This window comes from Halorubrum sp. CSM-61, assembly GCF_003781945.1.
In the GTDB taxonomy this organism is placed as follows: Archaea; Halobacteriota; Halobacteria; order Halobacteriales; family Haloferacaceae; genus Halorubrum.
On sequence record NZ_RJJW01000010.1, the window covers coordinates 55226 to 111660 of the forward strand.

Here is a 56435-nt window from a genome sequence, read left to right on the forward strand (position 1 = left end):
ATCCGCGTTCAGCTCGTAGTCGCATTTTTGACACACGAACTGGTGTTTCGACCGCCGATTCTTCTCGTGGGTAAAGCCGCACTTCGAACACCGCCGGCTCGTGTACGCCGGACTCACCTGCTTGACTTCAATATCGAGCATCTCGGCTTTGTACTCGACGTACTCGTACAAGCGCCGGAACGCCCACGCGTGGAAGCGCTTCGCACCGGCCATCCGATCACGTATATCGGTCAGGTTCTCGAACGCGACGTGCGTACACCCGTGGTCGCGAGCTTCGTCGAGAATCAGGTTCGAGGCACGATGGAGTTCGTCCCGCATCCAGCGGTGTTCGCGGTCGTCCATCGACTGGATTGATAAGTGTGCCGACCGCGTCCCCGTCTGTTGCATCGACCCGCGCGTCTTCTCAAACTCGCGGCGTCGATGGTTCATCTCGTCGGCGTTCCCGATGAATTCTCCCGTGGAAGTCACAGCAAGCGAGCCGTCCACGTTCAGATCGACGCCAAGGACTGTTCTGTGCTTGGCATTGGAAGCAGTCGTGGACCGCTCGTGCTCGTCGCGTTCGGTGCGGCGCATACGCGCGTGGAGGTAGAATCAGTACATCACAAAGCCGGTTAGTTGAGACGTCTGCTTGCTGAAGGTGTGTCTAATACCAAGCAAGCAGACGGTGAAATTCACGAGGACCAGCTTCTTAACTTCCTCGTCAACTCCCTTGACGAGGAAGTTGCCCTCACACTCGCTGAAAACGCTGAACTCGATGCTGAAGACATCTACGAGGTCCTCGTCGGCGCGTGCGCCGACGGGACCTCGGTCTCAACGCTCTGTGAGAAAAGCGAAGATGCTCCCCACGAAAATTCGGTTCTCTACCATCTCCGCACCAAGTTCGATCTTGAGACGCTCGAACAAGTCGGAAACGCGCTCCTTCAGAAGGACGTCCTCGACGTCCTTCCCCAGCAGGTGGAGGTCGTTTCAGACCTCCACCTGCGGCCCTACTACGGCGACGAAGATGGGACAGACGGCTTGTATCACTCACAAGCGAAGCGTGGAACGACTGCGTTCCACGCCTACGCCACACTCTACGCGCGTGTGAAGAACAAACGCTACACGCTGGCGGTGCGCCGTCTCGAAGACGGCGACACCGCCAGCAGTGTCCTCGCAGAGTTTCTCGGTATCCTCGACGGCCTTGACCTCGAGGTCAAGGCCGTCTTTCTTGACCGCGAATTCTACGACAGCAAGTGTTTGACGCTGCTTCAGGCACACAACCACGCCTACGTCATGCCGATCGTCCGCTGGGGACAGACGATCAAGCAAGAACTCTCGGAAGGCTGGAGTCGCGTGATTCAACACGACATGACGGCGAAACTCGACGGTCACAGCTGGACCGTCGAGTTTCCCGTCTACATCGACTGTACGTACCAAAACGGACGGTACGACGAACATGGAGTGGCGCGTCACGGCTACGCCGCTGACGCGCCGTTCATCAATTCACCACGAGACGCTCGATACCACTACGCGAAACGCTTTGGTATCGAGGCCAGCTACCGACTCTCCGAGCAAAGTATTGCGACGACCTCGACACAAAATCCGGTCGTACGGCTGCTGTACGTCGTGGTGAGCTTGTTGTTACAGAACGTCTGGCGGTATTTACACTGGGAGTACGTGGCGACGCCCCGCCGTGGAGGGCGTCGCCTCTGGAAGTGGTCGTTCAAGGAGTTCATCAACATGATTCAACGGGCAGCGTGGACGGCCCTCGCGACGCGTCGGGCCGTCCCCGCAAACCGACCACCAGACGACCGGTTTACTCGCTAATCTCCGACCGGGCTAGCCTCCGCCAGGAGTGGCGACGCTGTCGCGTCGGCGGCAGCCGCCGCCGACAGCGACAGCTCTCCGTCGGTTCGTCGACGATCTTCTCGTCAAGACCACCCAGCACAACCGCTCCACCACAGAACTCAGGCTTCAGAAACAGCTAGCTGAGGATGCTTTGTGAGGTACTGAGAATGAGTCGGTCGAGCGGTCGTACTGAAGCGTGGACATCCGGAACTCGTACTCCTCGCTCAGTAGGTACTCGCCGATCGGTGTTCCCGTGGGATCGTCGGGAATCACGTACTCACACTCGACGCGCCCGTTTATTGTTGAAAGAGATACGTGATCGCGGTGGAACGTCGCGGAGCGTTTGTCGTAAACGACGCTCCACGCGTCGAACTGTGGTTGACTGGTGGTCTCGTCCTTTTTGAGTCGGGCGACGCCGCTTTTCGTAGCCTCGATAGCGCGACGAATCCCCTTTTGAACGAGGTTCGCAGTGAGTGCTGTTTCGTTTCGAAGGGGCTCGTAGAGCGCGTTCTCGGCTTGTTGCTTCGAGGTGACGCAGTACTCGTCGGGGTATCTCCACGCCCACGCCGCGGTGGTGTTCGCACAGTGGAGAAACTGGTCTTTCGTCTGATGGAGGTCGTCGCACCGCTCGTCGGGCACGTCAAGTTTGACTTTGACGGTGCGGATCATATCCCCCATCTGTATCTCACATGTTAATCTATTTATTTATAAATTCTACGGCTGGTAGTGGGGAGTCAGGGTACTATCGCTCGTTGTATGTTGCGGGGTGTGTCGGATTCCTCCCACGTCATCAGAACTCTATGAGTTCTGATCGGCTCACGAGACGCAAGCGTCTCGTGAACGGCTGAAGCCGTGGGATTCCTCCTTGTTACTCTGTGACCGGCGCGGCGGTGGGATCGCGGGGCTACTCGTACTCGCTCCCGACGACCTCGCGGATGCGCTCCGCGGTCACCGGGCCGACGCCCTCGACCTCCAGTAAGTCGTCCTCGGGCGCCGTCATCACGGCCTCGACGGTGCCGAAGTGTTCGAGGAGGGTCCGGGCCGTGACGGGACCGATATCGGCGATGGAGGAGACGACGTACTCCTGCTGTTCCGCGCGGGTCTTCGTCGTCTTCTCGCCGTGGACGCTCACCTCGCGGTCGCGCGTCTCCTGTTCGCGCTTGGCGATGGTCGCGAGCAGTTCGGTGGTGTCGTCTTCGCCCTCGGTGCGGAGGACGCTCACGTCGAAGTCGACCGCGAGCGACGCGAGCGCGCCGCGGATCGCGTTGGGATCGATGTCGCGCTGCCCGTAGAGGTTCGTCCCCTCGACGACCATCACGGGGCGAGCGTACGCTCGCGAGAGCTCGCCGACCTGCTCGAACATCGACCGGTCCGAGTCGAGCATCGAGTCGACGAAGTCGGCCGCCGACTTGCGCTCGACGGCGACCCGGTCGGAGAGCACGTAGTCGCCGACCGCGAGCGTCTCCAGCCGGGTGACGAGCCCGTCGCGCGTCGAGAGGTCCTTCGCGATCGAGGAGTCGAGCTCGCGCTGGTCGACGACGACCTCGACGCCCTCGTCGACACCGGCGGTGGCGACGACGCCGCCCTCAGCGTCGGTGTCGTCCTCGTCGCCGTCGTCCGGTTCGGACTCGTCGCTCGACTCGTCGGCGTCGCCGTCCCCGCCCCGCGCTTCCGCCGCGAAGTCGGTGAGCCCGGCGTCGTCGCCGTCGCCAGCGGCGCCGTCGTTGGCGTCGACGCTGTCAGCGTCGGCGCTGTCCCCGGCGTCACTGTCACCCGCGCCCTCGTCGGCTTCCGATCCGACGTCGTCGCTCTCCCCGTTGGATGCCCCGCCGAAGGCGTCCAGTCCCGCCTGTCCGTCGTCGCCGACGGTCTCCTCGATGTCGTCGGTGGCTTCCTTCAGCTCGGCGAGCTGACTTGCCATCTTCTTCTCGCGCCGGCGAGAGATCCAGAAGAACGCCTCGTCGCGGGTGTCCTCGGCCATCAGGACTACCACCTTCCCCTCGGCCTGCCGACCGGTCCGGCCCTTGCGCTGGATCGATCGGATCGCGGTCGGAACGGGTTCGTAGAAGCAGACCAGATCGACCTCGGGCACGTCGAGCCCCTCCTCGGCGACGCTCGTGGAGACGAGCACCTCGAACTCGCCGGCCTTGAACTCGTCGAGCGTCTCCTGCTGCTGTTTCTGGCTCATCCCGTCGGAGCCCTCCTTGTCGCCCTGTCCGACGAACTTCCGCACGTCGAAGCTCGCGGAGAGGAACTCCACGAGCGCCTCGGCGGTGTCGCGGGACTCCGTAAAGAGGATCGCGCGCTCGCCCTCGTTGATGCCGAGGGTTTCGGCCAAGAGAATGCGCGCCTTCGAGAACTTGGGGTGGAGCCCGTCGAACGACTCCGCCTTTCGCATCGCCTCGCGCACCTTCGGGTCCGCGACCATGCGCTGGCTCGCCTTCGAGGCGCCCGACGACCGGGCGGCCTCGCGCTGGCGCTCGAAGTAGCGCCGGACGGACTCGACCGACTGCGTCTCGACCAATTCGGTCGCGCGCCGGAGCTTCATCACCTCGGCGTGGGTGCTCATCCCCTTGTACCCGTCCGACTGGTCGTTGTCCATCATCTTCTTGAGCTTCCCCCGCATCTCGTTGAGGTCCCGCTGCGAGAGGTCGGGGTTCGTCGTGTTCGTCACGCCCAGCGACTTCAGCTTCTCCAGCCGGTCCGTGATCACTTCGTTGAGGGCGTCGCGGATCTCGAGGACCTCGTCCGGGAGCGTCACCTGCTCCCACTGCACGTCGGTGTCGTGGGTGTACTCGTCGACGTCGGCGTCCTCCTCGGTCATCACCTCGACGTTCGCGAGCCCGAGGTTCTCACAGACCGTCTCGATCTCCTCGGTGTCGCCGCCGGGCGAGGCCGACATCCCGGTGACGAGGGGATCGGCCGCGTCGGCGTGGTAGCGCTCCGCGATGTAGACGTACGCGTAGTCGCCGGTCGCGCGGTGGCACTCGTCGAAGGTGCAGTGGGTCACGTCGCGCAGCGAGATCCGGTTGCCGACCAGGTCGTTCTCGACGACCTGCGGGGTCGCGATCACGATCCGGGCGTCGTCCCACAGCGCGGCGCGGTCGTCCGGCTTCACGTCGCCGGTGAACACGACGATCTCGTCGTCGGGAATGGAGAGGGCCTCGCGGTAGAAGTCCGCGTGCTGCTGAACGAGCGGTTTGGTGGGCGCTAAAAAGAGAGCCTTCCCGCCCGCCTCGTGGAGGCGCTCGGCGGTGACGAGCAGGCTGACCGTCGTCTTGCCGAGGCCGGTCGGGAGACAGACGAGGGTGTGTTCGTCCGCGGCGGCCTCGGCCAGCTGGAGCTGGTAGCGGCGCCGCTGGAGGAAGTCGTCGACGAGCAGGGGTCTGTCGATGCCGGCGGCCTCGGTCGCCATCGGGGGTCCTTGGCCGGCACCGGCCTAAAGCCTTCGCGAAGCGGGGTGAAAGTTAACAGTCGCCGGACCGCTCCTCTCGGAGTTCCTCCGGCACGTCCTCGTCGACCAGCTCCGCCCACTCGGCAAGCCGGTCTCCGGATGGGGTCTGCGCACTCATCAGACGACGGATCTCAGTGGTACGTATTAACAGTTATCCCGATTCCGCGTGATCTAACATCGGTTCGACACGAAACGATCCGCCGCGACTCGCACGCCTTTTACCGCTCACGCGCCTCGGGCCGGCATGAGCAACCTCGACGAGTTCCTCGCGGGCGAGCGGCTCGACGACGTGGTCTTCTACGTGAGCGACGCGTACCTCGACGACGACTCCCGGCTCCGGAGCGTCGGCACCGAGACCGATGGCGGGGTCCGGCTGATCCTCGACGGCGAGACCGGTCGGTCCGCGTTCCAGGCCGGCACGGGCATGGGCGCGATGGAGTTCGCGAAGACGGCGATGGGCGCCGAGGGCGAGATCGCTCGCTCGCTCGACGACGGGGACTGCCCCTTCGCCGAGGAGAACCCCGACGACGACCACGGGATCCGGTTCGTCTTCGCGTTCGCGGAGGCGCGAAACGAGGAGGTCGGCGGCCTCTACGCCGAGGGAGACGTGGTCCACGCGTACGCCCACTGCACGTGCGGCGAGAGCTACTCGCACAAGTGGGTCGTCGGCGAGCGGAGCGACTGAGAGACGGGAAGCGCCCTCAACCCGGGCTCACTCGGAGTCGGGCGCGTCGCCTTCCGGCACCGATCCCTCGACGAGCGACTGGTCGGCGTACCGCTCCCGGAGGTCCTTCTTCGAGAACTTCCCGGTGGCGGTTTTCGGCACCTCGTCGATGAACTCCACGGCGTCCGGCAGCCACCACTTCGGGTACTCCTCGCGGAGCCCCGCCTCGATCTCCTCGACCAAGGCGTCGCGGTCGACGCCGTCGGCCGCGACGACGAACGCGACCGGGCGCTCCTGCCAGCGCTCGTGCGGGACGCCGATCACGGTCGCCTCGCTCACGCCGTCGTAGGCCATGATCGCGTTCTCCAACTCGACGCTGGAGATCCACTCGCCGCCGGACTTGATCACGTCCTTCGTCCGGTCGACGAGCTGGAGGTACCCGTCCTCGTCGACGGTGACCACGTCGCCGGTCTTGAGCCAGCCGTCGACGAACTCCTCCTCGCTGGCCTCGGGCCGTTTGAAGTACTCCTTGGTGACCCACGGCCCGCGGATCCGAAGCTCGCCGAACGCCTCGCCGTCCCAGGGGATCTCCTCGCCGTCCTCGTCGATGACCTCGAACTCCAGCCCGGGGACGACGAGCCCCTGCTTCGAGCGCTTGTCGACCTGCGTCTCGTAGTCGGCGTCGCGCAGGTCCGACGTGAGATGGGAGACGGTGCCGATCGGCGACAGCTCGGTCATCCCCCACGCGTGGAGCACCTCGACGCCGCGGTCGTCGTACCACTCGATGAGCGACTGCGGCGCGGCCGCGCCGCCGACGATCACCGTGTCGAGCGTCGAGAGGTCCACGTCGTTCCCCTCCGCGATGTATTCGCGGAGGCCGAGCCACACCGTCGGCACGCCCGCGGAGATCGTCACGCCCTCCTCCTCGATCAGCGCGGCGAGGTCGGCCGGCTCCGGCGACGGTCCCGGATAGACGTGTTTCGCGCCCGCGGCGGTCGCGGTGAAGGGCATCCCCCACGCGTTGACGTGGAACATGGGGACGACGGGCATGACCACGTCGGAGTCCTCCATCGGGATCCCCTGCGGCGTCTGGGAGGCCATCGTGTGGCTCCACAGCATCGACTGCGTGTACTCGACGCCCTTCGGCTTCCCCGTGGTGCCGGAGGTGTAACAGAGCCCGGCGGGCTGGTCGCTATCGAGGTCGGGCCAGTCGTACTCGGTCGACCGGTCCGCGACGAACTCCTCGTAGGGCGTCGCGTCGAGCGCGTCGATCTCGTCGGATCCCATCACGACGAAGTCGACGCCGTCGAACTCCTCCGCTCCCTCCGCGGCGCCGGCGAGCTTCGGCGCCAGCGACGGGTCGACGAAGAGTATCTCGTCGTCGGCGTCGTCGACGATGTACCGGATGTGCTCGTCGGGCAGCAGGGGGTTGATCGTGTGGAGCTGCGCGCCGGCGCTCGGGACGCCGAAGTACGTCTCGAAGTGGCGGGTGTGATTCCAGCAGAACGTCGCGATCCGGTCGCCGCGCTCGATCCCGTGCGCGTCCAAGGCGTTCGCGAGTCGAGCCGTGCGATCGGCGTACTCGGAATAGGTGTGTCGCGTGCGTCCCTCGTGGGTCCGGGAGACGATCTCGGTGTCCGGGTACAGTCGTTCGGCGCGCCACAGGAACGGTCGCAGCGTCTGGGAGTGTCCTCCGGGCATACCTCACACACCACGGAGTCGAGAACTATGAACGTTATCATGGTTGATCGTGATAGTTAGTGGTGAGAGCGTTTGACGACGAAGTCGCTCGGTGATGCGTGATTAACTCCGAGGCAATGAACACCGCCAAAGCCCCAGCCGCTCGCTTATAAGTGGTTGCTTACGGCGGATCGGCGGTGAACATCGCCAAAGCCCCAGCCGCTCGCTTATAAGTGGTTGCTTACGGCGGATCGGCGGTGAACATCGCCAAAGCCCCAGCCGCGAGGCGGGCAGACGCTCGCTGCGCTCCTCACTCGTTCGCTCCGCTCACTCGTTGCGGTGCTTGCGTCGCCTCTGCCCGCCTCGCGGCTGCCCCTTTGAGTCCCCCCGACCGCACCGCACAGCACCTCACGCCTCCCCAGCCTCGTCAGTCGCCTCCGCTTCGCTCCGGCGACTGACTCCCTCGCACGCGCTGACTCGCGGTCGCCGGTGGCGACCGCTCGCAGGCGCGCGCCGACAGCACGTCGGAAATAGCTGAAAAGCCGTCAGCTACCCTCTGAAGAGGCTCGCGTGCACCGGTGCGTGGTCGGGTTCGGGACGCGGGGACTCGTCGCCCTTCCCGCCGCCGTCGGAGACGGCGCGACCGGCGGTGCCCTCGGCGAGGAAGTCGCGGAGCGGCGGCCCGACGTGCTCGGGCTCGACGAGGAACGCGTCGTGGCCGTGGTCGGAGTCGATCACGTGGTGCGCGACCGGGGCGTCGCCGGCGCGGAACGCGTCGGCGAGCGACGACAACTGCTCGACGGTGAAGTGCCAGTCGGCGGTGAAGCTCAACAGGAGCGCCTCGCCCTCGAAGGCGGCCAGCGCGTCGGCGTCGGTGCCGTGGCCCGCGGAGAGGTCGTACTCGTCCATCGCGCGCGTGAGGTAGAGGTAGCTGTTCGCGTCGAACCGGTCGCTGAACCCCTCCGCCTGGTAGTCGAGGTACGACTCCACCTCCCGGTACGGGAAGAACGCCGCCGTCGGCTCCGGCGGGAGCCCCAGGTCTCCCTCCTCGCGGGTCAGCGAGTCGCGGCCCGCGGAGCGACGCCCGAACTTGCGCTCCATCGACGCCTTCGAGAGGTACATGATGTGGCCGATCTGACGGGCCAAGGCGAGCCCCTCGTCCGGCGAGGGGCGGCCCTCGCCGTAGTAGTTCCCTCCGTTCCAGTTCGGGTCCGCGCGGATCGCCCGCCGGGCGACCGCGTCGAGCGCGAGGCACTGGGCGTCGAGGCGACCGGCGGTCGCGATGGCGACCACGCGGTCGACGTCGTCCGGGTAGCGCTTCGCCCACTCCAAGGCGTTCATCCCGCCGACGCTCCCGCCGACGACGGCGCGGAGCCGACCCACGCCGAGGTGGTCCAGCAGGCGGCGCTGCGCGCGCGCCCAGTCCTCGACCTGCACCGGCGGGAAGGCGGTTCCCCACCGGTCGTGGTCGGGCTCCTCGGGGAGATCGAGGTCGGCGGGGCGCTCGCTCGCCGGTCCCGTGGTGCCGTAACAGGAGCCGGGGACGTTCGCGCAGACGACGTAGTACTCGGTGGTGTCGATCGCCTTCCCCGGGCCGACGATGTCGTCCCACCACGCGCGGGCCTGTCCGGCCTGCCCGGCCCCGCGGGTCCCCTCGTCGCGCTCCGGCGCGGGCGACCGGGCGACGTTCTGGCTGCCGGTGAGCGCGTGGCACACCAACACGACGTTGTCGCCGTCGAACTCGCCGTGGGTCTCGTAGGCGACCTCCAGGTCCGGGACCGACTGGCCGCACTCGAAGACGAACTCCCCGAGCGAGGCGACGCCGTGATCGGTCGGCGTCGCGCTCATGGGGATCGCTCCTCGGCGGCGCGCGCGCCGGCCGCGAGCCCCCGATCGAGGTCGGATATCACGTCGTCCGCGTCCTCGATCCCGACGGAGAGCCGGAGCATCTCCGGGTAGACGCCGGCGAGGCGCTGCTGCGTCTCGTCCATCTGCGCGTGCGTGGTCGAGGCCGGGTGGATGACGAGCGTCTTCGCGTCGCCGATGTTCGCGAGGAAGCTCGTCAGGTCGACCGCCTCGCAGAACGTCTTGGCGGCCTCGAAGCCGCCGTCGACGCCGAAGGTGACCATCCCGCCGTAGTCGTCGAGGTACTCGGCCGCGTTGTCGTGGCTCTGGTGGTCCTCGAAACCGGGGTAGGCGACCCAGTCGACTCGGTCGTCGTCGCGGAGGAACTCGGCGACGGCCCGGGCGTTCTCGCAGTGGCGCTCCATCCGGAGCGGGAGCGTGTTGAGCCCCTGGATCGTCTGCCACGCGTCGAAGGGCGACTGCTGGCCGCCGGTCGGTCGGACCCCGCGCTGGCGGGCGACGTTGGCGAAGGCGGCGTCGCCGAACTGCTCGACGAAGTCGATCGGGAACGCCGGCGACTGGCCGTCGAGCTCGTCGTAGTCGGCGTCGGGGTGGTCCCACGGGAACTGCCCGCCGTCGACGACGACGCCGCCGACGGTGGTACCGTTGCCCGTGATCCACTTCGTCGTCGACTCCCAGACGACGTCGGCGCCGTGCTCGAACGGCCGGCAGAGGTAGGGGGTGGCGAAGGTGTTGTCGACCACGAGCGGGACCGCGTGCTCGTGGGCGATCTCGGCGAGCCGCTCGAAGTCGGGCGTGACGAGCGAGGGGTTCGCGACCGTCTCGACGTGGACGAACGCGGTGTCCTCGTCGATCACGTCCGCGTACGCCTCGTAGTCGAGGGTGTCGACGAGCCGCGCCTCGACCCCGCGGCGGCTCGCGATGCTCGTGAGGTACGCGGCCGTCCCGCCGTACATCTCGGAGCTGGCGACGACGTTGTCGCCCGCGCTCGCGAGGACGGTGGCGATCGCGTCGAGCGCGGCCATCCCCGAGCCGGTCGCGACCGCGTCGGAGCCGCCCGATAGGTCGGCGATGCGGTCCTCGAGGACGCTCACGGTCGGGTTGGAGAGCCGGGAGTAGACGTGGCCCTCCGCCCGGAGCGCGTACATCTCCGCCGCCGCGTCCGCGTCGTCGAAGACGAAGGAGGTCGTCTGGTGGATCGGGGTCGCGCGCGACCCGGTCGCCGGGTCGGCCTCGGCGCCGGCGTGGAGACTCCGGGTGTTGAACCCACGTGTCATGTGTGTAGTGCATATATCTACAAACGTCTATAACCGTCAGTTACGGCAAGTGATGCCTCGGCCTGCGTCGAAGCGGCGGGAGCGACCGGATGCTGTCGTCTCCGACCGAGCGCCCGAAGCGTGAGTTTATCCCCGATCGCGAGCCTACCGTCGGTAATGGCAGTCGCCGATCCCCCCGTACCGGAGCTCGCCGCACGCGCGAACGCCTGCGCCGATCGGCTCCGCGCCGCGGACCGCGTGCTGCTCGCGTCCCACATCGACGCCGACGGGCTCACGAGCGGCGCGATCGCGTCGACGGCGCTCGAACGGGCCGGGATCGACCACGAGGTCGTCTTCGAGAAGCAGCTCGACGCCGAGTCGATCGCCGGCATCGCCGCCCGCGAGTTCGACGTGGTGTGTTTCACCGACTTCGGCTCCGGCCAGCTCGACGTGATCGGCGAGCACGAGGACCGGGGCGACTTCGTCCCCGTGATCGCCGACCACCACCAGCCGGCCGACCGGGACACGGAGTTCCACCTCAACCCCCTCCTGGAGGGGATAAACGGCGCGAGCGAGCTGTCGGGCGCGGGCGCCAGCTACGTGCTCGCTCGCGCGCTGGAGGGTCCGGACGCCGACAACCGCGACCTCGCCGCGCTGGCGGTCGTCGGCGCCGTCGGTGACATGCAGGACTCCGACGGCGGGCTCGTCGGCGCCAACGAGGCGGTCGTCGTCGACGGCGTCGACGCCGGCGTCATCGAGACGCAGACGGACCTGGACCTGTACGGCAGGCAGACGCGGCCGCTCCCGAAGCTGCTGGAGTACGCCTCCGACGTGAAGATCCCGGGCGTCTCGAACGACGAGGCGGGCGCGATCTCCTTCCTCACCGACCTCGACGTCGACGTGAAACGCGACGGGGAGTGGCGGCGCTGGGTCGACCTCGACGGCGAGGAGCGACAAATTCTCGCGTCCGCGCTGATGCGTCGCGCCGTCGCCTCCGGCGTCCCCGCCGACCGGATCGAAGCGCTCGTCGGCACCTCCTACACCCTCGTCGACGAGGAGCCGGGCACCGAGCTACGGGACGTGAGCGAGTTCTCCACCCTCCTCAACGCCACCGCCCGGTACGAGCGGGCCGACGTGGGGCTCGCGGTGTGTCTCGGCGACCGCGGCGACGCCCTCGCCGAGGCGCGTCGGCTCCTCCGGAACCACCGGAAGAACCTCTCGGAAGGGTTACAGTGGGTGAAAAACGAAGGCGTGACTCGCGAGGAGAACCTCCAGTGGTTCGACGCCGGCTCGCGGATCCGCGAGACGATCGTCGGCATCGTCGCCGGGATGGCGATCGGCTCGCCGGCACTCGACCGCTCGAAGCCCGTGATCGCGTTCGCGGAGGAGAGCGCGGAGGAGCTGAAGGTGTCCTCGCGGGGGTCACACGCGCTGGTTCGGCGGGGGCTCGACCTCTCGGCGGTGATGCGGGAGGCGAGTCAGGCGGTCGGCGGCGACGGCGGCGGGCACGACGTGGCCGCGGGCGCGACCATCCCGACGGACGAGCGCGACGCGTTCGTCGCCGAGGCGGACCGGCTGGTCGGCGAACAGCTCTCGTAGCGAAACGGGACAGCGGAAGTCGGAACGTCGGTTGGGCGTCGTCAGGCCTCGCCGAGGTCGCGGAACATCGCGCGGTAGTCGTCGGACGACAGCGATTCGCCGAGCTCGTCGATGTCGGCGTCGAGCGTTTCGAGCCGATCGACCAGCTCTGCGTACGCCTCGTTCCCCTCGCGCTGGGCGGCCGGCTTCTGAGCGTCGAGCACCGCGCGCTTGCTCGCCAGCGCCGCGGCCTCCTGGATCAGGTCGTCGTACTCGCTGCGGGTCAACAGCGTGTCGATCGCCGCCAGCAGCTTCGAGCGGCTGACGGGCTTGGTGAGGTACAGGTCGAACCCCATGTCGATGATGTCGAAGTCGGGCTCGACCGCGGTGACCATCGCGACGCGGCAGTCGTACCCCGCCTCGCGGATGTGATCGAGCACGTCGTCACCGCTCCCGTCGGGGAGGCGCCGATCGAGCAACACCACGTCGACCGCGCCGTCGACTCGGTCGATCGCTTCGGCGGCGGTCTCGGCGAGGTCCACGTCGTATCGCTCCTCGAGGAAGCCGGCGTACAGCGCGGCGATGTCGGGCTCGTCTTCGACGACGAGGACCGATGGCTCGCTCACCGCCGATCACCGCCGGGGGCGACGGGGGACGCTTCACCGGGCATACAGGAAGGGGCGGCGTGTCGAGGAATAAACCTGTCGGCGTCCGTGCGGCCGGTCCGTCGGATCGTCTTTTATATACTCCCGTCGCCAAGAAAGGGACGAATGTCAGAACTCGTCTCCACGGGGGTCGAGGGGCTCGACTCGATCCTCTCCGGCGGAATCACGGAGCGATCGACGGTCCTCGTCTCCGGAAACCCCGGTACCGGCAAGAGTATCTTCGGAATTCAGTACCTTCATCACGGCGTCACCGAACACGACGAGCGCGGCGTGTACGTCTCCTTCGAGGAGGACGAGGCGGACATCCGCGGCGCCGCGAAGTCGATCGGACTGGAGGGGTTCGACGACGCCGTCGACAGCGGCGACATCGTCATCCTCGACAAACGCGAGATGCTGCGCGAGACCGACTTCTCGACGGCGGTCGACAAGCTCCTCGACACGATCGAGGACGGTGACTTCGATCGACTGGTGCTCGACTCGCTGTCGATGTTCCAGCTCTTCTTCGACGCCGAACAGGAGAAGCGGACGTACCTGCTGAAGTTTTCGGACATTCTCAAGGCGAACGGACTCACCTCCCTGCTCATCAACGAGCAGGGCGCGGTGTTTCCGGACACCGAGGTCGGACTGGAGAACTTCCTCACCGACGGCAACATCTACTTCATCCAGACGCCGACCGACTCCGGCGTCAACCGGTACGTCTGGGTCGCGAAGATGCGGAAACAGGACATCGATACCGACATCTTCCCGATGGAGATCGGCGAGGGCGGGATCACCGTCCACGAGCGGGCCGGCGGGTTCTCGATGATGGGACGGTCCGAGGAACCCTCGTTCTGACGCCCGGGGAAGAGACGAACGAGAAGGCGAAGGGGAGACGAACGCGGTGTGTCGGGGACGATCGCGGAGCGGGGACGAACCCTTACTGTCCGGACGAGAGGTCGCGCCACACGTCGTCGAGACGGTTCTTCACCGCGGAGCGCTCCTCAACCTCGACGGTGAGCCCGTCGCGGAAGTCGACCTCGACGCCGTCGACCTTCCGGCGGTACACCTTCACGCGGCGGTGCTCGTCCGAGAGCGGGCGGTCGTGAAGCTCCAAGAGGTCGGCCTCTTCCAGCTCGTTGATCCGGCGGTAACACGTCGCGATCGGCACGTCAAGCTCGTCGCTGAGATCCTGTGCGGACTTCGCGTCACCGGTCGCGGTCAGGATATCCGTGTTATACTTGTTGCCGAGCACCGTGATCAGATCGTCCCCCACCATTCACGTTATCGTTGTTGATTTTTTGAGCTTAAAAGGGTACCGGTGATCGACCTCGGTCGAGAATCCGGTCCGGTAGGGCGGCGCACGGCGGTGCCGGGCGTTCGGGGGGAGCAGCTATTCGCGGATGTTATCGCCGGTGATAGCCGCCACCGTAGGTTTATATCCCGACTCCGGCCACGGTGGGTATGGAGCTCATCGAGGGGCTGTATCTCGTGACGACCACCGTGCTGGCGGGCGCGAGCGCGACGCTGCTCGCGTTCGCGGTCTCGGCGTACCGATCCTCGGGCCGAACCGCGATGGCGTACCTCGCGGTCGGGTTCGGACTCGTCGTCCTCGCCGCCGTGGCGACGCCCGTCGCCGCCTTCCAGACATCGTTCGCGAACCCGCAGGCGCTACTACTCGTCAACACCGGGCTGCTGGCGGCGTCGATGGCGCTGGTCGCCGGGAGCCTCGCCGTCTACGAGCCCGGCACGCGGGAGTTCGTGATCCCCGACTCGGAGCTGACGCGAATTCAGGAGCGCTGAGGCGACGCGGATCGACCACAGACGGGGCAAACGAAGCGGGCAGCGCCGGGGCCAAGCAGCTTCGAGAAGGCCGCCGATCGCACGCGAGAGACTTGCAGACGTGTGCGGATCGCGACCGATCTGCCCCGATCATCCGGAACTCTCACAGATCCAGAGCCGATAACTATATCGCGATATCGTTGATATATTCAGAAACTATCGGGCAGAAACAAGTCCCATAATCGCAATACTGCAGCGTTTTATCAGGTCGAATAATCGGCACGGAGTCTTTAATAGTGAAATCACTCTCCCTAGCGATAACGCCCGCCGGGCAGGCCGGGGGCCGACGCAACACACAATGTTCGAAACACTACTGGACGAGGAAGAGCGCGGTCAAGTGGGGATCGGGACCCTCATCGTGTTCATCGCGATGGTGCTGGTGGCGGCGATCGCCGCCGGCGTCCTGATCAACACGGCCGGGTTCCTTCAGACGCAGGCGGAAGCAACGGGCGAAGAAAGTACAAGTCAGGTGAGCGACCGGCTGCAGGTGGTGAGTCAGTCAGGGAACGTGACTGGTGAAGACCCTCGAGAAGTTGATCAATTAAATATCACAGTGGCACAGTCTCCTGGTGCTAGTAATATCGACTTATCCGAGACGAGCGTTGAACTCATCGGGACTGGCGGACAGGAAACGTTCCAGCTTGGCGAGGAGGCCACGATCGACATCTACACTGGAGAAAGTGGTGATGTCGTGCTGACCGATACCAGCGACCGTGCCGATATTGGAGTCGATCTAACTAGCGGCGTAGCTGCGGGTTACGGTACACTCGAAGGCGGCGACCGCCTGTCGGTGACCTTCACGACGCCGTCGGGTGCAACCACGAGCGCAGAGCTTCGTGTCCCGACGACATTGACTAGCGAACAGACCTCGGTGAGGCTGTAACAATGTTCGAATTCATCAACAACAGTGAGGAGCGCGGTCAAGTGGGAATCGGGACCCTCATCGTATTCATCGCGATGGTGCTGGTCGCAGCGATCGCCGCCGGCGTCCTGATCAACACGACCGGCTTCCTCCAGTCACAGGCGGAGGCGACCGGTCAGGAGAGTACCGAGCTCGTGTCGGAGCGGATCGACGTGACGAGCGAAGTCGGTATCGTCGGCAACAACAGCACGGGAGAACTCGAATCAATCAAAATTACGGTGTCCGGTGCTGCTGGTGCCGATCAGATTGACCTCTCAGAATCAACTATCCAGGCGGTTGGGCCGAACGGGCAGGCAAATCTCGTCTTCACAGACACGAATGCTACCGGTGGCGACACTATCAACAACGCGAGCCAGCTCAACGCGAGCGAGTTCGCTGTACAGAATTCAAGCGGCGGCTTCGTCAACAGCGGTGACGCCGTGCTCAACGACGACACAGACTATACGATCGTCGTGAACCCCGGTGCACAGCCGTTCGGGAGTCTGGCAGAGGGCGGGGTCACTGACGGGAGCGGGAACTACACCTACGCCCACCTAAATGCGACAGAGGACGCGTTCGGCGAGGGACAGAGTTCGTCAGTCGAGATCGTTTCGCCATCGTCGGCGACAACCTCGGTCGAACTGAACGCGCCCGACCTCTTTACAGAGAACGGCGAAGCGGTCCGGCTCTAACGAGCCTCGAACAGCCCCCTAACCACTGTCCCGGCGGATCCCGCCGCCCGGAACACCTATTTTCTCGCGCCACCACGGCTACGCCATGAGTGACCACGACGCACCGGCGGCCGACCCCGACGCGCCGCCGGCCGACCCCGACGAACTCGACTTCACCGACGACGAGAACGTCGTCGAGATCGGGGAGAGCCGGTACGTCGTCGGGACGAACGGCCGTCCCAACGTCCGCCGGTCGCAGCCGGACCCCCGTCCCGACGACGAGACGGGCTTTACCTCCGCCGACCCGGCGAACCCGGAGGAGCGACGACCGCCGGATCCGGGCGGCGACCCGGGAGGTGCGGAAGCCGGAGACGGAGCCGGCGCCAACGCGCCCCGCGGTGCAGGTGGTCAAGCGCAGGGCGGAAACGCCGCCACCCACCCGCAAGGCGCCGGCGCTGCTCCGGAGGTCGACCGCCAGTCGGTGAGCCGGTGGCTGGCGAACTCCTTCGACGGCGACGGGTTCACCTACGGGATCGACGCGACGCTCCACGTCGACGGCGAGACCACTCGCCAGCGGATGGTGTCGAACGACGTGACGGCGACGTTCGACTCGCTCGTGTCGTGGTTCGCGTCCAACGCGGGGCCGAGCTCGCCGACGCCGGAGGCGCTCGGCCTGCTGCTCGTCGCGAGCGAGACGACCGTCGACGTCCCGCCGGTGGCGATCAAGCGCTTCGCCGCGAGCCAGGGGCTCACGGCGAGCGACAGCATCGGCGATCTGGTGCGTGCGGCGGAGGAGGCCGACGGCTTCCGGATCGAATAGCGGGGGGTTCAAACGACGATTCGCGGAATACGGCCGCTTGATCGATAGCGGGAGTAGGTATTGCAGATCGGTGACGGCGATGAGGTAGTTAAATGGTCGTGAGCGATGGTGACGATCGCTTATAAGTGAAGGCGGCTGTGCGGTGGCGCGCGCCTCCGAGCGCCCGTAGGGCGTGAGGAGCGCCGCGCGAGGGAGTCGCTGGCGGCGACAGCCGCCAGCGACGAGGCTGGGGAGGTGTGAGGCTGTGCGGTTGCGGTGCGGGACTCAAAGGGGCAGCCGTGAGGGCGCAGTAGGCGACGGAAGCACCGCAAGGAGCGAGTGAAACGAACGACTGAGGAGCGCACCGAGCGTACTGCGCCCTCACGGCTGGGGCTTTGGAAGTGTTCACCGCAGAGCCGTCGATCACGTATAAATAGCCGACGGCAACCCCACTCGTTCACTTATAAATGACCACCTCCACGACGTGCTATACCCACTCCCGCCGTCAGTCGTGGCTGTGTCTGCGACTACCACGGGGCAGAGCCGAGACGGCAGTTATAAGAATACGAGCAGCACGACGCCGAGCAGCGCGAACACCGCGTACAGCCCGGCCATGACCTCCCGTTTCAGCGGGCTCCCGAGCGGCTCCGCGGTCAGACGCCGGATCGGCGGTAAGATCGCGATCCCGCCGAGAATCAGGGGGAAAGCACCAATCTGCGGGACCAGCGTCAGCGCGACGACGATCGTCCCGTAGCCGAGCACGTAACAGCCCCGGCGCCAGAGCTGCTCGCGGTCGGTGAGCTCCTCGGTCGGGACGAATCCGGACCCGCCGCCGTTTCCACCGGTGTTCCCGCCGCTCGCACCCCCGGACTCGGCGGTCAGCTGCTGAGCCTGCCGCTGCACGTACTCGTCGAGCTCCTCGGCGGCCGCGTCCGTCTGGGGCGCGCCGCACTCGACGCAGTAGCGAGCCTCGTCGTCGAGCGACGAGTCGCACCGGGGGCAGGTCTTCATCCTCATCGGAAGGGCACCACGGGCGGACTTAACTCTTCGGAGCTTTGCCGGCGGTCCGATCCCGGTTCAGTCTGCCGATTCGCTCCCGATTCATCCGTATCGGGGCGATCCGGTTCTCTGACGCGATAATCGGGTGGGTACGCTTTAGTCGCTGAGATCCCGAGTACGTACCAACCGACGGCGGGCCGGCGGAGCGACGCGGCCCGTCACGACGGAACGAACACACGATGACCTCCAGACCTTCACCGGACGACGCGGAGACAGACACAGAGGCGACGCTCCGCGCTCGGCTCTCGGATATCCCCGCTCGGCTCTCGGATATCCCCGCTCGGCTTTCGAACCTCCGCGTCGTGTTCGTCGCGCTCGCGGTGTTCCTCTCAGTCCTCGGCGCGGCGGCCACGGGGCCCGCCGCGGCGACCCTCGCGGGAGGGGACGCGGCGACAGTCGGTGAAACCCCGGCGACGGCCGACGGCGACGAGGTCACCCCGGCGATCGCGACCGACGACGAGGCGGGCCCGGGCGGCGCCGCCAGACGGGAGATCAGCGGATCGTTCAGCCGACCGATGTACACCGGGACCGCGGGAGACCCGGTGGAGATCAGACACGTCATCAGTTCGTCCGGGAACGACAGCGCGTACCTGCTGATCGGGGGCAACCGTCTCACCGACTCCGGCGGAACGGTCGGGTTCGTCGACGTCGTCAAGACATCCGACCGGTCGACAACGATCAACACCCGGCTCATCGGGACGAACCAAAGCAGTGTCAAGAGCTGTAGCGCCGCCGACGTCGACTGCGACCTCCAGTTCGAAAACGAGGACGGCGAGGTGATCGCGGAGAACCTCTCGGAGCTCTCCGAGACCGGCTCGACCGGCGCCGGCGGGCTCGCTCGCCCGCTCGTCCCGCAGCGGTACCGGCTCGCGATCACGAACGGGACGTTCGTCGTCCGGGACTCCGGCGCCGTGGATCCGGTCAAAGTGGCCGACGAGTCCGACCTCGTGTTGCGGAAGCCGACGTTCGACGACAGCGTCGAGGTGTTCACGACCGCGGACAGCGAGGTGACTACCGACGGCGAGGGCGGGACAGAGTCGCTCGGCGCGCTCAGGGAGAGCGGACTCGACCGCGCGGCGGTGACCAAGGGCGACCGCGTCGTCCTCGGCTTCGAGTCGACCGGGATCTGGGGGGCCCTCTCGTACTTCGCCAAGAACCGGTCTGACGGGTCGATCGAAGCCGGGACTCAGACCGATCACCGGGCTCTCGGCGACCTCCTCGAAGCCGAGGAAGGCGTCTCGCTACGGGTCCGGGAGACGAACCCCCGGCAAAACGAGCGCCCGGCAGAGCTCGACCTCGCGAACGCCGACCCGGACGACGTCACGCTCTATCTCGCGGAGGGCGAGACGCTCGAACGGGGCGACAGCGATCAAGCGCCCAGCCGGTTCCACCTCGCGATAGACACGAGCGACGGGGGCCCGTTCACCGACGATCCCGAGCCGGGCGACGAGTTCTCGGTCGAGTTCGCCCTGGAGGGAACCGAAGGCGAGCAGTACGAGTTCCGCGACGGGCAAGGGCCACCCGAGGCGTTCGAACCGAAGTCGGCCGCGGACGACCAGTACCCGTACCACGAGAGCGCCGACGGCCGGGTGAGCGCCGAGGCGTCGTTCGCTATCGTCGAGCGCTACCTCCGGTACGACCACGCCACCGCCGACGGCGACATCCTCGTCGAGGCCGAAAACGGGACCATCACCGGGAGGACCTCCATCCTTCCCGTGACGGACCTGTCGGCGACGATCGTCAGGGACGACGACGGCGAACCGACGCGGACCGAGTCGGAGCTGACGATCGAGGACGAGAACTTCTCCGTCGACAGCGGGCTCACCAACGTGACGCCCGGGACGGAGGCGAGCTATCGGCTCTATCAGGGGCAGTCGCTACAGGACAGTCGAACGATCGTCGTCGTCGACGACGCCGAGGACCCCGCCCGCCTGCGGCTGGGGGACGAAACGACGACGAACCTGACGGTGACCCGGGGCGAGTCGCTGTCGAACCTCTCCGCGACGGTGCGGAACGTCGGGCAGCTGGAGAACCGGGAGCGGCTGTCGCTCGACGTCGGCGACGGAGCGATCGTCGACGAGCGCCACGTCACGGTCGAGCCGAGGGGCTCGGAAGCGGAGACGTTCGGCGAGCTCGACGCCGAGTTGGAGCCGGGCGAGTACCCGTACGTGCTCTCGATCGACGGCCACAGCGTGGAGGGAACGCTGCTCGTGGAAGCGGACCCGTCGGTGACGCGCGTCGACGACCCCGGCGCCGACGAGGAGGGATCGGCGGCGGCCGACGGGGAGGACGGAGCGGACGAGAACGGCTCGGACGACGGGGACGCGACCGACCGCGAGTCGAACGAGACGTCGTCGGAGGGCGGTGGCGACGAGACGCCGGGCGACGAGGCGCCGAGCGACGCGCCGGCGGCGTTCCTCCCCTTCGGCATCGGGACGCGGGAGACGTTCGGCGGGACGGTCCTCGTGGGCGCGACGTACCTCCTCGGACACTGGGTCTGAGCGGGCTCGAACGCTGGATCTGGCTTGGATCGGGCCCCCGACGACCCGTTCCGCCGCATCGGTTCTCAGCGCTGAGAACCGCGGGGGAGTCGTTAAGTGAACGCTGTCCCGCCTTCCAGATAACTATGGCAACGCGCGTGCTTATCGCGGACGACTCGGAGTTTATGCGGAACCTGCTCCGGGAGATCCTCGAAGGGGAGTTCGAGATCGTCGGCGAGGCCGAAAACGGCGTAGAGGCGGTCAACATGTACGAGGAACACGGGCCCGACCTCGTGATGATGGACATCGTGATGCCGATCCGGGACGGCATCGAGGCGACGACGGAGATCCTCGAAGCGAACCCGGAGGCGACGGTGATCATGTGCACCAGCGTCGGACAGGAGGAGAAGATGAAGGCGGCCATCAAGGCCGGCGCAGAGGGGTACATCACGAAGCCGTTCCAGAAGCCGAACGTGCTCGACGCCATCGGATCGGCGGTATAATGCGCGTCGACGTCCGGGCGCTCGGCGCCTGCAACCGGTTGGCGGAGCGGGGGGCCGAACAGGCCGCCGGCGCGCTCACCGACCTGACGGGCACGGATCTGTCCGTAGAGGTCACGGGCGCCAGCGTCGCCAGCGGCGAGGACCTCGCCGAGGCGTTCGCCGGCCGGGAGTCGATCGGCGTGAGCGTCGGGCTTCGCGGCGGACTGGAGGGCGAGGCGGTCCTCGCGTTCGACGCGGGCAACGTCGATGCGCTCCTCTCGCTTCTCCCGGGCGGGGCGTCGATGGGACGCAGCGCGGTGAGCGAGGTCGGGAACATCGCGCTCGGCGGCTTCCTCGACGGGTGGGCGAACTACCTCGGGACGGCGATCGACATGACGCCGCCCCGGTACTTCGAGGCCGACGGCGCCGCCGTCCTCCCCGACGGGGCGCTCGCCGGCGACGGCGTGTTCCTCTTCGAGAGCCGGCTTGACGCGACGACGACGGACCTGGACTTCTCGATCTACATGCTCCCCGACTCCGGGAAGTTCCGCGACCTCGTCGTGGGTAAGACCGCGCCGGCCGCCGCGCCGGGCGCGGAGGGCGGGGCGGGGAACGACGGCGCCGGCAGCACCGCGGTCCCCTACGAGTCGCTGTCGACGTTCGCGTCGCTGGCGAAGCGCGGCTCCGCGAACGCCGCCGACAACATCGCGATGATGACGGGCCTCGACACGACCGTCGACGTGAGCCGGCTGCGGTTCGTCCCGCTGGCCGACGTGCCCGCGGAGGTCGGCGTCGAGCCGCACGCCGGGACCGTCTTCGAGCTGCAGGGCGAGCCGAGCGGCTACCTCGCGATCCTCTTCGAGGAGGAGTCCGCCGCGAAGGTCGCGGCCTCGATGCTCCCCAGCGAGCCGGACGAGCCGCTGGGGGGGATGGCCGAGAACGCGCTCTGCGAGCTCGGCAACGTGATGACGAGCGGGTTCATCGACGGCTGGGCGAACGTGCTCGGCACGTCGATCACCCACTCGCCTCCCGAGTTCGTCCACGACATCGGCTCGGCGGCGATCAGCCCGCTGGTCGCCAAGCTGAGCCGGCGGCAGGACTACGGGTTCGTGATCGACGCCGCGATCCAGACGGAGGGCGTCCAGACGCGGTGCGACGTGTACGCGCTCCCGGACGAGCGCGAACTGGCGCGGGCGCTCGACAGGCTCTCGGAGTCGTGAGCCACCACCCGTCGTCTCGCGAGCGAGCGCCCCGCGACGGGTCCGACACTCCCGACGGCGGCCGGATCAAGGTCGGCGTCAGCGATCTGGCGGTCGCGACCGGTGATGAGACGGTGACGACGAGCGGCCTCGGGTCGTGCGTCGCCGTGGCGCTCGTCGATCGGTCGACCGGCGTCCGGGGACTGTTACACGCGATGTTACCGAACGGCACCGGGACCGACACCGGCATCGAGCGGCCGGGAAAGTACGTCGACACCGGTATCGAGACGCTGATCGCGGAGCTGGAGGCCGCGGGCGCGTCCGCCGACCGCCTCGAAGCGCGCGTCGCCGGCGGCGCGGAGATGCTCGATCTCACGGACGCGGTCGGACCGCGGAACGTCGCGCGCGCCGAGCAGTGCCTGGACGCAGCCGGGATCCCGGTGGTCGAGCGCGCCGTCGGCGACGGCGTCGGCCGGACCGTCCGGTTCATGGCTGACGGCCGACTGGTCGTCCGGGCGGCCGACGGGTTCGAGCGGACGCTTTGAGCCCCCCTCGTTCGGGAGGGGCCGCGGCGCCGCCCGATTCCACCGAAGGAATGCCTTCTCACAGCTGATATTTTGAGGGGTGAATTGAAGTGTGCTCTGGGGGTGGTACACGGTAATGGGCCTCGAACTACCGGTGTGGGGAGCTCCAACGGCCGCATGGATAGTCGCCACGCTGGGGCTCGTCGGTGCGAGCGTCCTCGACAGATTCCTCGATGATGACGGCTCCGACGACGACGATTCCGGAGGCATGGGCGGCGGCGACGATCCCTTCGGCGGTGGCGGGATGGGCGGCGGCGGCGGAATGGGCGGCGGCGGGATGGGCGGCGGCGACGACTTCGACGACTTCGACGGGATGGACGAGTGGGACGACGAGTTCGACGGCGGCGGCGGTGGCGGTGGCGGCGGCGGTGCCAACACCGACGAGCTGGAAAACCGGCTCGACGACCTGGAGAACGAGGTCGCCTCGCTCTCGTCGACCGTCTCGACCGTGCGCTCGGAGAACGAGGAGATCTCGGCCGCCGTCGACGACATCGAGGAGGACGTGCGGAACCTACTCGACATCTACGAGATGGTCACCCGCGGCATCAACCCGTTCGTCGACGACTCCAGCGGCTTCGACGGGGTCGACGGCGGCGGTGAGGGCTCGTTCGGCCTCTTCGACGACGACGAGGGAGCCGACGCGGGCGACGATGACCTCGACGAAGACGTCGCGAACGCGGACGCCGACGGGTTCTTCGACGACGACCTGCTCGACGACGACCTCGAAGACGAGGACGACGAGTTCGGCGAGCTGGACGAGGAACCGGGCGACGAGCACACGGACGACGGCGACCCCGCCGACGCCGCGTCCGAGACCGCGACGGCGGACGACGGAGACGACATGAACGACGATGGAAAGAGCTTCAGCGAGCTGAAAGAGGAGTACGACGCCGGGGAGGCCGACTGGGCCGACGAGGACGGCGCCGAAACGGACGCGGGCGCGGAGGAAGACCCGTTCGACGACGGGGGCGACTCCTTCGAGGAGGACCTCGGCGACGAGGCGGATCCCTTCGACGACGAGCCCGACGACGGCGTCGACTTCGACGACGGGATGGACTCCTTCGAGGAGGACCCCGACGACGGCCCGGCGGCGAACGGGCACACGCCGGAGTCCGACCGCTCGCGCGGCCGGCAGCCCGGCGGCGACCCCGCCGAGGCGAACGGCGGGGGCTTCGAGTACGTCCAGCAGGACGACCTCTCGGGGACCCGCGGCAAGCCGTACCTCACGGAGCTGCCCGGCGACTACGTCGGGGACCTCCTCGTGATGGAGTGGCTGGAGTTCCTCGTCTCCGAGAGCGACGTCACCGACGCGGTGCGCGCGATCAACTACTACGAGCGCATCGAGTGGGTCGGCCCCGACGCGGCCGCGCGGCTCCGGGACTTCCTCTCCGGGTTCGGCACGATCGACCGCAACCTCGTCGACCGACCGGGGACCGATCGGCTGGTCCGCGAACACCACACCCGTAGCCTCCGGTACGTGACCCAGCTCAACGGGACGAGCGGGCACCTCCTGCTGCTCGACCGCTGGGACGACCTCGCCGGCGGCTCGCTGGTCGGCGGCGGCCCGCCGCGGGGCGGGTCGGGCCGCGGGGGACGCGGCGGACACGGACGACGCGAGGGCGGACGCGACCGGCGCGCATCCGACCGCGCCGACGATCGACGGGACGGTCACCGCGAGGAGCGCGCCCCGCCCGAGGACCGCGGCGGCGACGACCGCGACCGGCGCGCGAGCGAGAACGGTCACGGCGACGCGGAACGTCACGGAAGCGACGCGGGACGGCGAGACGGACAGACGGACCGCCGGGACGGGCAGGCGGACCGCCGCGGCTCCGAGGGTCGCGAGCGCAACGGCGGCTCGCCGCGACCGATGAACGACCCGAACCCGCGTTCCGACCGCGCCGACCCGGCCGACGGAGGGTGGGGCGATGGGCGTTAGCGTCTCCGCGTCGACGGCGATCATCGTCGCGGGGCTGTTCTTCGCGTTCACGACGTTCTACCCCGTCGCGGCCAACGGCTTCGACCGCGTCAGCGACGCGCAACACGGGATCAACGAGCGCGCGCTCGAACGGCAGAACACGGCGTTCACGGTGTCGAACGCGACGTTCGACAGCGGGACCGGCAATCTCACCGTCAACGCCACCAACGAGGGCTCCCTCGGTCTCGTCGCCGGCGACGCGACGCTGCTCGTCGACAACGAGTACGTCGACGTGGGCGGAGCCGACGCGACCACGACCGTCGACGGCGACGGCGACACCGAACTCTGGCTCGAGGGCGAGACGCTGACCGTCGAGGTCGCGCAGGCCGACACTGACACGACTATCGAGGACGGCACCCGCGTCGTCCTCGTCGTCGAGTCCGGCGTCCGCGACGCCGCGGAGGTGACCGCGTAGATGGCCAGCGTCCCCGTCTCCCACCTCATCCTGTTCATCGCGAGCCTCGTGATCGCGGCCGGCGTGGTCGGCACGATCACCACGGGGGTGGACCGCGTGAGCGCGGCGGTCGACGACGCCGGGCTGGACGCGACCGAGACGCTCCGGACCGACGTGACGGTCATCTCCGACGCGAACGCGGGGGTGTACAACGTCAGCGGCCAGCAGAACGTGACCCTCTTGATAAAGAACACCGGGACCCATCGGCTCGCGCCCGACGGCTCGGGGCTCGACGTCGTCTTCGACGGCCAGTACGTCCCGCCGAGCGCGGTCGACGGCGAACTCGTCTCCGCCGACGCGGGCGCGGCGTGGAGCCGGGGCGACGTGTTGCGGCTCACGATCAACGTGAACGATCTCGACGACACCACGAACGGCCTCGCCGACGGCGACCATCGGGTGTTCATCACCGCCAACGGCGACGAGGAGCTGTTCCAGTTCCGCGTTGAGGGAGGGAACTGAGATGCCCCGCGACAACCTCCTCTCCTTGGGGCTCGGCGAACGCGACCGGCTGAACAAGGAGCTCGGCGGGGGCATTCCCCGCGGCAGTATCGTCCTCATGGAGGGCGACTACGGAGCCGGCAAAAGCGCCATCTCCCAGCGGTTCGCCTACGGGCTCGTCGAGGAGGGCGCGTCGGTGACGATGATGTCGACGGAGCTCACCGTCCGCGGGTTCATCGACCAGATGCACTCGCTGGAGTACGACATGGTAAAGCCGCTCTTACAGGAGGAGCTGCTCTTCCTCCACGCCGACTTCGACTCCGGCGGGGCGTTCTCCGACGACGACGGCGAGCGCAAGGAGCTGCTCAAGCGCCTGATGAAGGCGGAAGCGATGTGGAACTCCGACGTCGTCTTCCTCGACACGTTCGACGCCATCTTCCGGAACGACCCGACCTTCGAGGCGCTGGTCCGGAAGAACGAGGAGCGACAGGCGGCCCTGGAGATCATCTCCTTCTTCCGGGAGATCATCTCGCAGGGGAAGGTGGTGGTGCTCACCGTCGACCCCTCCGCGGTCGACGACGACGCGATCGGCCCGTTCCGGTCGATCGCCGACGTGTTCCTCGAACTGGAGATGATCGAGGTCGGCAACGACATCCGCCGCCAGATCAACGTGAAACGCTTCGCGGGGATGGGCGAACAGGTCGGCGACACGATCGGCTTTTCGGTCCGATCGGGGACCGGAATCGTCATCGAGAGCCGGAGCGTCGCCTGAACCCATGACCGAGCCGACGCACAGCCGTCCCGGCGACCGGGACGCGATAGACCCGACCCGGGGCGCGACCGCCCCGACAGGAGACACGGAGTAGACAATGACCGAACACGGCACGGCGAAACCGTCGGAGGAGCTCCGGAAGGCAGCCATGCGGCGGCCGCACCTCCGCGAGCACCTGCGGGAGTTCAAACAGATAACCGGGGAGTTCCCGCAGTTCATCGAGGAGCCGAAAGACGAGTACGAGTCGAACCGCCCGAACGTCATCTATCCCGTCGGCGGGCCGATCTACAGCCACATCTACGGCGACCTCGGGCAGGACACCAAGTACTACGCCATCGAGCCGGAGGTCTCCGGCCCGCAGGCGGAAGTCCTCACCGAGGTGAAAAATCGCCTCCTCCGGGTGAGCGGCCAGCACAGCGCCCCCGACACCGAGGCGGGGTACGACGACCTCATCGAGGAGCTGTTAGAGGAGGTCACCCACGTCGACGAGCAGAATCAGGGGTTCCGCGGCAGCCTCTCGAAGGTGCTCAACATGGGGAAGCTGTCGGTCACCGAGGAGACCTACGAGAACATCCGCTACCGGCTCAACCGCGACATCGTCGGGCTCGGCCCGCTCGAGCCAGTGATGCGCGACCCGGCCAACGAGGACATCCACGTCATCGGTCCCAAGGAGTGCCACGTCGATCACGGCACCTTCGGCATGCTGGAGACGACCGTCGACTTCGGCACGCCCCAGGAGTTCGACAACTGGCTGCGCAACATGGGCGAGCGGATCGGCGACCCCCTCTCCGACTCCGACCCCATCGTCGACTCCACGCTGCCCGACGGGTCGCGTATCAACATCATCTACTCCGACGACGTGTCGCTGAAGGGCTCCTCGCTCACGATCCGGCAGGGCGAGGAGGTGCCGCTGTCGATCAACCAGATCACCAACTGGGGAACGCTCTCGCCGCAGCTGGCGGCGTACCTCTGGCTCTGCTTGGAGAACGAGCAGACGGTGTTCGTGGTCGGGGAGACGGCGTCCGGGAAGACGACGACGCTGAACGCCATCCTCTCGTACATCCCGGACGACTCGAAGATCTACACCGCGGAGGACACCGCCGAGGTCATCCCCCCGCACAGCACCTGGCAGCAGCTGTTGACCCGCGAGGGCGGCGGCGAGGGCTCCTCGGACGTGGACATGTTCGACCTGGTCGCCGCCGCGCTGCGGTCGCGCCCCGACTACATCATCGTGGGCGAGGTGCGCGGCGCCGAGGGGCGCATGGCGTTCCAGGCGGCCCAGACGGGCCACCCGGTCATGCTGACGTTCCACGCCTCGGACATCGTCTCGATGATCCAGCGGTTCACCTCCGAGCCGATCAACGTCCCGGAGACGTTCATGGACAACGCCGACGTGGCGCTGTTCCAGAACCGGGTGAAGCAGGGCGACCAAGTCCTGCGCCGGGTGACGAGCGTCCAGGAGATCGAGGGGTACTCCAAGGAGATGGAGGGGGTCGTCACCCGCGAGGTGTTCAGCTGGGACCCCGTCGAAGACGAGATCGTCTTCCAGGGGATGAACAACTCCTACGTGCTCGAAGAGCAGATCGCGACGCTGCTGGGATACGCCGACACCCGCGACATCTACGACGACCTCGACTTCCGTGCGGAGCTGATAGAGCGGATGATCCAGGAGGACATCCTCGGCTACCACGAGGTGAACGAGGCGATCAACTCCTTCCAGCGCGACGGCGTCGAGGGGCTCCCCTTCGACATGCATCGGAACGTCAGATAGCATGGCGGTGAAGGAGGTCGGCGACGGACTCGCGACGGCCGCGGAGCTGACCTCCGACGTCTTGGAGTCGTACGAGAAGCTCGACATCTCGAAGCGGAAGTACGTCGGGCTCGTGTTGCTCCCGGCGGTCCTCGTCTTCCTCGCGAGCGTCGTCGGCCTGTTCGTCCTCCCGCTCCCCTTCGCGGCGCGAGTGCCCGTCCCGATGTTCGGCGGGCTCGTGTTGGTCGCCGCGGTGATCTACCCGAAGATCTACCTCTCCAGTCTGGAGACCAAGATCGACAACCAGCTCCACCTCGTGATGACGCACATGACCGTGCTGTCGACGACGAACATCGACCGCATGGAGGTGTTCCGGACGCTGGCGAAAGAGGAGGAGTACGGCGTCGCCGCCGAGGAGATCAACCGCGTCGTCCACCTCGTCGACACCTGGAACCAGAGCCTCGACGACGCGTGTCGCCGGCGGGCCGAGGAGGTCCCCTCCGACGCGATGGCCGACTTCTTCGACCGCCTCGGCTACACGATGGGCGCGGGCCAGTCGCTAGAGGAGTTCCTCGTCTCCGAGCAGGACGTCATGCTCGCGAAGTACGAGACGCTGTACGAGTCCTCGCTGTCGAACCTGGAGGTGATGAAGGACCTGTACATGTCGATGATCCTCTCGATGACGTTCGCGCTGGTCTTCGCGATCGTCCTCCCGATCCTCACCGGGAACGACCCGACCGCGACCGTGGCGGCGGTCATCGTCCTCTTCGTCTTCGTCCAGCTCGGCTTCTACGCGATGATCCGGGCGACCTCGCCGTACGACCCGATATGGTTCCACCCGGACGAGCGCGCGCCCGGCGACCTGAAGCTGTGGGCGTCGCTCGGGATCGGCGGCGGGCTCTCCTTCCTCATCATCGGGATCACGGCCGCCGGGATGTTCGGGTACGGGCCGGGGCTCCCGGGGCTACTCTGGTTCCTCGACGACGTGCGGCTCCCGCTGTACCTCGCGGTGCCGATCTCGCCGCTCTTCATCACCGGGGTCATCCTCCGGAAAGAGGAACGGCAGATCACGGCCCGCGACGGCGAGTTCCCCTCGTTCGTGCGCGCGCTCGGCGCGACCGAGAGCGCGAAGCAGTCGACGACGACCGACGTGTTGACCACGCTGCGCGACAAGAACTTCGGCGACCTCTCCCCGGCGATCGAGCGGCTCTACCGCCGGCTCAACATGCGTATCAGCACCGAGGGCGCGTGGGAGCAGTTCACCTACGACACCCGGTCGTACCTCATCCAGAAGTTCTCCGAGATGTACCTCGTCGGCCGGCGGATGGGCGGGGACCCGAAGATGCTCGGCGAGCTGATCTCGAAGAACATGAACGCCGTGAACCAGCTCCGCGAGCAACGGCGGCAGGCGGCGATGACCTTCATCGGCCTGCTGTACGGGATCACGGCGGCGGCGACGTTCGCCTTCTTCATCGGGTTAGAGATCGTCGCCATCCTGGCGGAGCTGACGGCCGACTTCGGGCTCGAACAGATGGACATCGGGCAGATCGTCTACCCCGGCGCGTACGACATCCCGCTCATCGAGTACCTGCTGCTCACGGTGGTGCTTTTCAACGCCGCGCTCTCCTCGCAGATGATCCGGCGGATCGACGGCGGGAACCCCGCGAACGGGTACATCCACTTCGTGCTGCTGACGTGGCTCGGCGCGGCGACGGCGATCGCGACCCGGACCCTCGTGAACGCGATCCTGTCGATTTAAGAGTCGATTCGAGATATCGGGGTTTATAAATCGTTGACAGCGGATCAATGGTGAACACCACCAAAGCCCCAGCCGCTCGGCTATAAATCGCTGACAGCGGATCAATGGTGAACACCACCAAAGCCCCAGCCGCTCGGCTATAAATCGCTGACAGCGGATCAATGGTGAACACCACCAAAGCCCCAGCCGCGAGGACTCCATACGCTCGCTGCGCGCCTCGGTCGCTCACTCCGTTCGCTCCCTGCGGTGCTTGGGTCGCCTATGGAGTCCTCGCGGCTGCCCCTTTGAGTCCCACCCCGCCCCGCACAGCGACCGCACCTCACACCTCCCCAGCCTCGTCAGTCGCCATCGCTTCGCTCGGCGACTGACTCCCTCGCACGGCGCTCCTCGTGGCCGCCGACGGCGGCCACTCGGAGGCGCGCGCCACTGCACTTCCTATTTATAAGTCCTCTCTCCTCCCGATCTACTACTCGACCAGCGCCGGCTCGGGAACGTCCTCGTCGGCCGCCTCGCGCCACGATCGGCTCGGCGTCCAGCCGAACAGCCGCTTCGCCTTTTTAATCGCGTACGCGCCGCGGTCGTCGCCCTCGGCGAGCGCGCTCTCGTCGACCGCGCAGTCGTCGGGGACGCCGTCGTACGCCTCCCGCAACAGGTCCAGTAGGGGGCGACCGAGCGCGTTGTCGGCGGCGACGCAGTTGACCGCCTCGTGGGTCCCGGACGGGACGGCCGGGTCCGATCCCGTCGTTCCCGCGAGCGCGGCGGCGACGAGGTCGGCGGCGTCGCGGGCGTCGACGTACGACCAGAAGTTGCCGGCGCCCGCGTCCAGATCGCCGACGTACTCGTCGCTCCGGCAGGCGTACTCGCCGGGGAACTGGATCCACGAGGGGCGGATCGAGACGGCCGGGACGCCCTCGCGGCGCGCGACAGCGCCCGCGGCCGCCTCGGCGGTCACCTTCGAGAGCCCGTATGGGTCCTCCGGCCGGAGGGGGTGCTCCTCGGTGACGGGGAGTTCGTCCGGGAACGGCGTCGGGTCCGCGAAGAAGAAACCGTACGCGCCGTCGCTCGACGCCTGCACGATCCGGGCGTCCGCGCGGCCGGCCGCGTCGAGGACGTTCTTCGCGGCGCCGACGTTCGTCTCGAACACCCGGCCGTCGGGGTGGGTGCCGGCGACGGGGATCGCGGCCCAGTGGACGACGGCGTCGGGGTCGACCGCGTGGACGGTGTCGAGCGCCTCGCCGCGGTCGGCGAGGTCGGCCGCCCGGAACGAGACGTGCGGCGCCGGTTCGAGGTCCGGGCCGGGACGCTCGTAGTCGACGACGACGACCTCGTAGTCGCCCGCGAGTCGGTCGACGACCCAGCGCCCGGAGGCGCCGCGGCCGCCGGTGACGAGAACGGTCTCCATGCGTGCGGGTCGCCGGCGCGGGGGAAAAGCGCTCCGTCGTCGGACGATTCCGCCGCCGCGGCGGTGCGTTCGAAACCCCGGCAGGCTTTAATCCGGCGAACGGTAAAACTCGGACATGGAATGGAAGACCGACTGGGGACTCCGTGGGCGGATGGCGTTCACGATGTTCCTCCTCTTCGCCCTCTACGTCGTGTTCGTGGGAGCCCTGACGCTGTACTTCCAGGACTTCCTGTTCCCGCTGATCATGCTCGGCGGGTTCTCGATCGCCCAGTACTTCTTCAGCGACAAGCTCGCCCTGCGGAGCATGGGCGCGAAGAAAGTGACGGCCGAGGAGTACCCGGACCTCCACCGACGGATGGACCGGCTGAGCCAGCAGGCGGACCTCCCGAAGCCGACGGTCGCGGTCGCCGACACGCAGGTGCCGAACGCGTTCGCGACCGGCCGGAACAGGAAGAACGCGACCGTCGCCGTGACCACCGGACTCCTCCGGTCGCTCGACGAGGACGAGCTCGACGCCGTGCTCGCCCACGAGCTCGCGCACGTCAAGAACCGCGACGTGATGGTGATGACCATCGCCTCGTTCCTCTCGACTATCGCATTCTTCATCGTCCGGTGGGGATGGCTGTTCAGCGGCGACAACCGGCAGGGCGCGCCGGTGATCGTCGCGATCCTCGTGTCGATCCTCGTCTGGATCGTCTCGTTCCTGCTGATCCGCGCGCTCTCGCGGTACCGCGAGTACTCCGCCGACCGCGGCGCGGCCCTGATCACGGGCAAGCCCGGCGCGCTCGCGTCCGCGCTGATGACGATCGACGGCCGGATGGACCGCGTGCCGAAGGAGGACCTCCGCGAGGAGGCGGAGATGAACGCGTTCTTCATCATCCCGATCAAGTCGGGGTTCGTCGGCAAGCTCGCCTCGACGCACCCCCCGACGGAGAGCCGGATCGAGCGCCTCCGGGACTTAGAGCGCGAGATGGAGACCGCCTGATCGGCCGACCGAGCTCGGAGCGGCGAACGCGGCGCGGCGTCGCGGGACCTCTTTTTCCGGAGTGCCACGCTTTTAGGCCCCCGATCGCGGATCGGTCCCCATGAGCGCGCTCACCGACCCCGCGAAGCGCCGCTGGCTCGGGTGGGGGTCGCTGGCGGTCGTCTTCCTGCTCGTCAACGTCCACCGGCTCTCGACGGCGGTGCTGTCCGAGCAGCTCGTCGACGCGTTCGCGATCTCCGCGTCGCAGCTCGGGACGCTCCACGCCTCCTTCTTCTTTATCTACGCGGTCGTACAGATCCCGACCGGGGTCGTCTCCGACCGGTACGGCGCGCGGTACGTCGGCGCGGCGGGAGCGGTCGTCCTCAGCGCGGGCGCGGTCGCGTTCACGCTCAGCGGCGGCTACCTCACGGCGTTCCTCTCGCGGGCGGTGATCGGCCTCGGCAGCGGCGTGATCTTCGTCTCCACGCTCCGCTTCTGTACGAGCTGGTTCCGCGTCGACGAGTTCGCGACGATGACGGGCGTGACCACCGGGATAGCGGGACTCGGCGCGATCCTCGCGACGGTCCCGCTGGCGGTCGCGATCGACCGGATCGGGTGGCGGCCGACCGTGCGCGCGCTCGCCGTCGTCGGCTTCGCGGCGGCGGTCGCGGTGGTCGCGTTAGTGCGCCGCTCGCCGAGCGACGCGGGCCTCGATCCGATCGAGAACGTCCCGAAACAGCGCACGGCGAGTCTCCGCGAGACCGGCGCGCACCTCCGGGCGCTGCTCGGCGACCTCGACCAGTGGCTGCTGTCGGTCGTCTTCTTCTCGGCGATGGGGACGATCCTCACCGTGATCGGGCTCTGGGGCGTGCCGTACCTCGTCGTCGTGTACGACCTCGACGTGACGGCCGCCTCCTCGTTCACGCTCGTGGGGGCGGTCGGAATGCTGATCGGCGCGCCGGCGGTGGGGCGCGTCTCGGACCGGCTCGGCCGCCGTCACGGACCGCTGATCGCGGGGCTCGGGTTGTTCACGCTCGTGCTCGCGGTCGTGCCCGCCGTCGGCGATCCGCCGCTCCCCGCGGTCGCCGGCCTGTTCTTCCTCGTGGGGTTCAGCCTCGGGTTCGTCATGCTCTCGCTCCCGATAATCAAGGAGAAGTACCCGGCCGAGGCGAGCGGCGTCGCCACGGCGACCGTGAACGGGGCGGGGTTCCTCGGCGGCGCCGTCCTCCCGACCGCGATGGGCGTCGTCCTCGACGGGTACCGCACCGGCGACGTGGTCTCCGGGACCGTCGTCTACACCGAGACCGGTTACCGCGTCGCGTTCGCGCTCACGACGGCGGCCGTCGCCGCCGCCTTCTGCTGTGCGGTGTGGCTGTCCCTCAGACGGCGGCGGCGCGTCGGCGCGGGCGGTGCGGGCGAGGCCGGCGGCGGCGAGAGAAAGGGATAGGTCGGGTCCGCGGTGCCGGTCCTCCGAGCGTGACGGCGTTACCCGTCGATCGTCCCGTTTTCCAGCTCCTCGGCGACCAGTGTCGGGTCCATCAGGGCCGGGTCGATCGCGAGGTCGGCGACGCCGGCGACGAACTCCGGCAGCGACCGCTCCGCGTACGTCACCGCGAGGACGTTCGGATTCAGCTCCTTGGCGATCGGGATCCCGGTCGCCTCCTCCACGTCGGTGAGGACGAAGTACGCGGCCTCCTCGATCCCGGCCTCGGAGAGCGCGTCGCCGGTGACGAGCCCCTCGATGCGGCGGATCTCGACGCCGAGCGCCGCGAGCTCCTCGCCCAGCCCGTGCTCGTCCGGGCCGGCGACGACGGCGACGCGGTCGCCGTCGACGCGGCCGCCGTCGGGGCGGACGGGAGTAGTGGTCCCCGCCATCACTCGTACTCGATCGTCGCGGGCGGTTTGTGGGTGACGTCGTAGACGACGCGCGCCACGTTCTCGTTCTCGCCGGTGATCCGGCTCTGGACCCGCTGGAGGGTGCTCCAGTCGAGCTCCTGGGCGCGCGCGGTCATCCCGTCGCGGCTCTCGACCGAGCGCACGGCGACGACCCAGCCGTGGACGCGGTTGTCACCCTTGACGCCGGTCGCCTTCCCGAGCACGGCGGCGAACGCCTGCCACGGGTCGTACTCCTCTAACTCCTCCTCGACGACGTGGGTCGCCTCGCGGGCGACCGCGGCCTTCTCGGGGGTGACCTCGCCGACGATCCGGACGGCGAGCCCGGGGCCGGGGAACGGCATCCGCTCGGAGATGATCTCCTCTAACCCGAGCGCGCGGGCGACCTCGCGGACCTCGTCCTTGTAGAGGTCGCGGACGGGCTCGACGATCCCCTCGAAGTCGACGACCTCGGGGAGCCCGCCGACGTTGTGGTGCGACTTGATGTTCCCCTCGGACTCGATGCGGTCGGGGTAGATCGTCCCCTGGACGAGGTAGTCGGCGTCGACGTCGCGGGCGACGGTCTCGAACTCGTCGATGAACCCCTCGCCGATGACGTGGCGCTTCTCCTCGGGGTCGGTGACGCCGGCGAGGCGGTCGAAGAACCGGTCTTGCGCCTCGATCACCCGCAGCGATTCCATGAAGGAGAAGGTGTCCCGGATCTCGTCGGTCTCTCCTTTCCGCATCAGCCCCGTGTCGACGTACACCGGGGTGAGCTGGTCGCCGACCGCCTCGTACGCGAGCGTCGCAGCGACCGACGAGTCGACGCCGCCCGATAAGGCGATCACGGCGTTCGCGTCGCCGATCGCCTCCCGGATCTCCGCTTTCGCCTCCTCGATGAACTCCTCCGTCTCGACCATCTATAGCCTCACGTCCGCGTTCCGCTCGGTTGTGTCCGTCGATCCCAGCGCCGCCTCGACGAGGGCGACGAACGGCGGGCTGGCGCGGTCCGGCCGCGACCGGAACTCGGGGTGCGCCTGCGTGCCGAAGAAGAACGGGTGGTCGCGGCGTTCGAGGATCTCCATCCGGTTGTCGGCCCGGCCGGAGAACGTCAGCCCGTCGGCCTCGAGCTCCTCGATGTACTCGGGGTTCACCTCGTAGCGGTGGCGGTGGCGCTCCGTACAGGAGTCGGCGTCGTACACCCGCGCCGCCAGCGTGCCGGGCTCGATGTCGGTCTCGTGGGCGCCGAGCCGCATCGTCCCGCCCATGTCCTCGGTCTCGTACTGCTCGGGGAGGAGATCGATGACGGGGTGGGGCGTGTCGGGGTCGATCTCGGCTGAGTGGGCGCCCTCCAACCCGAGCACGTTGCGCGCGTGCTCGACGACCGCCATCTGGAAGCCCAAGCAGAGCCCGAGGAAGGGCACGTCGTTCTCGCGGGCGTACCGGACCGCCTCGAGCTTCCCGTCCGTCCCGCGAGAGCCGAACCCGCCGGGGACGACGACCGCGTCGGCCGACGCGAGCCGTTCCTCGTGGCGGTCCGTGGTCTCGTCGGCGTCGACCCACAGCACGTTCACCTCGGTCTCCGTCTGGATCCCCGCGTGTTTCAGCGCCTCGTGGATCGACATGTACGCGTCTTCGAGGGCGTACTTGCCGACCAAGGCCACGTCGATCTCCTCCTCGCGGTCGCGGGTGACGAGCTCGCGCCACTCCGTCGAGCGCTCCGCCTTCGGGAGCGCCTCGTCGGCGAGCCCGAGCCGCTCCATCACGTACTCGTCTAACCCCTCGTCTTCGACCATCAGCGGGACGTGGTAGATGTCCTCGACGTCGGGGTTCGAGAAGACGGCGTCCGTGGGCACGTCGCAGAACAAGGCGATCTTCTCTTTGGTCTCGGGGTCGAGCCGGTCCTCGGAGCGCCCGACGAGGATGTCCGGCTGGAGCCCGATCGAGCGCAGCTCCTTCACCGAGTGCTGGGTCGGCTTCGTCTTCTGCTCGCCGTTCTTCGAGTAGGGGACCAGGGTGACGTGGGTAAAGAGGATGTCCTCGTCGTCCTCCTCGTGGGCGAACTGGCGCAGGGCTTCGAGGAAGGGCATCGACTCGATGTCGCCGACCGTCCCGCCGATCTCGATCAGACAGACGTCGCTCCCCTCGGCGGCCTCCCGGATGCGCCGCTTGATGTCGTCGGTGACGTGGGGGATGATCTGGACGGTCTTGCCGAGGTAGTCGCCGGCGCGCTCGCGCTCGATGACGTGCTGGTAGGTCTTTCCCGTGGTGACGTTGTGGTCGAACGTCATGTCGGTGCCGAGGAAGCGCTCGTAGTTGCCCAAGTCGAGGTCGACCTCGCCGCCGTCCTTTAAGACGTACACCTCGCCGTGCTCGTACGGGTTCATCGTCCCGGCGTCGACGTTGAGGTAGGGGTCCACCTTCACGGCGGTGACGTCGAAGCCCGCGTTCGCGAGGAGGCGCCCGGTGCTGGCGGCGGTGATGCCCTTGCCCAGCCCGGACATCACCCCGCCCGTGACGAACACGAACTTCCGACCCAGCGAGGGGTCGTACCCGGTGTCGGGATCCGTTGGCATATCGACCGTCCGTCAGGGGCCGGCAAAACCGTTTCGGACCCTCCGTTTCGGTCGACGCTCGTGGCGTTTCGGCGACAGGTGGGCGGGGGAGTGGGGAAGCGGCGGGGCGGGGGCGCGACGGAGCGACCGAAGGGGCGCGACGGGCCGAAAAGCACTCACGGAAGGCGGTCCACGGCCCAGCTACACCATGAACTGGTCCCCGGTCCCTCCCGCGGTCGCGGCCGTCGTCGCGGCCGCGATCAGCGTCACGCGTCGCGTTCCGACGGTCGTGATGGAGTCGTCGATCGGCGTCCCCGGGCCGCGCGCGCTCAGCCTGTACACGCTCGGGGGACGCTTCGCCGCGTTCGTCCTCGTCTACGGGCTACTTCTCGGCGTCGCGTATCGGGCAGGTCGCCACGGCGGCGACGCGGTCGACGCGCGGGCGACGACGCTGGCAACCGGCGCCATCGGTGGACTCGCGTACCTCGTCGGAACCACCGCGGTGCTACTGTGGGCGGGCCCCAGTCACGAAGCGATTTCGGCCGTCGGCGCGCTCGGCGCCGCGGTCGCCGTCGGCGTCCAGTTCGCCGTCGTCGCGTTCGCCGGACTCGCGCTGGGTCGATCACTTATAAATGACTGATTCCGGATCGACTGTACACTCTGCCAAGGCCCCAATCACCCGGCCGTGCGTGACTGTTTATAAGTCCCCGATCGACGCGAACGCCGCCAAAGCCCCAGTCGCTCGGTAGTACGCTAACGTTGCTGCTTATAAACTCCCGATCGACACGAACGCCGCTAAAGCCCCAGTCGCGAGGGCTCGCGTGACTCGCTGTGCTCCTCGACCGCTCACTTCGTTCGCGGTCTGCGGTGCTTCCGTCGTCAGGCTTCGCCCTCGCGACTGCCCCTTTGAGTCCCACCCGCCCGCACAGCACCGCACCTCACGCCTCCCCAGCCTCGTCGGCGCGGCGCTTATAAGCGCCGCGCCGAGCTCCCTCGCACGTGCTGTCTCGCGCCCTCTCGGGCGCTCGCAGGCACGCGCCACCGCATCTGTTGGTGTAGCTCAGCATCTGGACGTGGCTGCTTCCCTCGATCCGGTTTATAAATAGCCGACGCTGGTCGAGTTCGAGTGGAGTTTTGCGAGGGAAGAGCGCTCCGAGAGCGGTCTTCCGCATTCGCGCGTTGTGGACGCGCTCATGCGAGGGGAGGGATTTGAACCCACGGACCTCTACAGGAGCGGAGCTTGAATCCGCCGCCGTTTCCGGGCTTGGCTACCCTCGCACGCGATCCGTCGTTCGACGGCGGTACTTTTTATTTCATCGGTTCCGCGCCGACGAGCGTGACCGGAACCTCGGACCCCGACGTCGTCACATCGCGATCATCCCGACGCCGACGACCGCGAGGAGCGCGGCGACGAGCCGAATTCGGAAGTACCGCTCGCCGAGGATCACCCCCCCGAGGACGACCGCGACGATCGCCTGCGTGTTGATCACCGGAGAGGCGACGCTCGCGGGCAGCGCCGCGAACGCGACCGTCGTCAGGTGTTCGCCGAGCGCGACGAGGGCGCCGGCCGCGAGGAACTTCGGCGCGTCGGCTCGGGTCACCGCGGGCGGGGTCCGGACCGCGGCGGGGAGCAGAATCAGCCCGGCGCTCGCGAGCAGCAGGGGTACCCACAGCGTCCCCGGGATCGCGAGCTCCTGGAGCCCGACCCGCTTCCCGAGGTCGGCGACGGCGTAACACGCCGCGCTCACCAGCGCGAGCTGGGCGGGCCGGGAGCGGACCGCGCTCGCGAGCGGCGCGATCAGGCTTCCGGGCTCGTAGTTGGCGACGTACACCGCGGCGGTGGCGACGACGACCCCGGCCACCTGTATCGGCGCGAGCACCTCGCCGAGCAGCAGCACCTCCAGCGGGAGCACGAACATGGGGACGACCTTGTTGATCGGAGTCACGTACGACACGTCGCCCTCGTCGATAGCCCGGAGGAAGAGGACGAACGCGGACGCGGTCGCCGCCGCGGTGCCGGCGACGACGGCGACGGCGGCGGGGTCGACGCCGGCCGCCGCCCGGGCGACGCCGTCGATCCCGCCGGGAGGGAGATCGGTCGTCGCGAATGTCACCGGGAGGAACCACGCGATCGCCGAGGCGTTGATCAGCACCGTGAGCCCGGCGGGCGGGTACCCCGAGAACGAGCGCTTGAGCACGAAGATGTAGGTCCCCCAGACGACCGCGGCGCCGATCGCGGAGAGGAGGCCGGCGTCCATTGCCCGACCCGACGCCCGGCGGGGGAAAGAACCGTTCGATCCCCGCGAAACGGTTAGGTCGCTGCGGGCGCGACGCGTTCCCATGGACGACCACACCCGCGATCCCGGCGTCGCCCCGCCGCTCGGGAACCCGACCGGGTGGCACGCGGCGGGCGAGGGCGCCGCGGACGAGGGCGCTGACGCCGGCGCTGGCGACGGCGCGGCCGACAGCGACCCGGTGGCCGACGCGCGGATCGCCGGCGGCCACTGGGAGCACGCCACCCTCCGGCGCGCGACCGAGCACGGCGTCCGGCTGTTCAACGCCGGCGCGTACCACGAATCGCACGACTGCTTCGAAGACGAGTGGTATAACTACGGCAGCGGCACCGCCGAGAGCGCCTTCTGCCACGGGATGGTGCAGGTCGCGGCGGGCGCGTACAAGCGGGCCGACTTCGGGAACGACGACGGGATGCGGTCGCTGTTCGAGACCGCGCTGGAGTACCTTCGGGGGCTCCCCGGCGACTTCTACGGGGTCGATCTCGACGAGGTCCGGGCGACCCTCCGGGCCGCGCTCGACGACCCGACCGCCATCGACGGGTGGCGGATCGCCATCGACGGCGCCCGCCCGGAGGCGTACCCGGCCGACTACGAGTACGCGGAGCGGATCGACGAGGCACACTAACGGGTCGACGAGGAGCACTGGAACGAGGACGCTGCGTCGCGGCCGCGATCCGAACGCCACTTATCGGCGGGACCCCTCTCGGTCGTATGGACGTTCACGATCTGGGCGAGGGCGAGCCGGAGGTCGCGGTCGTCGGCGCGATCCACGGCGACGAGCCCTGCGGCGCCCGCGCGGTCCGACGGCTCCGCGACGCCGACCTCGACGTCGAGCGCCCGGTCCGGCTGATCCTCGCCAACGAGGCGGCGCTCGACGCCGGGACCCGCTACCTCGACGACGACCTGAATCGGGTGTTCCCCGGCGATCCGGACGCCGAATCGCACGAGGAACGACTTGCCGCCGAGCTGCTCGACGCGCTGGAGGGCTGTTCCACGCTCGCGATCCACTCGACGCAGTCGTACGCCGAGCCGTTCGCGGTCGTCGACTCGATGGACGAGGTCGCCCGCGCGGTCGCCCCGCACCTCCCGGTCGACGCCGTGATCCAGACCGACGCGTTCACCGAGGGGCGGCTCATCGAACACCCGCACACGCTCGAAGTGGAGGCCGGCCTGCAGGGCTCCGACGCCGCCGCCGACAACGCCTACTGGCTCGCGCGGGCATTCCTGGCGGCGACGGGCACCACCCCCGCGCCCGGCGCCGACGACGTGGTCGACGCCGGCGGGCGCGAGGACGTGGCGGTGTTCCGGCTCCGCGACCGGATCCCCAAGCCGGACGCCGACGTGTACGAGGTGTTCGCGCGCAACTTCGAGCGCGTCGAGGCCGGCGAGGCGTTCGCGGCCGCCGACGACGAGCAGCTCCGCGCCGACGATCCGTTCTACCCGGTGTTGCTGTCGCCGTACGGCTACCGCGACCAGTTCGGCTACGTCGCGGATCGGGTCGGCACGATCGAGTGAGGGGAGGAGTCGGCGGCTACTCGACCAGTTCGATCTCGTCGTCGCCGTTCGGCACCGCGCAGACGAATGCCCCCGGCTCCTCGCTCTCGTTCCGGTACCAGTGCTCGACGCCAGCCGGGATGAGGAGGGCGTCACCGGGCCCCACGACGTGCTCCTCCTCGCCGATCCCGACGACGTACTCGCCGGCGAGCACGTACTGCTCGTGTTCGACCGCGTTCGTGTGGCGCGGGACCGCTGCGCCCGCCGCGAGCTCGAACCGCCGCATCGCGAAGTTCGGGGCGCCGTCCGACGCGTCGAGGAGGACGCCCTTCCGGAGCCCGTCGGCGGCGTCGACCGCCTCGTAGTCGATCTCGTCGCCGCGCTTCACGACGGGAGCCAGTCCCGCGGTCGGCGCGTCGTCGGTGGTGTCGCTCATACCGGTCGATCGCCGAGCGGCGGCTTATAAGCGGCGGGGACTCATCGCCGCGTCGTCGCTCCGCCGCTTCCCCGTCACCCCGACGTCGCCCCGACGTTTAACCACCTACCCACCCAACCCGCGGGTATGCGTGGAATCAAGGTCGGGACGGTGCTGGGGATCCCGGTCAGGCTCAACTGGACGTTTCTGATCGTACTGCCGCTCTTCGCCTACCTCATCGGTTCGCAGGTCGGGACGATCGCCGAGGTGATGAACGAGGCGCTCGGCGCCGGGATCGACCCGGCCGCGCTCGCGGGGGGATTCACGCCGTGGGCGCTCGGACTGGCGGCCGCGCTCGGGCTGTTCGGCGGCGTCCTCCTCCACGAGTTCGGCCACTCGATCGTCGCCATGCGGTACGGCTACGAGATCGAGTCGATCACCCTGTGGCTGCTCGGCGGGCTCGCCAGCTTCACCGAGTTCCCCGAGGACTGGAAACACGAGTTCTGGATCGCGATCGCGGGACCGGTCGTCAGCGTCGCGGTCGGAATCGCCTGTTTCGGCGTGTTCCTGCTCGCACCGGTCGGCTCGAACGCCGTGCTGTTCGTGTTCGGCTACCTCGCGCTGTTGAACGTCGTGCTCGCGGTGTTCAACATGCTCCCCGCCTTCCCGATGGACGGGGGGCGCGTCCTCCGGGCGCTCCTCGCGCGGAACCAGCCGCACGCGCAGGCGACCCAGCGCGCCGCCGGGATCGGAAAGGCGTTCGCGTTTCTGATGGGCATCTTCGGGCTGTTCTCCGGCCAGCTACTGCTGATCGTGTTGGCCTTCTTCATCTACATCGCCGCCTCCGGCGAGGCCCAGCAGACGACCCTGAAGGCCGCCTTCGAGGACGTCACCGTCGCCGACGTGATGACCCGCCGCGAGGACCTCCACACCGTCACCGAGGACGCCTCGGTCGCGGAGCTGATGAGCCGGATGTTCGAGGAGCGCCACACCGGCTACCCCGTGCTCCGCCGCGGCGACCTCGTCGGCATGGTGACCTTGGAAGACGCTCGGTCCGTTCAGGAGGTCGAGCGGGACGCCTACACGGTCGAGGACGTGATGGAGACCGACATCGTCGGCGTGGGTCCCGAGGCCGACGCGATGACCGCGCTCCAGACGATGCAGGAGAACGACGTCGGGCGGCTCCCGGTCGTCGACCGGAACGAGGAGCTGGTCGGGATCATCTCCCGCACGGACCTGATGACCGCGTTCAACATCATCCAGACGGGCGGCACCCCGAGCATCATCAGCGGCCGCCAGCAGCAGCAGCCCGAGGGCGGTCCCGGCGTGTTCTGAGGGCGACGGGGCTGGTCGCTGAACGCTCCTTTTGATCGATAGCGGGAGTACGTCTCGCACGTTAGTTGATCGAGGTTTTATACGTGATCGGGTGACGTTGCTAGCGGCTGTTTATAAGCGAACTGCGATGCTACGGTGGAGGCTTCCAAAGCCCCAGCCGTGAGGGCGGCGCACGCTTGCTGCGCTCCTCAGTCGCTCGTTTCACTCGCTCCCTGTGGTGCTTACGTCGCCTGCGCCGCCCTCACGGCTGCCCCTTTGAGTCCCGCCCCGCACAGCAACGCGCCTCACACCTCCCCAGCCTCGTCGCTGGCGGCTGTCGCCGCCAGCGACTCCCTCGCGCGTGCTGCTCGGCCGCGAGGCGGCCTCGCAGGCACGCGCCACTGCGTTGTAGCTTTAAAAGCGATCATCGGCGTCACTCACGGTTGCTTTTAAATATTAAAGCGCGGACGCCGATCTGCAATACTCACTCCCGCTATCGATCATCCCTCAGTCTGTACCGACGAGGGAGGGCGACAACGATCAATTACAGAGAGTTTCAACAGCGCCGATCACTTATAAATACGCGAGCGGGACCATCAGCAGGGCGCCGAGCGCGATCCCGCCGGCGAGCACCGGCTTCCCGCCGCGAGGGAGGTCCGCCCCCGTTTCGAGCGCCTCGGGGATGAACTCGGAGAGGACGAGGTAGATCATCGCGCCCGCCGCGAAGCCGAAGCCGTACGGGAGGAACTCGCGGGCGTAGCGGACGAACGCGAACGCGACGACCGCGCCGATCGGCTGCGGCAGGCTGGAGAACACCGCCCACCACACCATCTTCCACTTCGAGACGCCCATCGCGCGCAGCGGGATGGAGATGGCGGTCCCCTCGGGGACGTTGTGGATCGAGATCGCGAGCGTCATGAACACCGCTAAAAGCGGCACCGTGAACCCGAGCAGCTGCGTCCCGCCTTCTAACCCGAGGTCCGCGAAGGAGACGCCGACGGCGACCCCCTCCGGGAAGCTGTGGACCGTCAGCACGCCGAGGATCAGGACGAGCTTCTTGAAGTCGGCCTCCTCGTACTCTTTCGGGTCGATCTCGGCGTCCATCAACACGTCGTGCGCGAGGACGACGAGGGCCACGCCGGCGAGCATGCCGATCCCGATCTCGACGGGCGTCCCCTCGGCGAGCCCCTCGTCGACGAGCCCGAACAGCGACGCCGCCACCATGATCCCGGAGGCGAACCCCCACAGCGCCACGTTACCGCGGTCGCTGATCGACTCGAAGAAGAAGAAGGGGAGCGCGCCGATACCCGTCGCCAGCGCCGTGATCAGCCCCGCGACGAAGACGAACGCGAACGCGTCGAGCGCGACCATACGGTCGGCGGTTCGACCGGTCGCCACTTAATAACCGGAGGGGATCCCCACCGGGCGACACCCGTAGGGTTTTACCCGCCGACGGCGGGAGTACGGACATATGGCAACGGGGATCGTCGGGGAGTTCCTCGATCTCAAGGCGGAGACCGACGCGGACGTCCTCGCGATGCAGTGCGGCGACTTCTACGAGTTCTTCGCGGACGACGCCGAGCTGGTCGCCGACGAGCTGGATCTCACCGTCTCGCAGAAGTCCTCGCACGGCTCGTCGTACCCGATGGCGGGCGTGCCGCTCTCCGAGCTCACGCCCTACGTGAAGGCGCTCGTCGAGCGCGGCTACCGGGTCGCCGTCGCCGACCAGTACGAGACGGACGACGGCCACGCCCGCGAGATCGTCCGGGTCGTCACGCCCGGGACCCTGCTGGAGACCGCGGACGACGACGCGCGGTACCTCGCGGCGGTCGTCCGCGAGGACGACGGAGGCGGGCGATCCGCGGACGCGTCGGCGACCGAAGGCGACGACGCCGGCGGCCCCTACGGGCTCGCGCTCGCCGACGTGACCACCGGGCGGTTCCTCGTCACCGAGGTCGAGACCGCCGGCGACCTCCGCGCGGAGCTGTACCGGTTCGACCCCGCGGAGGTGCTACCGGGGCCGCGCGTCCGAAACGACGATCGACTCCTCGGCGCGGTCCGGGAGGACCTCTCGGGGTCCGTCTCCGTCTTCGACGCGGAGGCGTTCGCGCCGGGGCGCGCGAAACACGCGGTCCGCGGGCAATTCGGCCGGGAGACCGCCGACAGCGTCGGGATCGACTCCGATCTGGCGCTGCGCGCGGCGGGCGCGGTCCTCGGCTACGTCGAGGAGACCGGGGCGGGCGTGCTGGCGTCGATCACCCGGCTCACCGCCTACGGCGACGACGACCACGTCGCCGTCGACGCCACGACCCAGCGCAATCTCGAACTGACGGAGACGATGCGGGGAGACAGCGAGGGGTCGCTGTTCGAGACGGTCGATCACACCGTCACGGCCGCCGGGGGGCGGCTCCTCCGAGAGTGGCTCACGCGCCCGCGGCGGGACGGCGGGGAGCTGAACCGCCGGCTCGACGCGGTGGAGGCGCTCGCGTCGGCGGCGCTCGCGCGCGACCGCCTGCGCGAGACGCTCGGCGACGCGTACGACCTCGAGCGCCTCGCCGCGCGGGCGACGAGCGGGAGCGCGGGCGCGCGGGAACTCCTCTCGGTGCGGGACTCGATCGCGTTAGTGCCCGCGATCGCCGACGCCGTGTCCGGGACCGCGCTCGCCGACTCCCCGGTCGCCGCGGTGCTGGAGCGGATCGACCGCGAGCGCGCCGCCGCCCTCCACGGGGAGCTCGCGGACGCGCTCGCGGAGGACCCGCCGAAGACGAAGACGCAGGGCGGGCTGCTCCGGAAGGGGTACGACGACGAGCTCGACGACCTGATCGCGCGCCACGAGGAGGCGAACGAGTGGCTCGACACGCTCGCGGAGCGGGAAAAGCGGCAGTACGGCCTGAGCCACGTCACCGTCGACCGCAACAAGACCGACGGCTACTACATTCAGGTCGGCAAGTCCGCGGCCGACGGGGTTCCCGAGCACTACCGCGAGATCAAGACGCTGAAGAACTCGAAGCGGTTCGTCACCGACGAACTGGAGGAGCGGGAGCGCGAGGTGCTCCGCTTAGAGGAGGCGCGCGGCGACCTGGAGTACGAGCTGTTCGAGGAGCTCCGCGAGCGGGTCGCCGACGACGCCGAGCTGTTACAGGACGTGGGCCGGGCGGTCGCCGAGATCGACGCGCTCGCGTCGCTGGCGACCCACGCCGCCGGCAACGACTGGACGCGTCCCCAGCTTTCCGACGAGCGCCGGCTCGACGTGGAGGCCGGGCGCCACCCGGTCGTCGAGCGGACGACCGACTTCGTGCCGAACGACCTCCGGCTCGACGGGGAGCGCGGCTTCCTCATCGTCACCGGCCCGAACATGAGCGGGAAGTCGACGTACATGCGGCAAGCCGCCCTCATTCAGCTGCTCGCGCAGGCGGGCTCGTTCGTCCCCGCGCGGGCGGCGACGGTCGGGCTCGTCGACGGGATCTACACGCGCGTGGGCGCGCTCGACGAGCTGGCGCAGGGCCGGTCGACGTTCATGGTGGAGATGCAGGAGCTGTCGAACATCCTCCACTCGGCGACCGCCGACTCCCTCGTCATCCTCGACGAGGTCGGCCGGGGCACCGCCACCTACGACGGCATCTCGATCGCGTGGGCCGCGACGGAGTACCTGCACAACGAGGTGCGCGCGCGAACCCTCTTCGCCACCCACTACCACGAGCTGACGACGCTGGCCGACCACCTCCCCCGCGTCGCCAACGTCCACGTCGCCGTCGACGAGCGAGACGGGGAGGTGACGTTCCTCCGGACCGTCCGCGACGGCCCGACGAACCGGTCGTACGGGGTCCACGTCGCCGACCTCGCGGGCGTGCCGGAGCCGGTGGTCTCCCGCGCCGACACGGTTCTCGACCGGCTCCGAGAGGAGAAGGCGATCGAGGCGAAGGGGGGGTCGCGGGGCGGGGCCGGCGGAGGCGGCGGGGACGGAGACGCCGCCGACGCCGCCGACGGCAACACGAGGCAGGTCGTCTTCGACCTCTCGTCCGGGTCGTTCGCGGGGGAGGCGGACGACGGTTCCGGGTCGCGCCGGTCCGCCCCGTCCGACACCGAGAGCGGTCGGAACGGAGCGAGCCCGGAGTCGACGTCGCCGGTCCGCGAGGAAGTCGCCGATCCGGAGGCGGCCGAGGCAAACGACCTCGACCCCGACACCCGCGCCGTGATCGAGGAGCTGGCCGACGTCGACGTCGCGGAGACCGCGCCGGTGGAGCTGCTCGCTCGGGTCCAGGAGTGGCAGGAGCGGCTCGGCGAGAACCGTTGACGATCGGAGCGGCGAGTACCGCTGACGGCCGGCTCGTAGATGCGTCTGACGTAAGAACTAATGTCTAACCTCGTCGTGTGGTGTGTATGGGTATTATGAGCAAGATCCTCGGCGGGGGCGGGAACCGCTCCGTCGACGACTACGTCGAGCTCGACCTCGACGACTTCGCCGAGGCGCACGCGGACACGGGGATGCAGGTACACATCGCGGAGATCGGCGATCAGGGCGACGTGATCCCGATCAAAGACGCCGTCTACGACGGCGACTTCGTCATCGCGGACATCACCCGCCACTCCACGTCGGACCGGACGATCGAGCACATCATCGACGAGCTGCGGCAGGTCGCCCAGGAGGTCGACGGCGACATCGTCCAGAAGGGCGACGATCAGATCGTCGTCACGCCCACGGGCGTGAGCATCTCTCGCAAGAAGCTGTAGGGCGCGGGAGAGCGCCGATCTGTCGGATCGCGGCCGAACCGTGTATTATATGCCCGTCTCGCGCCCACGTACGACCGAATGGACGAGCCGGTCCTGCTGACGGGCGCCGGCGGACGGGTGGGGCAGGCCATCCTCCGCGGCATCGGCGACGACTACGAGTGGCGACTCCTCGACAGGGAGCCGCTCCCGGCGGCGAAGGTGCCGAACAGGGTCACCGACGCCGATCAGTACGTCGCCGACATCACCAACGCGGACGCCGTCCGAGAGGCGATGGACGGCGCCGGCGCGGTGATCCACCTCGCCGGTGATCCGCGGAAGACGGCGCCGTGGGAGTCCGTGCTCCGGAACAACATCGACGGGACGCAGGTCGTGATGCGGGCCGCAGTCGACGCCGGGGTCGAGAAGTTCGCGTTCGCCTCCTCGAACCACGCCGTCGGCGGGTACGAGACGGAGGAGCGCACGCCGGACCTGTACCGCCCGGAAGACGGCTACCGCCTCGACGGCACCGAACTCCCCCGCCCCGGGAACCTCTACGGCGTCTCGAAGGCGGCCGGGGAGTCCCTCGGGCGCTTCTACCACGACGAGGTCGGGATGAGCGTCGTCTGCGTCCGCATCGGGAACCTCACGAAGGACCACCCGCCGCGGGAGTACGAGCGCGGACAGGCGATGTGGCTCTCGCACCGCGACTGCGCGCACCTGTTCGACCGGTGTCTGCAGGCCGACTACGGCTACGAGATCGTCTACGGCATCTCGAACAACGACCGACGCTACTACTCGATCGAGCGCGCCCGCGACGTCCTCGGCTACGACCCCGCCGACAACTCGGGCGACTACACGTTCGAAGGGGAGCCGAAAGAGGAGGCCGGCGACGCTGCCGAAGGGACCGAACCCGACGACCCCAACTTCCCGACGGACCCCGACACGCCGACCGACGGCGCGTGAAACGGCCGGTTGTTGACGGGGGCTCCCTGATCGATAGCGGGAGTAAGTGTATCAGAACGAGTGAGTAGTCATTTATAAGCGATCGAGTGGTGTTGCTGTCGGTTGTTTATAAGTCACCGACGGCGCTGCAGTGAACACCTCCAAAGCCCCAGCCGCTGCGGGCGCCGCACGCTCGCTGCGCGCCTCACTCGGTCGCGTTGCTCCCTCGTTGCGGTGCTTACGTCGCCTGCGCCGCCCGCAGCGGCTGCCCCTTTGAGTCCCACCCGACCGCACAGCCTCACGCCTCCCCAGCCTCGTCGCTGGCGGCTGTCGCCGCCAGCGACTCCCTCGCACCGGCGGTTCGCGGCCCTGCGGGCCGCTCACCGGGGCGCGCCACCGCGTTGTTCTTTATAAGCGATCGTCTCCGTCGCTCGCGGCCGTTTGAATACTCACTCGCCACCACCGATCTGCGATACTCACTCCCGCTATCGATCACCGCTTTCTAGTTAGAATAGATCGTCGACGTCGCGTCGCTTTCGCTCCGCCAGTTCCACGTGGTCAGCGAGCCGCGCGGCCACCTGCGGACGGGCGTCGGGCGTGCGGAGGAACGCGAACACCAGCTCGGCGAACGTCGTCCGGCCGGTACCGCGCTCCTCGCGCGCGAGCGCCGCCGCGCTCTCGAAGGTCCCCTCGTCGCCCGGGGCGATCGCGCCGGCCAGCGCCGGCGCCGCGAGCAGCGCGGCCGGCAGGTCGAGGTCGCCGAACCGCGGCGCCGAACCGTCGATCCGGAGCGTCGGCGGAGCCGCGCGCTCGATCGCCTCCGGATCGGCCGCGAGCCGGCGACACCAGTCGCGGAGCGGTTCGAGGTGGACCCCCCGCGGCGCCGAGCCGAGATCGTCGAAGTACGCCTGTGCGTTCCCGGCGCAGCCGACCGCTCCGGTCCAGTTTCGGGCGGCGGCGTGGTGGATCGCGGCCGCGGTCGCGATCAGCCCGTGGAGCAGGCGCTCGTCGGTCCCCTCGTCGAGCGGGAGCCACGCCGACTCCCACGGGTCGTGCGCCGCGAGGACGTGCCCCTCGTTGAACAGGGCGGCGCCGGCGCGGAGCGCGTCGGGGACGGAGGGGCCGGCGTCGCCGTCGGCGGCTTCTTCGTCGGCGGGGGCGCCGGCGTCCGAATCGCGATCGATCATGCCCGTCCGTCGGGGACTCTGAGGGATAAACGATGAGGATGCCACCGGAATCGGAAGGCCGGGCGAGAGGGGAGGGCGAGCGTCAGCGAGGGGAAGAGTGGAGGAGGGCGAGCGTCAGCGGGTGTCAGCGGCTCGGCGCGATCAGCCGTCGGCGGCGCCGACCGCGTCGCCCGGCGTCGGTCGTGCCCGGTCGATCACGCGATCGAGCGCGTCCGGGTACCGGCGCTGGAGCGCCGCGCCGGCGACGGCGCCGGCGACGGCGGCCGCGGCGAACGCGACCGCGGTCGGGAACGCGGCGGCCGCGAGCGTCAGGACCGGCAGCGCGGCGATCGCCGCCGTCGCGCGCCACGAGGGCGCGCGGTCGGCGGGCGCCGGACCGGCGTAGGGGTCGGGGTGTCTCGTGCGTCTGGAGGGGGAATCTCGTGGCATCGTGGTGTCGTGGGTGGTGGCGCGAGGCCTCGCGCCGCGGTCGGAGTCGGTGCGTCGGTCGGGGACCGCGCGGACCGGATCGCTCGGCGTCCGCTACCGGGGACGCGCCTCGTGGACCCCGACGATCTCGGTGAGGTCGGCGACCTCGGCGTCCGGCGCGAGCCGGAGCGAGGCGTCGGCCTCGACCGTGAGGTCGTTGAGGCGCGGCCGGAGGGCGACCACGTCGAGGGTCTCGACGCGGACGCCGTCTCGGCCGGCGAGCCTGTCGCGGACCCCGGCGTGGAGGTCGCCCGCGGCGTCGCGGGGGACCGCCAGCCGGAGCGCGACGTCGGTCGCGCGGTGGCAGGGTTGGACTGCCATACGGACCCGGGAGGGAGTCGATTCCTCATCCCGAGGCTCTGCCGCTTGAGCTACCGGGTCCAAGTGTCGGAAAGTGGGACAGGGAGAGAAGGCGGCGCTCGCTCCGACGGGCGAAGCCGACCGCCCCCGCGTCGGGGTTACGCGGCGACGGCGTCGAAGCGAGCGACGACCGTTCCGCGACCCCGCTTCCCGACGCTCCGAAGGGGGGCGAGCGTCGGGATGGTGTCGCGAACGGTCATGGTTGCGGTACCCGGCGGGGAAGTTTCCTCGGGCGTATTCTCATCGACAGGAGGAACCGAGTTAATAGTTGCTCGTGTGTGGGAATCAATAGCGTGATTGAGACGTGAGAGAATATTCTTGACGGTTATGAACAGACGATTCACGCACGGCTCGCGATGCTCGCCGTTTGGTGTGTCCGAAAACGTCCTGACGGAGTCCGACGCGAGTGAAACGAGCGTCGGGCACGTCAGGACCGAACGCCGCGGCTGTCGAACGAAGTGAGGCAGCCGCAAAGTGAGCGTCCTGACGGAGATTTGAACTCGGAAAGACGGTCGGCCTCGCTTCGCTCGGCCGCTGCGACTTTCCTGCTCAAATCTCCGCGGAGTTTTCGGACGCACGCACGGCTCGCGCTGCTCGCCGGTTGATGCGTCCGAAAACGTCCTGACGGAGATTTGAACTCCGGTCCCTGGCTCCGCAAGCCAAGAGGATAGTCCACTACCCTACCAGGACTCAAATGAACGTACCGCGCTAATACTTAAGACGGTTACGGTCCGCGAGACGCGTGGCGAACGGTCGCACACGCCCCGATCGCGCCGCGACGGCGGACGTACGCGTTTATGCTCGCTGCGCCCCTCCGACTGGTATGAACAGGCGTTCCCTCCTCGCGGCGGCCGCGGCGGTGTCCGTAGCGGGCTGCGTCGGTGCCGGCGGATCGCCGGGCGTGGCGGACGCCGGAGCCGACGGCGACACAGATGACACTGAGGAGTCCGAAGATGCCGACGGCGACACCGGCCAAGGAGCGAACGAGGGAGTTCCGGAAACTGCCGTCGACCTCGACCTCCGGTCGACCGACCTCGTCGAGGTCGACGGCGAGCCCGCGGCGAGTGACGCGTCGACCGACGGGGAGGCCGTGATCGACTTCGCGCCGGACGAGGTCGCGGTGGCGGGGACGGTCGTCGGGGAGACGGGATGTCACGGGGCCGAGATCGCGGACGCGACCGTCGACGACGGGGGCACGTTCCGCGTGGTCGTCGCCGCGGTCGACCGCTCCGCGCCGGACCGGCTGTGCACCCAGTCGCTGACCGCGGTCGACTACGAGTTGGCGGCGCGGTTCGACGGCGGCGTCCCCGAGACCGTGGCGGTGGTCCACGACGACGCGCGCGGGCGGGAGACGGTGGTGACCGATCGACCGGACGGCGCGTAGCGAGGCGAGAGATGGCGGGGCAGGGCGAGACGAGGCGGGACGGGTCCGGATTGCACACCTTTTGTACCGACGGGACCGATGGACGGGTATGACGAAGCCCCAACCCGCGACGGCGTCGCTGCGACGCCCGCGGACCGAGCGCCCCGATTCGACCGCGAGACCCCCGCAAGGACAACGCTTATCCGCGGACTCGACAACCGAGGTGGTACGCGTATGGGAGTGATAGAGGACGTCTACGAGGATCTCGACACCGACGTCGAGTTCGAGGAGTTCGAGGCGGCCGTCGAGGACAAAGTCGAGCAGATGGGCGGGCTCGCCGACGAGGAGACGGCCGCGATGCTCATCGCCCACGAGCTGCGCGACGAGGAGGCCGACACCATCGCCGACATCGAGCCGGGGATGAACGACGTGAAGTTCCTCGGCAAGGTGACCTCCATCGGCGACGTCCGCACCTTCGAGCGCGACGACGAGGACGCCGAGGAGGGCCGCGTCTGCAACGTCGACGTGGCTGACGCCTCCGGCTCCGTGCGGGTCGCGCTGTGGGACGACATGGCCGCCGCGGCCGAGGAACAGCTGGAGGTCGGGCAGGTGCTCCGCGTCATGGGTCGCCCGAAGGAGGGGTACAGCGGGCTCGAAGTGAGCGCGGACAAGGTCGAGCCCGACGAGGACGCCGAGGTCGACGTGCAGGTGCTCGACACCTACCGGGTGGAGGACCTCTCGCTCGGCGCCTCAGACGTCGATCTCGTCGGACAGGTGCTCGACACCGACTCGATCCGCACGTTCGACCGCGACGACGGCTCCGAGGGGCGGGTCGCCAACCTCACCGTCGGCGACGAGACCGGTCGCGTACGCGTGACGCTGTGGGACGGCAAGGCCGACCTCGCCGAGGAGTTCGAGGCCGGCGAGGTCGTCGAGGTCGGCGACGGCTACGTCCGCGAGCGCGACGGCGACCTGGAGCTCCACGTCGGCGACCGCGGCACCGTCGAGCGCGTCGACGAGGACGTGGAGTACGTCCCCGAGACGACCGACATCGCCGACCTGGAGATCGGCGAGACCGTCGACGTCGGCGGCGGCGTCATCGAGACCGATCCGAAGCGCACGTTCGACCGCGACGACGGCTCCGAGGGGCAGGTCCGGAACGTCCGCATCAAGGACGGCACCGGCGAGATCCGCGTCGCGCTGTGGGGCGACAAGGCCGACCGCGAGATCGAGCTGGCGGACCGCGTCGTCTTCACCGACGTGGAGATACAGGACGGCTGGCAGGACGACCTCGAGGCCTCCGCGAACTGGCGCTCGACGGTCACCGTCCTCGACGAAGGGGGCGACTCGGCGGGCGGCACCGCGGGCGGTGCGTCGAGCGGCGGAAACGGGAGCGACGACCGCGGCGCGGAGAACACCGGGCTCGGCGCGTTCGCCGACGACGGACAGAAGGCGGCCGCCGAGGCCGTCGCGGGCGAGACCGCCGACGACGGGAACGACGGAGGAAGCGGAGCGGGTGGCGAGAGCGTCGGAGCCGGCGGCGCCGCTGCCGCGACCGCCTCGGCGACGGAGGACGTCGAGTTCACCGGGACGGTCGTCCAGACCGGCGACCCCGTCGTCTTGGACGACGGCCAGCGGACGAAGAGCGTGGAGACCGGCGCGAGCCTCCGGCTCGGCGAAGAGGTCACCGTGCGCGGGACGGAGCGCGACGGGACGATCGACGCCGACGACGTGTTCTAGTCGCCGCGAGCGTCGCTTCGAAGCGGGACGAAACATCGCGTGACGCGATGAGACGCCGAGCGTCACAGCGAAGCGTCGAATAGCCGCGACGCCAGCGCTCGAGCGCTGAGACGGCGGTAACGGAAACGTTTTACGGTGCACGGACGCCACTGTGTGTATGAGTGTCGAGTTGCCGTTCGCGCCGGTCGACGGGATCATCCGGCGGAACGCCGGGGACCTCCGCGTGAGCGCGGACGCCGCCGAGGAGTTGGCTCGCCGGATCCAAGCGCACGGCGCGGAGCTGGCGATCGACGCGGCCGAACGCGCAACCGAGGACGGGCGGAAGACGCTGATGGCGTCGGACTTCGGCGTCGAGCAGGTGATCGACCGCGAGGACCTCACCCTGCCCGTCGCCCCTATCGACCGGATCGCTCGGCTCCGGATCGACGACCGATACCGCGTCGGCGTCGACGCGCGGATCGCGTTGGCCGACATCCTGGAGGACTACGCCGACAACGTCGCGAGCGCAGCCGCGACGCTCGCGCGTCACGCCGACAGACGGACCGTACAGGCCGAGGACATCGAGACGTACTTCGCGCTGTTCGAGTAGATGCGCTTCGGCTACAGCGAACGGTGTCTCGACCACGACACCGGCGAGCGGCACCCGGAAAACCCCGACCGGCTGCGCGCGATCCGCCGCGGGCTGGCGAAGCGGCACGGCGTCGAGTACGCGGAGGCGGACCCCGCGACCCGCGAGGAGATCGTCGCGGTCCACGACGCGGAGTACGTCGACGAACTGGAGGCGTTCGTCGCCGACGGCGGCGGGAACTGGGACCCCGACACCGTCGCGAGCGAGGGGACGTGGGACGCCGCGCTCACCTCCGCCGGCCTCTCCCAGTGGGCGGCCAGGTCGGCGCTTGACGGCGACGACGGTCGGGACACCCCCTTCGCGCTCGGACGCCCGCCGGGCCATCACGCGGTGCCCGACGACGCGATGGGGTTCTGCTTTTTCAACAACGCCGCCGTCGCGGCCCAGACCGTCCTCGACGAGGGCGCCGCCGACCGGGTCGCGATCTTCGACTGGGACGTCCACCACGGGAACGGCACCCAAGACGTGTTCTACGAGCGCGGCGACGTGTTCTACGCGTCGATCCACGAGGACGGGCTCTACCCGGACACCGGCGAGCTCGACGAGACCGGCAGCGACGAGGGCGAGGGGACGACCGTGAACCTCCCGCTCGCGGCCGGTGCGGGCGACGCCGACTACCTCTACGCCATCGACGAGGCGATCGCGCCGGCGCTCGAGCGGTTCGACCCCGACCTCGTGATCGTCTCGGCCGGGTTCGACGCCCACCGGCACGACCCCATCTCGCGGATGCGCGTCTCCTCGGAGGGGTACGCGCTGATGACCGACCGAATCCGGGCGGTCAGCGACGAGATAGGGGCCGCGAACGCCTACGTCCTCGAAGGCGGGTACGGCCTCGACACGCTGGCCGAGGGCGTCTCGATGGTCCACGAGACGTTCGACGGGCGCACCCCCGTCGGCGACGACGACGATCCCGACGAGAAGACGGAGTCGCTGGTCGCGGAGCTTCGGGAGCTGCTCGATCTGTAGAACCGGACGCTCGCGATCGGTCGTCTGCGGAACTTTCTCGGACGCTCTCGATACGGAAAGCGCTCGCTCCGCTCCTCGCTCGCAGTCGGCGGCGACAGAATACGCCCGGAGCGGGATTTGAACCCCAGTCGTTCCGCTCGTTTCACTCGCTCTACTCCCTGATTCAAACCCTTCAGCGCGGTTCCGACCGGACTCGCGGTTCGCGATGCTCACCGCTCGTGGTTGGTCGGAACGGAACGCCCGGAGCGGGATTTGAACCGAAATCAGACGTGCTCGCTCCCTATCGGTCGCTGCGCGCGACTGATAGGGTTCAAATCCCTTCTACGGTTTCTGCTGTCTCGGTACTCGCTCGTCGCTACCGCTCCTCGCTCGTTATTGCGACAGCAGAAACGCCCGGAGCGGGATTTGAACCCGCGTCACGACCGTGACAGGGTCGTATGATGGGCCACTACACCATCCGGGCAAACAGCGACAGACCCCGAAGCGTGGGGACGCCCGGAGCGGGATTTGAACCCGCGTCACGACCGTGACAGGGTCGTATGATGGGCCACTACACCATCCGGGCTTGTCGCAGTCATTCGTACCCCTGTCTGGCAAATAAGGCTTGTCATCCCCGGCGGCGGTGGTGACCGGTGACAGGGATCGGCGGCGGCGCGGTGGGCGGGTCCCGATTCCCGAGAAGACCGACTCGACGCCGCGATTTCGGAGCCACGTAGCCGACACCGGGGACGGCCGCACGGTCCGTCGCGGCGGTAGCCTTTTGTGTGATAGCCGCGTGGGTGCGAGTATCGTACGCCCTCGACGTCGTTAGCCGCGCGCGGCGGAGCAGTTGACAAGTCTTATGCCGCTGGCCCCTATAGCGATCTGTAGTATCTCGTGATAGCTTCTCTCAATAACCACCACCCATGGTAGACGTAAGCCAACACGAACTCGTCCCGGACCACGTCCTCCTCGACCCCGAAGAGGTCGACGAGGTTCTGGCGGAGTACGACGTGACACGGACGAACCTACCGAAGATCAAACGCACTGATCCCGCGCTCCCCGACGAGGCCGAGGTCGGCGACGTGGTGAAGATCGTTCGAAACTCCCGCACGACCGAGGAGGCGGTCGTGTACCGATTAGTCGTCTCATGAACAGGCAAGACCGACGCGTGGTGTCACGCGAGTATTTCTCGGACGAACGGCTCGCCGAACACCACTTCAGATCGTTCAACAACTTCCTGGACCGCGGCATGCAGGAGGTCGTCGACGAGAAGGAGACGATCGAGACCGACATCGGCGACAAGGAGGGCCAAGAGCCCGTCTACGTCGAGCTCGGTGACGTGCGGATGGTCACCCCGCGCGTCCGCGAGGCCGACGGCTCCGAGGAGCTGCTGTACCCCCAGGAGGCCCGCCTCCGCAACATCACCTACTCGGCGCCCGTGTTCATGGAGATGTCCATCGTGCGCGGCGGCGAAGAGGAGCCCGAGCAGGTCGTCGACACGACCGAGACCAAGGTCGGCCGGATGCCGATCATGGTCGGCTCGGACAAGTGTAACATGGCGGGCTTCTCCGACGACGAGCTCATCGACATCGGCGAGGACCCCGTCGACCCCGGCGGCTACTTCATCGTCAACGGCTCCGAGCGCGTG

Annotated in this window: 50 protein-coding genes, 4 tRNA genes and 2 pseudogenes (2 of these 56 running past the window's edge); 33 read left to right on the top strand and 23 right to left on the bottom strand. The window is 68.3% G+C overall.

The genetic code is table 11. The features are described from left to right. Window positions 1–591, bottom strand: a pseudogene (locus tag EDM04_RS15720) (RNA-guided endonuclease InsQ/TnpB family protein) (its annotated part extends 201 nt beyond the left edge of the window); the annotation flags it as partial. Between the two features lie 48 nt (window positions 592–639). On the opposite strand from EDM04_RS15720, the gene EDM04_RS15725 reads away from it, so the two are divergent. Further along, entirely contained in the window at window positions 640–1806 is a 1167-nt protein-coding gene (locus tag EDM04_RS15725; protein WP_123619147.1) for an ISH3 family transposase, read from the top strand. A gap of 186 nt (window positions 1807–1992) precedes the next feature. Here the strand turns inward: EDM04_RS15725 and EDM04_RS15730 are convergent. Together EDM04_RS15730 and EDM04_RS15735 are read right to left on the bottom strand one after the other, a co-directional pair. After that, window positions 1993–2505, bottom strand: a pseudogene (locus EDM04_RS15730) (RNA-guided endonuclease TnpB family protein); the annotation flags it as partial. Between the two features lie 226 nt (window positions 2506–2731). Then, complete coding sequence (locus EDM04_RS15735; RefSeq protein ID WP_123623792.1) at window positions 2732–5242, bottom strand: DEAD/DEAH box helicase; 2511 nt, start codon at window positions 5240–5242, stop codon at window positions 2732–2734. 283 nt (window positions 5243–5525) lie between these two features. Between EDM04_RS15735 and EDM04_RS15740 the strand changes: the two genes are divergently transcribed. Further along, entirely contained in the window at window positions 5526–5966 is a 441-nt protein-coding gene (locus tag EDM04_RS15740; protein WP_123623794.1) for a DUF5807 family protein, read from the top strand. A 27-nt stretch (window positions 5967–5993) separates the two neighbouring features. Here EDM04_RS15740 and EDM04_RS15745 read toward each other — a convergent pair whose 3' ends face one another. From EDM04_RS15745 to EDM04_RS15755, 3 genes are all read right to left on the bottom strand, one after another. Then, window positions 5994–7646, bottom strand: a complete 1653-nt coding sequence (locus EDM04_RS15745) for a long-chain fatty acid--CoA ligase (protein ID WP_123623796.1) — start codon at window positions 7644–7646, stop codon at window positions 5994–5996. A gap of 528 nt (window positions 7647–8174) precedes the next feature. Continuing rightward, window positions 8175–9473, bottom strand: a complete 1299-nt coding sequence (gene metX, locus EDM04_RS15750) for a homoserine O-acetyltransferase (protein WP_123623798.1) — start codon at window positions 9471–9473, stop codon at window positions 8175–8177. Then, window positions 9470–10768, bottom strand: coding sequence for an O-acetylhomoserine aminocarboxypropyltransferase/cysteine synthase family protein (locus EDM04_RS15755; protein WP_123623801.1), 1299 nt, complete (start codon window positions 10766–10768; stop codon window positions 9470–9472). The genes metX and EDM04_RS15755 overlap by 4 nt, the downstream gene beginning before the upstream one ends. 156 nt (window positions 10769–10924) lie before the next feature. Here EDM04_RS15755 and EDM04_RS15760 point away from each other — a divergent pair, with 156 nt between their 5' ends. Then, window positions 10925–12346, top strand: a complete 1422-nt coding sequence (locus EDM04_RS15760; RefSeq protein ID WP_123623803.1) for a DHH family phosphoesterase — start codon at window positions 10925–10927, stop codon at window positions 12344–12346. Window positions 12347–12387: 41 nt separating this feature from the next. Here EDM04_RS15760 and EDM04_RS15765 read toward each other — a convergent pair whose 3' ends face one another. Further along, a complete protein-coding gene (locus tag EDM04_RS15765) occupies window positions 12388–12951 on the bottom strand; it encodes a response regulator transcription factor (RefSeq protein WP_123623805.1) in 564 nt (187 codons plus the stop codon). Between the two features lie 144 nt (window positions 12952–13095). On the opposite strand from EDM04_RS15765, the gene EDM04_RS15770 reads away from it, so the two are divergent. After that, complete coding sequence (locus EDM04_RS15770) at window positions 13096–13824, top strand: ATPase domain-containing protein (protein WP_123623806.1); 729 nt, start codon at window positions 13096–13098, stop codon at window positions 13822–13824. Between the two features lie 82 nt (window positions 13825–13906). Here EDM04_RS15770 and EDM04_RS15775 read toward each other — a convergent pair whose 3' ends face one another. Continuing rightward, window positions 13907–14245: a helix-turn-helix domain-containing protein gene (locus EDM04_RS15775; protein ID WP_050026366.1), complete on the bottom strand. Its 339-nt coding sequence runs from the start codon at window positions 14243–14245 to the stop codon at window positions 13907–13909. A gap of 185 nt (window positions 14246–14430) precedes the next feature. Between EDM04_RS15775 and EDM04_RS15780 the strand changes: the two genes are divergently transcribed. The 4 genes from EDM04_RS15780 to EDM04_RS15795 all read left to right on the top strand — a co-directional run bounded on the left by EDM04_RS15780 (window position 14431) and on the right by EDM04_RS15795 (window position 17200). Continuing rightward, on the top strand, window positions 14431–14769 hold the full coding sequence (locus EDM04_RS15780; protein WP_123623807.1) for a hypothetical protein: 339 nt from the start codon (window positions 14431–14433) through the stop codon (window positions 14767–14769). A gap of 337 nt (window positions 14770–15106) precedes the next feature. Next, entirely contained in the window at window positions 15107–15691 is a 585-nt protein-coding gene (locus EDM04_RS15785) for an archaellin/type IV pilin N-terminal domain-containing protein (protein WP_123623808.1), read from the top strand. A gap of 2 nt (window positions 15692–15693) precedes the next feature. Further along, the gene (locus EDM04_RS15790; RefSeq protein WP_123623809.1) at window positions 15694–16401 is read left to right on the top strand and encodes an archaellin/type IV pilin N-terminal domain-containing protein; all 708 of its coding nucleotides are present in this window, start codon (window positions 15694–15696) and stop codon (window positions 16399–16401) included. 85 nt (window positions 16402–16486) lie between these two features. Next, on the top strand, window positions 16487–17200 hold the full coding sequence (locus EDM04_RS15795; RefSeq protein ID WP_123623810.1) for a hypothetical protein: 714 nt from the start codon (window positions 16487–16489) through the stop codon (window positions 17198–17200). A 534-nt stretch (window positions 17201–17734) separates the two neighbouring features. Here the strand turns inward: EDM04_RS15795 and EDM04_RS15800 are convergent. Further along, window positions 17735–18190, bottom strand: coding sequence for a zinc ribbon domain-containing protein (locus tag EDM04_RS15800; RefSeq protein ID WP_123623811.1), 456 nt, complete (start codon window positions 18188–18190; stop codon window positions 17735–17737). A 227-nt stretch (window positions 18191–18417) separates the two neighbouring features. Here EDM04_RS15800 and EDM04_RS15805 point away from each other — a divergent pair, with 227 nt between their 5' ends. The 10 genes from EDM04_RS15805 (at window position 18418) to flaJ (ending at window position 30131) form a co-directional block, all read left to right on the top strand. Then, on the top strand, window positions 18418–20739 hold the full coding sequence (locus EDM04_RS15805) for a BGTF surface domain-containing protein (RefSeq protein ID WP_206424483.1): 2322 nt from the start codon (window positions 18418–18420) through the stop codon (window positions 20737–20739). Window positions 20740–20864: 125 nt separating this feature from the next. Continuing rightward, window positions 20865–21221 (top strand): chemotaxis protein CheY, encoded by a 357-nt coding sequence (gene cheY, locus EDM04_RS15810; RefSeq protein WP_123623812.1) that lies wholly within the window; start codon window positions 20865–20867, stop codon window positions 21219–21221. Continuing rightward, entirely contained in the window at window positions 21221–22420 is a 1200-nt protein-coding gene (locus EDM04_RS15815; RefSeq protein WP_123623813.1) for a chemotaxis protein CheC, read from the top strand. Before cheY ends, EDM04_RS15815 begins: the two co-directional genes overlap by 1 nt. After that, window positions 22417–22944, top strand: a complete 528-nt coding sequence (locus EDM04_RS15820) for a chemotaxis protein CheD (protein WP_123623814.1) — start codon at window positions 22417–22419, stop codon at window positions 22942–22944. Before EDM04_RS15815 ends, EDM04_RS15820 begins: the two co-directional genes overlap by 4 nt. Before the next feature lie 115 nt (window positions 22945–23059). Then, entirely contained in the window at window positions 23060–24919 is a 1860-nt protein-coding gene (locus EDM04_RS15825; RefSeq protein WP_123623816.1) for a FlaD/FlaE family flagellar protein, read from the top strand. Beyond that, on the top strand, window positions 24909–25373 hold the full coding sequence (locus tag EDM04_RS15830; protein WP_123623818.1) for a flagellin: 465 nt from the start codon (window positions 24909–24911) through the stop codon (window positions 25371–25373). The genes EDM04_RS15825 and EDM04_RS15830 overlap by 11 nt, the downstream gene beginning before the upstream one ends. After that, window positions 25374–25871, top strand: coding sequence for a flagellar protein G (locus EDM04_RS15835; protein WP_123623820.1), 498 nt, complete (start codon window positions 25374–25376; stop codon window positions 25869–25871). Window position 25872: 1 nt separating this feature from the next. Next, window positions 25873–26622 carry an ATPase domain-containing protein gene (locus EDM04_RS15840; protein ID WP_123623822.1) on the top strand — a complete coding sequence of 250 codons (750 nt, stop codon included), beginning with the start codon at window positions 25873–25875 and terminating at the stop codon, window positions 26620–26622. 97 nt (window positions 26623–26719) lie between these two features. Continuing rightward, window positions 26720–28393 carry a type II/IV secretion system ATPase subunit gene (locus EDM04_RS15845; protein ID WP_123623824.1) on the top strand — a complete coding sequence of 558 codons (1674 nt, stop codon included), beginning with the start codon at window positions 26720–26722 and terminating at the stop codon, window positions 28391–28393. A 1-nt stretch (window position 28394) separates the two neighbouring features. Then, window positions 28395–30131 carry an archaellar assembly protein FlaJ gene (gene flaJ / locus EDM04_RS15850; RefSeq protein WP_123623826.1) on the top strand — a complete coding sequence of 579 codons (1737 nt, stop codon included), beginning with the start codon at window positions 28395–28397 and terminating at the stop codon, window positions 30129–30131. Window positions 30132–30597: 466 nt separating this feature from the next. Here flaJ and EDM04_RS15855 read toward each other — a convergent pair whose 3' ends face one another. After that, a complete protein-coding gene (locus tag EDM04_RS15855; protein ID WP_123623828.1) occupies window positions 30598–31533 on the bottom strand; it encodes an NAD(P)-dependent oxidoreductase in 936 nt (311 codons plus the stop codon). A 115-nt stretch (window positions 31534–31648) separates the two neighbouring features. On the opposite strand from EDM04_RS15855, the gene htpX reads away from it, so the two are divergent. Beyond that, on the top strand, window positions 31649–32518 hold the full coding sequence (gene htpX, locus EDM04_RS15860) for a zinc metalloprotease HtpX (RefSeq protein WP_123623830.1): 870 nt from the start codon (window positions 31649–31651) through the stop codon (window positions 32516–32518). Between the two features lie 100 nt (window positions 32519–32618). Continuing rightward, window positions 32619–33944 (top strand): MFS transporter, encoded by a 1326-nt coding sequence (locus tag EDM04_RS15865; protein ID WP_123623832.1) that lies wholly within the window; start codon window positions 32619–32621, stop codon window positions 33942–33944. Between the two features lie 38 nt (window positions 33945–33982). Here EDM04_RS15865 and EDM04_RS15870 read toward each other — a convergent pair whose 3' ends face one another. The 3 genes from EDM04_RS15870 to EDM04_RS15880 are packed head-to-tail and all read right to left on the bottom strand — an operon-like array spanning window position 33983 to window position 36945. Continuing rightward, window positions 33983–34372: a CTP synthetase gene (locus tag EDM04_RS15870; RefSeq protein WP_123623834.1), complete on the bottom strand. Its 390-nt coding sequence runs from the start codon at window positions 34370–34372 to the stop codon at window positions 33983–33985. Next, window positions 34372–35289 carry a glutamine-hydrolyzing GMP synthase gene (gene guaA, locus EDM04_RS15875; protein WP_123623836.1) on the bottom strand — a complete coding sequence of 306 codons (918 nt, stop codon included), beginning with the start codon at window positions 35287–35289 and terminating at the stop codon, window positions 34372–34374. The genes EDM04_RS15870 and guaA overlap by 1 nt, the downstream gene beginning before the upstream one ends. Continuing rightward, window positions 35290–36945, bottom strand: coding sequence for a CTP synthase (locus EDM04_RS15880; protein WP_123623838.1), 1656 nt, complete (start codon window positions 36943–36945; stop codon window positions 35290–35292). A gap of 187 nt (window positions 36946–37132) precedes the next feature. On the opposite strand from EDM04_RS15880, the gene EDM04_RS15885 reads away from it, so the two are divergent. Then, a complete protein-coding gene (locus EDM04_RS15885; protein ID WP_123623840.1) occupies window positions 37133–37564 on the top strand; it encodes a hypothetical protein in 432 nt (143 codons plus the stop codon). 554 nt (window positions 37565–38118) lie between these two features. Here EDM04_RS15885 and EDM04_RS15890 read toward each other — a convergent pair. Both EDM04_RS15890 and EDM04_RS15895 read right to left on the bottom strand, forming a co-directional pair. Further along, window positions 38119–38202 (bottom strand) — tRNA-Leu (locus EDM04_RS15890). 86 nt (window positions 38203–38288) lie between these two features. Beyond that, on the bottom strand, window positions 38289–39182 hold the full coding sequence (locus EDM04_RS15895) for a DMT family transporter (protein ID WP_123623842.1): 894 nt from the start codon (window positions 39180–39182) through the stop codon (window positions 38289–38291). Between the two features lie 82 nt (window positions 39183–39264). On the opposite strand from EDM04_RS15895, the gene EDM04_RS15900 reads away from it, so the two are divergent. Together EDM04_RS15900 and EDM04_RS15905 are read left to right on the top strand one after the other, a co-directional pair. Next, window positions 39265–39843, top strand: coding sequence for a DUF309 domain-containing protein (locus tag EDM04_RS15900; protein WP_123623844.1), 579 nt, complete (start codon window positions 39265–39267; stop codon window positions 39841–39843). Window positions 39844–39929: 86 nt separating this feature from the next. Further along, window positions 39930–40733 (top strand): succinylglutamate desuccinylase/aspartoacylase family protein, encoded by an 804-nt coding sequence (locus tag EDM04_RS15905; protein WP_123623846.1) that lies wholly within the window; start codon window positions 39930–39932, stop codon window positions 40731–40733. 16 nt (window positions 40734–40749) lie between these two features. On the opposite strand, the gene EDM04_RS15910 is transcribed toward EDM04_RS15905, so the two are convergent. Then, a complete protein-coding gene (locus EDM04_RS15910; RefSeq protein WP_123623848.1) occupies window positions 40750–41148 on the bottom strand; it encodes a cupin domain-containing protein in 399 nt (132 codons plus the stop codon). Between the two features lie 126 nt (window positions 41149–41274). On the opposite strand from EDM04_RS15910, the gene EDM04_RS15915 reads away from it, so the two are divergent. Continuing rightward, window positions 41275–42462, top strand: coding sequence for a CBS domain-containing protein (locus EDM04_RS15915; protein WP_123623850.1), 1188 nt, complete (start codon window positions 41275–41277; stop codon window positions 42460–42462). A gap of 552 nt (window positions 42463–43014) precedes the next feature. Here the strand turns inward: EDM04_RS15915 and EDM04_RS15920 are convergent. Continuing rightward, the gene (locus EDM04_RS15920) at window positions 43015–43812 is read right to left on the bottom strand and encodes a ZIP family metal transporter (protein ID WP_123623852.1); all 798 of its coding nucleotides are present in this window, start codon (window positions 43810–43812) and stop codon (window positions 43015–43017) included. Between the two features lie 100 nt (window positions 43813–43912). Here EDM04_RS15920 and mutS point away from each other — a divergent pair, with 100 nt between their 5' ends. The 3 genes from mutS (at window position 43913) to azf (ending at window position 48114) form a co-directional block, all read left to right on the top strand. Beyond that, complete coding sequence (mutS, locus tag EDM04_RS15925; protein ID WP_123623854.1) at window positions 43913–46735, top strand: DNA mismatch repair protein MutS; 2823 nt, start codon at window positions 43913–43915, stop codon at window positions 46733–46735. Between the two features lie 86 nt (window positions 46736–46821). Next, window positions 46822–47172, top strand: a complete 351-nt coding sequence (gene sepF / locus EDM04_RS15930) for a cell division protein SepF (protein WP_123623856.1) — start codon at window positions 46822–46824, stop codon at window positions 47170–47172. 78 nt (window positions 47173–47250) lie between these two features. Continuing rightward, window positions 47251–48114: an NAD-dependent glucose-6-phosphate dehydrogenase Azf gene (gene azf / locus EDM04_RS15935; RefSeq protein WP_123623858.1), complete on the top strand. Its 864-nt coding sequence runs from the start codon at window positions 47251–47253 to the stop codon at window positions 48112–48114. A gap of 485 nt (window positions 48115–48599) precedes the next feature. On the opposite strand, the gene EDM04_RS15940 is transcribed toward azf, so the two are convergent. From EDM04_RS15940 to EDM04_RS15955, 4 genes are all read right to left on the bottom strand, one after another. Beyond that, window positions 48600–49280, bottom strand: a complete 681-nt coding sequence (locus EDM04_RS15940) for a DUF309 domain-containing protein (RefSeq protein WP_123623860.1) — start codon at window positions 49278–49280, stop codon at window positions 48600–48602. A 141-nt stretch (window positions 49281–49421) separates the two neighbouring features. Then, window positions 49422–49709: a hypothetical protein gene (locus EDM04_RS15945; protein ID WP_123623862.1), complete on the bottom strand. Its 288-nt coding sequence runs from the start codon at window positions 49707–49709 to the stop codon at window positions 49422–49424. A 93-nt stretch (window positions 49710–49802) separates the two neighbouring features. After that, window positions 49803–50069 carry a hypothetical protein gene (locus tag EDM04_RS15950; protein WP_123623864.1) on the bottom strand — a complete coding sequence of 89 codons (267 nt, stop codon included), beginning with the start codon at window positions 50067–50069 and terminating at the stop codon, window positions 49803–49805. Between the two features lie 656 nt (window positions 50070–50725). Next, a tRNA-Arg gene (locus EDM04_RS15955) sits at window positions 50726–50798 on the bottom strand. 133 nt (window positions 50799–50931) lie between these two features. Between EDM04_RS15955 and EDM04_RS15960 the strand changes: the two genes are divergently transcribed. The 4 genes from EDM04_RS15960 (at window position 50932) to EDM04_RS15975 (ending at window position 54805) form a co-directional block, all read left to right on the top strand. Beyond that, window positions 50932–51492, top strand: a complete 561-nt coding sequence (locus EDM04_RS15960; RefSeq protein WP_123623866.1) for a hypothetical protein — start codon at window positions 50932–50934, stop codon at window positions 51490–51492. 213 nt (window positions 51493–51705) lie between these two features. Then, window positions 51706–53211 carry a single-stranded DNA binding protein gene (locus EDM04_RS15965; protein ID WP_123623867.1) on the top strand — a complete coding sequence of 502 codons (1506 nt, stop codon included), beginning with the start codon at window positions 51706–51708 and terminating at the stop codon, window positions 53209–53211. Between the two features lie 157 nt (window positions 53212–53368). Then, window positions 53369–53800: a histone gene (locus EDM04_RS15970; protein ID WP_123623869.1), complete on the top strand. Its 432-nt coding sequence runs from the start codon at window positions 53369–53371 to the stop codon at window positions 53798–53800. Then, complete coding sequence (locus tag EDM04_RS15975) at window positions 53801–54805, top strand: histone deacetylase (protein WP_123623871.1); 1005 nt, start codon at window positions 53801–53803, stop codon at window positions 54803–54805. A gap of 390 nt (window positions 54806–55195) precedes the next feature. Here EDM04_RS15975 and EDM04_RS15980 read toward each other — a convergent pair. Together EDM04_RS15980 and EDM04_RS15985 are read right to left on the bottom strand one after the other, a co-directional pair. Beyond that, window positions 55196–55268, bottom strand: a tRNA-Asp gene (locus EDM04_RS15980). Window positions 55269–55297: 29 nt separating this feature from the next. Next, window positions 55298–55370, bottom strand: a tRNA-Asp gene (locus EDM04_RS15985). A gap of 340 nt (window positions 55371–55710) precedes the next feature. On the opposite strand from EDM04_RS15985, the gene EDM04_RS15990 reads away from it, so the two are divergent. Continuing rightward, window positions 55711–55938 (top strand): DNA-directed RNA polymerase subunit H, encoded by a 228-nt coding sequence (locus EDM04_RS15990; protein ID WP_123623873.1) that lies wholly within the window; start codon window positions 55711–55713, stop codon window positions 55936–55938. Further along, window positions 55935–56435, top strand: the 5' portion of a protein-coding gene (locus EDM04_RS15995) for a DNA-directed RNA polymerase subunit B'' (RefSeq protein ID WP_123623875.1). 1065 nt of this gene lie beyond the right edge of the window; 501 of the gene's 1566 nt are visible here — the first part of the coding sequence; the start codon lies at window positions 55935–55937; its stop codon lies off the right edge, out of view. Before EDM04_RS15990 ends, EDM04_RS15995 begins: the two co-directional genes overlap by 4 nt.

Excerpts from the sequence above, each read along its gene's own strand:
- EDM04_RS15735 (WP_123623792.1), bottom strand. The coding sequence starts at position 5,242 with ATGGCGACCGAGGCCGCCGGCATCGACAGACCCCTGCTCGTCGACGAC.
- EDM04_RS15740 (WP_123623794.1), top strand. The coding sequence starts at position 5,526 with ATGAGCAACCTCGACGAGTTCCTCGCGGGCGAGCGGCTCGACGACGTG.
- EDM04_RS15745 (WP_123623796.1), bottom strand. The coding sequence starts at position 7,646 with ATGCCCGGAGGACACTCCCAGACGCTGCGACCGTTCCTGTGGCGCGCC.
- metX (WP_123623798.1), bottom strand. The coding sequence starts at position 9,473 with ATGAGCGCGACGCCGACCGATCACGGCGTCGCCTCGCTCGGGGAGTTC.
- EDM04_RS15755 (WP_123623801.1), bottom strand. The coding sequence starts at position 10,768 with ATGACACGTGGGTTCAACACCCGGAGTCTCCACGCCGGCGCCGAGGCC.
- EDM04_RS15760 (WP_123623803.1), top strand. The coding sequence starts at position 10,925 with ATGGCAGTCGCCGATCCCCCCGTACCGGAGCTCGCCGCACGCGCGAAC.
- EDM04_RS15770 (WP_123623806.1), top strand. The coding sequence starts at position 13,096 with ATGTCAGAACTCGTCTCCACGGGGGTCGAGGGGCTCGACTCGATCCTC.
- EDM04_RS15775 (WP_050026366.1), bottom strand. The coding sequence starts at position 14,245 with ATGGTGGGGGACGATCTGATCACGGTGCTCGGCAACAAGTATAACACG.
- EDM04_RS15780 (WP_123623807.1), top strand. The coding sequence starts at position 14,431 with ATGGAGCTCATCGAGGGGCTGTATCTCGTGACGACCACCGTGCTGGCG.
- EDM04_RS15785 (WP_123623808.1), top strand. The coding sequence starts at position 15,107 with ATGTTCGAAACACTACTGGACGAGGAAGAGCGCGGTCAAGTGGGGATC.
- EDM04_RS15790 (WP_123623809.1), top strand. The coding sequence starts at position 15,694 with ATGTTCGAATTCATCAACAACAGTGAGGAGCGCGGTCAAGTGGGAATC.
- EDM04_RS15795 (WP_123623810.1), top strand. The coding sequence starts at position 16,487 with ATGAGTGACCACGACGCACCGGCGGCCGACCCCGACGCGCCGCCGGCC.
- EDM04_RS15800 (WP_123623811.1), bottom strand. The coding sequence starts at position 18,190 with ATGAAGACCTGCCCCCGGTGCGACTCGTCGCTCGACGACGAGGCTCGC.
- EDM04_RS15805 (WP_206424483.1), top strand. The coding sequence starts at position 18,418 with ATGACCTCCAGACCTTCACCGGACGACGCGGAGACAGACACAGAGGCG.
- cheY (WP_123623812.1), top strand. The coding sequence starts at position 20,865 with ATGGCAACGCGCGTGCTTATCGCGGACGACTCGGAGTTTATGCGGAAC.
- EDM04_RS15815 (WP_123623813.1), top strand. The coding sequence starts at position 21,221 with ATGCGCGTCGACGTCCGGGCGCTCGGCGCCTGCAACCGGTTGGCGGAG.
- EDM04_RS15825 (WP_123623816.1), top strand. The coding sequence starts at position 23,060 with ATGGGCCTCGAACTACCGGTGTGGGGAGCTCCAACGGCCGCATGGATA.
- EDM04_RS15830 (WP_123623818.1), top strand. The coding sequence starts at position 24,909 with ATGGGCGTTAGCGTCTCCGCGTCGACGGCGATCATCGTCGCGGGGCTG.
- EDM04_RS15835 (WP_123623820.1), top strand. The coding sequence starts at position 25,374 with ATGGCCAGCGTCCCCGTCTCCCACCTCATCCTGTTCATCGCGAGCCTC.
- EDM04_RS15840 (WP_123623822.1), top strand. The coding sequence starts at position 25,873 with ATGCCCCGCGACAACCTCCTCTCCTTGGGGCTCGGCGAACGCGACCGG.
- EDM04_RS15845 (WP_123623824.1), top strand. The coding sequence starts at position 26,720 with ATGACCGAACACGGCACGGCGAAACCGTCGGAGGAGCTCCGGAAGGCA.
- flaJ (WP_123623826.1), top strand. The coding sequence starts at position 28,395 with ATGGCGGTGAAGGAGGTCGGCGACGGACTCGCGACGGCCGCGGAGCTG.
- EDM04_RS15855 (WP_123623828.1), bottom strand. The coding sequence starts at position 31,533 with ATGGAGACCGTTCTCGTCACCGGCGGCCGCGGCGCCTCCGGGCGCTGG.
- htpX (WP_123623830.1), top strand. The coding sequence starts at position 31,649 with ATGGAATGGAAGACCGACTGGGGACTCCGTGGGCGGATGGCGTTCACG.
- EDM04_RS15865 (WP_123623832.1), top strand. The coding sequence starts at position 32,619 with ATGAGCGCGCTCACCGACCCCGCGAAGCGCCGCTGGCTCGGGTGGGGG.
- EDM04_RS15870 (WP_123623834.1), bottom strand. The coding sequence starts at position 34,372 with ATGGCGGGGACCACTACTCCCGTCCGCCCCGACGGCGGCCGCGTCGAC.
- guaA (WP_123623836.1), bottom strand. The coding sequence starts at position 35,289 with ATGGTCGAGACGGAGGAGTTCATCGAGGAGGCGAAAGCGGAGATCCGG.
- EDM04_RS15880 (WP_123623838.1), bottom strand. The coding sequence starts at position 36,945 with ATGCCAACGGATCCCGACACCGGGTACGACCCCTCGCTGGGTCGGAAG.
- EDM04_RS15885 (WP_123623840.1), top strand. The coding sequence starts at position 37,133 with ATGAACTGGTCCCCGGTCCCTCCCGCGGTCGCGGCCGTCGTCGCGGCC.
- EDM04_RS15895 (WP_123623842.1), bottom strand. The coding sequence starts at position 39,182 with ATGGACGCCGGCCTCCTCTCCGCGATCGGCGCCGCGGTCGTCTGGGGG.
- EDM04_RS15900 (WP_123623844.1), top strand. The coding sequence starts at position 39,265 with ATGGACGACCACACCCGCGATCCCGGCGTCGCCCCGCCGCTCGGGAAC.
- EDM04_RS15905 (WP_123623846.1), top strand. The coding sequence starts at position 39,930 with ATGGACGTTCACGATCTGGGCGAGGGCGAGCCGGAGGTCGCGGTCGTC.
- EDM04_RS15910 (WP_123623848.1), bottom strand. The coding sequence starts at position 41,148 with ATGAGCGACACCACCGACGACGCGCCGACCGCGGGACTGGCTCCCGTC.
- EDM04_RS15915 (WP_123623850.1), top strand. The coding sequence starts at position 41,275 with ATGCGTGGAATCAAGGTCGGGACGGTGCTGGGGATCCCGGTCAGGCTC.
- EDM04_RS15920 (WP_123623852.1), bottom strand. The coding sequence starts at position 43,812 with ATGGTCGCGCTCGACGCGTTCGCGTTCGTCTTCGTCGCGGGGCTGATC.
- mutS (WP_123623854.1), top strand. The coding sequence starts at position 43,913 with ATGGCAACGGGGATCGTCGGGGAGTTCCTCGATCTCAAGGCGGAGACC.
- sepF (WP_123623856.1), top strand. The coding sequence starts at position 46,822 with ATGGGTATTATGAGCAAGATCCTCGGCGGGGGCGGGAACCGCTCCGTC.
- azf (WP_123623858.1), top strand. The coding sequence starts at position 47,251 with ATGGACGAGCCGGTCCTGCTGACGGGCGCCGGCGGACGGGTGGGGCAG.
- EDM04_RS15940 (WP_123623860.1), bottom strand. The coding sequence starts at position 49,280 with ATGATCGATCGCGATTCGGACGCCGGCGCCCCCGCCGACGAAGAAGCC.
- EDM04_RS15945 (WP_123623862.1), bottom strand. The coding sequence starts at position 49,709 with ATGCCACGAGATTCCCCCTCCAGACGCACGAGACACCCCGACCCCTAC.
- EDM04_RS15950 (WP_123623864.1), bottom strand. The coding sequence starts at position 50,069 with ATGGCAGTCCAACCCTGCCACCGCGCGACCGACGTCGCGCTCCGGCTG.
- EDM04_RS15960 (WP_123623866.1), top strand. The coding sequence starts at position 50,932 with ATGAACAGGCGTTCCCTCCTCGCGGCGGCCGCGGCGGTGTCCGTAGCG.
- EDM04_RS15965 (WP_123623867.1), top strand. The coding sequence starts at position 51,706 with ATGGGAGTGATAGAGGACGTCTACGAGGATCTCGACACCGACGTCGAG.
- EDM04_RS15970 (WP_123623869.1), top strand. The coding sequence starts at position 53,369 with ATGAGTGTCGAGTTGCCGTTCGCGCCGGTCGACGGGATCATCCGGCGG.
- EDM04_RS15975 (WP_123623871.1), top strand. The coding sequence starts at position 53,801 with ATGCGCTTCGGCTACAGCGAACGGTGTCTCGACCACGACACCGGCGAG.
- EDM04_RS15990 (WP_123623873.1), top strand. The coding sequence starts at position 55,711 with ATGGTAGACGTAAGCCAACACGAACTCGTCCCGGACCACGTCCTCCTC.